Origin of the sequence: Thioalkalivibrio sp. AKL8 (genome assembly GCF_000380525.1) — a bacterium.
Classification (GTDB): domain Bacteria; phylum Pseudomonadota; class Gammaproteobacteria; order Ectothiorhodospirales; family Ectothiorhodospiraceae; genus Thioalkalivibrio; species Thioalkalivibrio versutus.
In genome coordinates this window covers 1-54420 of record NZ_AQYF01000005.1, presented here as the reverse complement: position 1 = coordinate 54420, position 54420 = coordinate 1, and the positions used below count along the sequence as shown (strand labels likewise).

At 66.7% G+C, this 54420-nt stretch carries 60 protein-coding genes and 2 tRNA genes (1 of these 62 only partly in view); 39 read left to right on the top strand and 23 right to left on the bottom strand.

The window, feature by feature from the left end; all coding sequences use genetic code 11:
* The 3 genes in view from G335_RS0103270 to G335_RS13725 are tightly spaced (each overlapping or abutting the next) and all read right to left on the bottom strand, a layout consistent with a single transcriptional unit that may run on beyond the window.
* Positions 1 to 197 carry the 5' portion of a trans-aconitate 2-methyltransferase gene (locus G335_RS0103270; RefSeq protein ID WP_018168778.1) on the bottom strand. 478 nt of this gene lie to the left of the window's left edge, so 197 of the gene's 675 nt are visible here — the first part of the coding sequence; the start codon lies at positions 195 to 197; its stop codon lies off the left edge, out of view.
* On the bottom strand, positions 194 to 1483 hold the full coding sequence (gene lysA, locus G335_RS0103265; RefSeq protein WP_018175913.1) for a diaminopimelate decarboxylase: 1290 nt from the start codon (positions 1481 to 1483) through the stop codon (positions 194 to 196). The genes G335_RS0103270 and lysA overlap by 4 nt, the downstream gene beginning before the upstream one ends.
* Positions 1484 to 1618, bottom strand: coding sequence for an LPS translocon maturation chaperone LptM (locus G335_RS13725; protein ID WP_018144932.1), 135 nt, complete (start codon positions 1616 to 1618; stop codon positions 1484 to 1486).
* Positions 1619 to 1696: 78 nt separating this feature from the next.
* Here G335_RS13725 and G335_RS14235 point away from each other — a divergent pair, with 78 nt between their 5' ends.
* The 14 genes from G335_RS14235 (at position 1697) to G335_RS0103195 (ending at position 11304) form a co-directional block, all read left to right on the top strand.
* Entirely contained in the window at positions 1697 to 1957 is a 261-nt protein-coding gene (locus G335_RS14235; RefSeq protein WP_196799401.1) for a hypothetical protein, read from the top strand.
* Positions 1954 to 2424, top strand: coding sequence for a thiosulfate oxidation carrier protein SoxY (gene soxY / locus G335_RS0103255; protein ID WP_018144931.1), 471 nt, complete (start codon positions 1954 to 1956; stop codon positions 2422 to 2424). Before G335_RS14235 ends, soxY begins: the two co-directional genes overlap by 4 nt.
* A gap of 46 nt (positions 2425 to 2470) precedes the next feature.
* Positions 2471 to 2755, top strand: a complete 285-nt coding sequence (gene soxZ, locus G335_RS13485) for a thiosulfate oxidation carrier complex protein SoxZ (protein WP_018168776.1) — start codon at positions 2471 to 2473, stop codon at positions 2753 to 2755.
* Positions 2756 to 2890: 135 nt separating this feature from the next.
* Complete coding sequence (locus tag G335_RS0103245; protein ID WP_018168775.1) at positions 2891 to 3268, top strand: hypothetical protein; 378 nt, start codon at positions 2891 to 2893, stop codon at positions 3266 to 3268.
* A 409-nt stretch (positions 3269 to 3677) separates the two neighbouring features.
* Complete coding sequence (gene hisB, locus G335_RS0103240; protein WP_018144928.1) at positions 3678 to 4271, top strand: imidazoleglycerol-phosphate dehydratase HisB; 594 nt, start codon at positions 3678 to 3680, stop codon at positions 4269 to 4271.
* A gap of 24 nt (positions 4272 to 4295) precedes the next feature.
* Positions 4296 to 4952, top strand: coding sequence for an imidazole glycerol phosphate synthase subunit HisH (hisH, locus tag G335_RS0103235; protein WP_018175911.1), 657 nt, complete (start codon positions 4296 to 4298; stop codon positions 4950 to 4952).
* A 10-nt stretch (positions 4953 to 4962) separates the two neighbouring features.
* A complete protein-coding gene (gene hisA, locus G335_RS0103230) occupies positions 4963 to 5691 on the top strand; it encodes a 1-(5-phosphoribosyl)-5-[(5-phosphoribosylamino)methylideneamino]imidazole-4-carboxamide isomerase (RefSeq protein WP_018144926.1) in 729 nt (242 codons plus the stop codon).
* 1 nt (position 5692) lies between these two features.
* Positions 5693 to 6487 (top strand): imidazole glycerol phosphate synthase subunit HisF, encoded by a 795-nt coding sequence (gene hisF / locus G335_RS0103225; protein ID WP_018144925.1) that lies wholly within the window; start codon positions 5693 to 5695, stop codon positions 6485 to 6487.
* Entirely contained in the window at positions 6484 to 6855 is a 372-nt protein-coding gene (locus tag G335_RS0103220) for a phosphoribosyl-ATP diphosphatase (RefSeq protein WP_018175910.1), read from the top strand. Before hisF ends, G335_RS0103220 begins: the two co-directional genes overlap by 4 nt.
* 220 nt (positions 6856 to 7075) lie before the next feature.
* Entirely contained in the window at positions 7076 to 7366 is a 291-nt protein-coding gene (gene tatA / locus G335_RS0103215; RefSeq protein ID WP_018144923.1) for a twin-arginine translocase TatA/TatE family subunit, read from the top strand.
* A gap of 41 nt (positions 7367 to 7407) precedes the next feature.
* On the top strand, positions 7408 to 8109 hold the full coding sequence (gene tatB, locus G335_RS0103210; protein ID WP_018175909.1) for a Sec-independent protein translocase protein TatB: 702 nt from the start codon (positions 7408 to 7410) through the stop codon (positions 8107 to 8109).
* A complete protein-coding gene (gene tatC / locus G335_RS0103205; protein ID WP_018168771.1) occupies positions 8106 to 9281 on the top strand; it encodes a twin-arginine translocase subunit TatC in 1176 nt (391 codons plus the stop codon). Before tatB ends, tatC begins: the two co-directional genes overlap by 4 nt.
* Before the next feature lie 104 nt (positions 9282 to 9385).
* Positions 9386 to 10936 carry a 2,3-bisphosphoglycerate-independent phosphoglycerate mutase gene (gene gpmI, locus G335_RS0103200; RefSeq protein WP_018175908.1) on the top strand — a complete coding sequence of 517 codons (1551 nt, stop codon included), beginning with the start codon at positions 9386 to 9388 and terminating at the stop codon, positions 10934 to 10936.
* A gap of 11 nt (positions 10937 to 10947) precedes the next feature.
* Positions 10948 to 11304 (top strand): cupin domain-containing protein, encoded by a 357-nt coding sequence (locus tag G335_RS0103195; protein ID WP_018168770.1) that lies wholly within the window; start codon positions 10948 to 10950, stop codon positions 11302 to 11304.
* A gap of 249 nt (positions 11305 to 11553) precedes the next feature.
* Here the strand turns inward: G335_RS0103195 and pyrE are convergent, their stop codons facing one another.
* Positions 11554 to 12189, bottom strand: a complete 636-nt coding sequence (gene pyrE / locus G335_RS0103190; protein ID WP_018144918.1) for an orotate phosphoribosyltransferase — start codon at positions 12187 to 12189, stop codon at positions 11554 to 11556.
* Positions 12190 to 12292: 103 nt separating this feature from the next.
* Between pyrE and G335_RS0103185 the strand changes: the two genes are divergently transcribed.
* On the top strand, positions 12293 to 13066 hold the full coding sequence (locus tag G335_RS0103185; RefSeq protein ID WP_255346780.1) for an exodeoxyribonuclease III: 774 nt from the start codon (positions 12293 to 12295) through the stop codon (positions 13064 to 13066).
* 36 nt (positions 13067 to 13102) lie between these two features.
* Positions 13103 to 14512 (top strand): AmpG family muropeptide MFS transporter, encoded by a 1410-nt coding sequence (locus G335_RS0103180; protein WP_018175906.1) that lies wholly within the window; start codon positions 13103 to 13105, stop codon positions 14510 to 14512.
* Between the two features lie 113 nt (positions 14513 to 14625).
* Here the strand turns inward: G335_RS0103180 and G335_RS0103175 are convergent, their stop codons facing one another.
* Positions 14626 to 15837, bottom strand: coding sequence for a hypothetical protein (locus tag G335_RS0103175; protein WP_018168766.1), 1212 nt, complete (start codon positions 15835 to 15837; stop codon positions 14626 to 14628).
* 382 nt (positions 15838 to 16219) lie between these two features.
* Between G335_RS0103175 and G335_RS0103170 the strand changes: the two genes are divergently transcribed.
* The 8 genes from G335_RS0103170 to asnB all read left to right on the top strand — a co-directional run bounded on the left by G335_RS0103170 (position 16220) and on the right by asnB (position 24035).
* A complete protein-coding gene (locus G335_RS0103170) occupies positions 16220 to 16756 on the top strand; it encodes a MarR family winged helix-turn-helix transcriptional regulator (protein WP_018168765.1) in 537 nt (178 codons plus the stop codon).
* A gap of 22 nt (positions 16757 to 16778) precedes the next feature.
* Entirely contained in the window at positions 16779 to 17186 is a 408-nt protein-coding gene (locus G335_RS0103165) for a hypothetical protein (protein WP_018175905.1), read from the top strand.
* Positions 17187 to 17267: 81 nt separating this feature from the next.
* Positions 17268 to 18509 carry a Zn-dependent hydrolase gene (locus tag G335_RS0103160; protein ID WP_018168763.1) on the top strand — a complete coding sequence of 414 codons (1242 nt, stop codon included), beginning with the start codon at positions 17268 to 17270 and terminating at the stop codon, positions 18507 to 18509.
* 25 nt (positions 18510 to 18534) lie between these two features.
* Positions 18535 to 19278 carry a cysteine hydrolase family protein gene (locus tag G335_RS0103155; protein WP_018168762.1) on the top strand — a complete coding sequence of 248 codons (744 nt, stop codon included), beginning with the start codon at positions 18535 to 18537 and terminating at the stop codon, positions 19276 to 19278.
* Positions 19275 to 20732 (top strand): sodium:solute symporter family protein, encoded by a 1458-nt coding sequence (locus G335_RS0103150; protein ID WP_018168761.1) that lies wholly within the window; start codon positions 19275 to 19277, stop codon positions 20730 to 20732. The genes G335_RS0103155 and G335_RS0103150 overlap by 4 nt, the downstream gene beginning before the upstream one ends.
* Positions 20729 to 20851: a hypothetical protein gene (locus tag G335_RS14400; protein ID WP_018168760.1), complete on the top strand. Its 123-nt coding sequence runs from the start codon at positions 20729 to 20731 to the stop codon at positions 20849 to 20851. The genes G335_RS0103150 and G335_RS14400 overlap by 4 nt, the downstream gene beginning before the upstream one ends.
* Positions 20839 to 21921 carry an aspartate carbamoyltransferase gene (locus G335_RS0103140; RefSeq protein ID WP_018144908.1) on the top strand — a complete coding sequence of 361 codons (1083 nt, stop codon included), beginning with the start codon at positions 20839 to 20841 and terminating at the stop codon, positions 21919 to 21921. The genes G335_RS14400 and G335_RS0103140 overlap by 13 nt, the downstream gene beginning before the upstream one ends.
* A gap of 95 nt (positions 21922 to 22016) precedes the next feature.
* Positions 22017 to 24035 carry an asparagine synthase (glutamine-hydrolyzing) gene (gene asnB, locus G335_RS0103135; RefSeq protein WP_018175904.1) on the top strand — a complete coding sequence of 673 codons (2019 nt, stop codon included), beginning with the start codon at positions 22017 to 22019 and terminating at the stop codon, positions 24033 to 24035.
* A 229-nt stretch (positions 24036 to 24264) separates the two neighbouring features.
* Here asnB and glnA read toward each other — a convergent pair whose 3' ends face one another.
* Positions 24265 to 25674 carry a glutamate--ammonia ligase gene (gene glnA, locus G335_RS0103130; protein WP_018175903.1) on the bottom strand — a complete coding sequence of 470 codons (1410 nt, stop codon included), beginning with the start codon at positions 25672 to 25674 and terminating at the stop codon, positions 24265 to 24267.
* Positions 25675 to 25893: 219 nt separating this feature from the next.
* The gene (locus tag G335_RS0103125; protein ID WP_018175902.1) at positions 25894 to 27147 is read right to left on the bottom strand and encodes a cation diffusion facilitator family transporter; all 1254 of its coding nucleotides are present in this window, start codon (positions 27145 to 27147) and stop codon (positions 25894 to 25896) included.
* Between the two features lie 86 nt (positions 27148 to 27233).
* On the opposite strand from G335_RS0103125, the gene glyQ reads away from it, so the two are divergent.
* The 4 genes from glyQ (at position 27234) to G335_RS0103105 (ending at position 31722) form a co-directional block, all read left to right on the top strand.
* On the top strand, positions 27234 to 28175 hold the full coding sequence (glyQ, locus tag G335_RS0103120; RefSeq protein ID WP_018175901.1) for a glycine--tRNA ligase subunit alpha: 942 nt from the start codon (positions 27234 to 27236) through the stop codon (positions 28173 to 28175).
* A 69-nt stretch (positions 28176 to 28244) separates the two neighbouring features.
* Positions 28245 to 30326 (top strand): glycine--tRNA ligase subunit beta, encoded by a 2082-nt coding sequence (glyS, locus tag G335_RS0103115; RefSeq protein WP_018175900.1) that lies wholly within the window; start codon positions 28245 to 28247, stop codon positions 30324 to 30326.
* Between the two features lie 9 nt (positions 30327 to 30335).
* Positions 30336 to 31091 (top strand): 1-acyl-sn-glycerol-3-phosphate acyltransferase, encoded by a 756-nt coding sequence (locus G335_RS0103110; RefSeq protein WP_018175899.1) that lies wholly within the window; start codon positions 30336 to 30338, stop codon positions 31089 to 31091.
* Positions 31081 to 31722 carry a hypothetical protein gene (locus G335_RS0103105; RefSeq protein WP_018175898.1) on the top strand — a complete coding sequence of 214 codons (642 nt, stop codon included), beginning with the start codon at positions 31081 to 31083 and terminating at the stop codon, positions 31720 to 31722. The genes G335_RS0103110 and G335_RS0103105 overlap by 11 nt, the downstream gene beginning before the upstream one ends.
* Before the next feature lie 24 nt (positions 31723 to 31746).
* Here G335_RS0103105 and G335_RS0103100 read toward each other — a convergent pair whose 3' ends face one another.
* The 7 genes from G335_RS0103100 to G335_RS0103070 all read right to left on the bottom strand — a co-directional run bounded on the left by G335_RS0103100 (position 31747) and on the right by G335_RS0103070 (position 38817).
* The gene (locus G335_RS0103100) at positions 31747 to 32493 is read right to left on the bottom strand and encodes a ThiF family adenylyltransferase (protein ID WP_018175897.1); all 747 of its coding nucleotides are present in this window, start codon (positions 32491 to 32493) and stop codon (positions 31747 to 31749) included.
* A complete protein-coding gene (locus G335_RS0103095) occupies positions 32490 to 33272 on the bottom strand; it encodes a TatD family hydrolase (RefSeq protein WP_018175896.1) in 783 nt (260 codons plus the stop codon). The genes G335_RS0103100 and G335_RS0103095 overlap by 4 nt, the downstream gene beginning before the upstream one ends.
* Positions 33273 to 33282: 10 nt before the next feature.
* Entirely contained in the window at positions 33283 to 34317 is a 1035-nt protein-coding gene (locus G335_RS0103090; RefSeq protein ID WP_018175895.1) for an NADP(H)-dependent aldo-keto reductase, read from the bottom strand.
* A gap of 30 nt (positions 34318 to 34347) precedes the next feature.
* Positions 34348 to 35478 carry an FIST C-terminal domain-containing protein gene (locus tag G335_RS0103085; RefSeq protein WP_018175894.1) on the bottom strand — a complete coding sequence of 377 codons (1131 nt, stop codon included), beginning with the start codon at positions 35476 to 35478 and terminating at the stop codon, positions 34348 to 34350.
* The gene (locus tag G335_RS0103080) at positions 35475 to 35933 is read right to left on the bottom strand and encodes a hypothetical protein (RefSeq protein WP_018175893.1); all 459 of its coding nucleotides are present in this window, start codon (positions 35931 to 35933) and stop codon (positions 35475 to 35477) included. Before G335_RS0103080 ends, G335_RS0103085 begins: the two co-directional genes overlap by 4 nt.
* A gap of 108 nt (positions 35934 to 36041) precedes the next feature.
* The gene (locus tag G335_RS0103075) at positions 36042 to 36932 is read right to left on the bottom strand and encodes a phosphoribulokinase (protein WP_018144895.1); all 891 of its coding nucleotides are present in this window, start codon (positions 36930 to 36932) and stop codon (positions 36042 to 36044) included.
* Between the two features lie 46 nt (positions 36933 to 36978).
* Complete coding sequence (locus tag G335_RS0103070) at positions 36979 to 38817, bottom strand: SLC13 family permease (protein WP_018175892.1); 1839 nt, start codon at positions 38815 to 38817, stop codon at positions 36979 to 36981.
* A gap of 267 nt (positions 38818 to 39084) precedes the next feature.
* On the opposite strand from G335_RS0103070, the gene G335_RS0103065 reads away from it, so the two are divergent.
* Positions 39085 to 39933: a universal stress protein gene (locus G335_RS0103065; RefSeq protein ID WP_018175891.1), complete on the top strand. Its 849-nt coding sequence runs from the start codon at positions 39085 to 39087 to the stop codon at positions 39931 to 39933.
* Positions 39934 to 39960: 27 nt separating this feature from the next.
* Here the strand turns inward: G335_RS0103065 and trmB are convergent, their stop codons facing one another.
* The 3 genes from trmB to thiS are packed head-to-tail and all read right to left on the bottom strand — an operon-like array spanning position 39961 to position 41750.
* Entirely contained in the window at positions 39961 to 40689 is a 729-nt protein-coding gene (trmB, locus tag G335_RS0103060; RefSeq protein ID WP_018175890.1) for a tRNA (guanosine(46)-N7)-methyltransferase TrmB, read from the bottom strand.
* A 2-nt stretch (positions 40690 to 40691) separates the two neighbouring features.
* A complete protein-coding gene (locus tag G335_RS0103055) occupies positions 40692 to 41495 on the bottom strand; it encodes a thiazole synthase (RefSeq protein ID WP_018168745.1) in 804 nt (267 codons plus the stop codon).
* A 48-nt stretch (positions 41496 to 41543) separates the two neighbouring features.
* Complete coding sequence (thiS, locus tag G335_RS0103050) at positions 41544 to 41750, bottom strand: sulfur carrier protein ThiS (protein ID WP_018175889.1); 207 nt, start codon at positions 41748 to 41750, stop codon at positions 41544 to 41546.
* Positions 41751 to 41815: 65 nt separating this feature from the next.
* On the opposite strand from thiS, the gene G335_RS0103045 reads away from it, so the two are divergent.
* From G335_RS0103045 to G335_RS0103035, 3 genes are all read left to right on the top strand, one after another.
* Positions 41816 to 41889 (top strand) — tRNA-Gly (locus G335_RS0103045).
* Positions 41890 to 41971: 82 nt separating this feature from the next.
* Positions 41972 to 42409, top strand: coding sequence for a Fur family transcriptional regulator (locus tag G335_RS0103040; RefSeq protein WP_018144889.1), 438 nt, complete (start codon positions 41972 to 41974; stop codon positions 42407 to 42409).
* Between the two features lie 73 nt (positions 42410 to 42482).
* Positions 42483 to 42558 (top strand) — tRNA-Thr (locus G335_RS0103035).
* A 28-nt stretch (positions 42559 to 42586) separates the two neighbouring features.
* Here G335_RS0103035 and G335_RS0103030 read toward each other — a convergent pair.
* The gene (locus G335_RS0103030) at positions 42587 to 43882 is read right to left on the bottom strand and encodes a DEAD/DEAH box helicase (RefSeq protein WP_018175888.1); all 1296 of its coding nucleotides are present in this window, start codon (positions 43880 to 43882) and stop codon (positions 42587 to 42589) included.
* Positions 43883 to 43997: 115 nt separating this feature from the next.
* Between G335_RS0103030 and trxA the strand changes: the two genes are divergently transcribed.
* Positions 43998 to 44324 (top strand): thioredoxin TrxA, encoded by a 327-nt coding sequence (trxA, locus tag G335_RS0103025; protein ID WP_012983830.1) that lies wholly within the window; start codon positions 43998 to 44000, stop codon positions 44322 to 44324.
* 189 nt (positions 44325 to 44513) lie between these two features.
* Positions 44514 to 45773, top strand: coding sequence for a transcription termination factor Rho (gene rho, locus G335_RS0103020; protein ID WP_018168683.1), 1260 nt, complete (start codon positions 44514 to 44516; stop codon positions 45771 to 45773).
* 375 nt (positions 45774 to 46148) lie between these two features.
* Here rho and G335_RS0103015 read toward each other — a convergent pair whose 3' ends face one another.
* The 5 genes from G335_RS0103015 to rph form a co-directional block, all read right to left on the bottom strand.
* Positions 46149 to 46397, bottom strand: a complete 249-nt coding sequence (locus G335_RS0103015; RefSeq protein ID WP_018168682.1) for a transcriptional antiterminator, Rof — start codon at positions 46395 to 46397, stop codon at positions 46149 to 46151.
* Positions 46394 to 46588, bottom strand: a complete 195-nt coding sequence (locus tag G335_RS0103010) for a CPXCG motif-containing cysteine-rich protein (protein ID WP_018168681.1) — start codon at positions 46586 to 46588, stop codon at positions 46394 to 46396. Before G335_RS0103010 ends, G335_RS0103015 begins: the two co-directional genes overlap by 4 nt.
* The gene (gene hemW / locus G335_RS0103005; protein WP_018175887.1) at positions 46588 to 47856 is read right to left on the bottom strand and encodes a radical SAM family heme chaperone HemW; all 1269 of its coding nucleotides are present in this window, start codon (positions 47854 to 47856) and stop codon (positions 46588 to 46590) included. The genes G335_RS0103010 and hemW overlap by 1 nt, the downstream gene beginning before the upstream one ends.
* A 243-nt stretch (positions 47857 to 48099) precedes the next feature.
* Positions 48100 to 48723 carry an RdgB/HAM1 family non-canonical purine NTP pyrophosphatase gene (gene rdgB / locus G335_RS0103000; RefSeq protein ID WP_018175886.1) on the bottom strand — a complete coding sequence of 208 codons (624 nt, stop codon included), beginning with the start codon at positions 48721 to 48723 and terminating at the stop codon, positions 48100 to 48102.
* 8 nt (positions 48724 to 48731) lie between these two features.
* The gene (rph, locus tag G335_RS0102995) at positions 48732 to 49451 is read right to left on the bottom strand and encodes a ribonuclease PH (protein ID WP_018948416.1); all 720 of its coding nucleotides are present in this window, start codon (positions 49449 to 49451) and stop codon (positions 48732 to 48734) included.
* A gap of 121 nt (positions 49452 to 49572) precedes the next feature.
* Between rph and G335_RS0102990 the strand changes: the two genes are divergently transcribed.
* From G335_RS0102990 to G335_RS0102970, 5 genes are all read left to right on the top strand, one after another.
* Positions 49573 to 50436, top strand: coding sequence for a YicC/YloC family endoribonuclease (locus tag G335_RS0102990; RefSeq protein WP_026182059.1), 864 nt, complete (start codon positions 49573 to 49575; stop codon positions 50434 to 50436).
* Positions 50437 to 50439: 3 nt separating this feature from the next.
* On the top strand, positions 50440 to 50658 hold the full coding sequence (locus G335_RS0102985) for a DUF2835 family protein (protein ID WP_018144873.1): 219 nt from the start codon (positions 50440 to 50442) through the stop codon (positions 50656 to 50658).
* 142 nt (positions 50659 to 50800) lie between these two features.
* Entirely contained in the window at positions 50801 to 51232 is a 432-nt protein-coding gene (locus G335_RS0102980; protein ID WP_018175884.1) for an Hsp20/alpha crystallin family protein, read from the top strand.
* Positions 51233 to 51739: 507 nt separating this feature from the next.
* Positions 51740 to 52645 carry a DnaJ C-terminal domain-containing protein gene (locus tag G335_RS0102975; protein WP_018144871.1) on the top strand — a complete coding sequence of 302 codons (906 nt, stop codon included), beginning with the start codon at positions 51740 to 51742 and terminating at the stop codon, positions 52643 to 52645.
* A gap of 13 nt (positions 52646 to 52658) precedes the next feature.
* Positions 52659 to 54008 (top strand): Do family serine endopeptidase, encoded by a 1350-nt coding sequence (locus G335_RS0102970; RefSeq protein WP_018175883.1) that lies wholly within the window; start codon positions 52659 to 52661, stop codon positions 54006 to 54008.
* Positions 54009 to 54420: the final 412 nt, after the last annotated feature.

Here is a 54420-nt window from a genome sequence, read left to right as displayed (position 1 = left end):
TAGCGCGTGGCGAAGCGCAGCGAGACATCGCCCGGGCCGCAGCCCAGGTCCAGCACCGGCCCGGTCACGGGCCCGGGAAAGGCCTCGGCGAAGGCGTCGACGAAACCCTCGTGCGGGGCGGCAAAGTCGGCCTCGGCGTAGGCACGGGCCTGCTCCGGCTCCAGCATCAACTCCGGCTCCGGGCGCCGCGGGATCACGGCTCGATGCTCCCTGACGGGTCCTGGTCCTCCGGATCCCGGGGCAGCATGCTTTCGCGCATCATCAGGTGATCGACCTGCTCGCGGCGGTTGATGATCTGGAAGTGGTCGCCGTCGACCATTACCTCCGGCGGGCGCGGGCGCGAGTTGTAGTTGCCGGACATCACGTAGCCGTAGGCGCCGGCCGAGCGCACCGCGAGCAGGTCGCCGGCGGCCAGCGCCAGCTCGCGTTCGCGGCCGAGGAAGTCGCCGGTCTCGCAGACCGGGCCGACGATGTCGTAGGTGCGGGTCTCGGTGTCGCTGCGCGGTACCACCGGGACGATTTCCTGCCAGGCGCCGTACAGGGCCGGGCGCAGCAGGTCGTTCATCGCGCCGTCGACGATCGCGAAGTCATGGGCCTCGGTGTGTTTCAGGTATTCCACCCGGGTCAGGAACACGCCGGCATTCGCGGCGATCGCGCGCCCCGGTTCCAGCAGGACCTTCAGCGGGCGATCGCCCAGGACCTCGCGCAGGGCGCTGGCCCAGGCATCCGGTTCCGGTGGGGTCTCGTCGCGGTAGCGCACGCCCAGCCCGCCGCCGACATCGATATGTTCCAGCTCGACGCCGTCTGCGGCCAGTTCGTCGACCAGTGCCAGTACGCGCTTGAGCGCGTCGGTGAATGGGTCGATGCGGGTCAGCTGCGAGCCGATGTGGAAGTCGACGCCGGTTGCTTCCAGGTGCTGGCTGTCGCGCACCCGGGCATACAGCGCCGGTGCCTCCTCGATGGCGACGCCGAACTTGTTCTCGCGCAGCCCGGTGGCGATATAGGGATGGGTCTCGGCGTCGACGTCCGGGTTTACCCGGATCGACACCGGGGCCAGGACACCCATCTCCATGGCGACGGCCTCCAGCCGGTCCAGCTCCGGGGCGGATTCGACATTGAAACAGTGGATGCCGACCTCCAGGGCCCGGCGCATCTCGGCGGCGGTCTTGCCGACCCCGGAGAACACGACCTTCGCCGGATCGCCCCCGGCGCGCAGCACGCGCTCCAGTTCGCCGCCGGAGACGATGTCGAAACCGGCGCCCATGCGCGCCAGCACATTCAGTACGCCCAGCGCGGAGTTCGCCTTCACGGCGAAGCAGACCTGGTGCGGGGTGCCGATGAGGGCCTCGCTGAACGCGCGGAAGTGGCGCTCCAGCGTGGCGCGGGAATACACGTACGCGGGGGTGCCGACCAGCTCTGCAAGGCGGTCCATTGCTACGCCTTCGCAGAACAGGGTGCCGCGGTGGTAATCGAAGTAGTCCATTCAGCGCCGCTCCTCGGTTTCGTCGTCATCGGGCAGATAGAGATCGCCCTTCTGACCACAGGCGGAGAGCATCTGCATCGTGCCGAGCACGACGATCACGGCAATCAGGAGCCACTGGGCCTTGCAGGAGAACATGGTCGGATCCGGGGTTCGTTGCATCAAGAGGCGATAGTGTGCCATTGATACGCCCCTGGCTTCAGGTGCTAGCGATAGATGCTGCGGTATCTGTCCGACGAAATTTACCCGATCGTGAACGGCGATGATTCGTTCATCAATGATTCAGCCAGGTTTGGGACGATGCATCTGCGAGACCAGCAAAAGACCACTGAAGCTGGTCAGGGGGCGGAGCCCGATCCGCAGGGAATAGAGACCTGCCGCTCGCCGTCCAAAGCAACAGGCGTCACCGCGGTTCGCCGCCAAGACGTCCCGGATAATCCGGATCTGACCCACAAGATGAGAGGAGATCATCCATGATTAGCACCAAGCGCCGTGTCTTCCTGAAAGGCACTCTCGCCGCCGGTACTGTCGGTGTCGCCGTCGGGGCCGGTCTGCTCGCCCCGAGCAAGCTGCTCGCCGCCTGGCCGTCCGAGGCCTTCGGCGCCGAAGGCCTCGAAGCCGCCTTTGAAGCCGTCACCGGCTCCAGCGACATTGCCGATGGCGACGTCACCCTGAGCGCCCCGGAAATCGCCGAGAACGGCGCCGTGGTTCCGGTGTCGGTCGAATCCAGCCTGGACAACGTGACCGAAATGGCCGTGTTCGTCGAGCTGAACAACCTGCCGCTGGTCGCACATTACGTGCTGGCCGATGGCGCGCATGCGAACATCTCTGGCCGTATCCGCATGGGCGAGTCCTCCAACGTGATCGCCGCCGTGAAGTCCGGCGACACCTGGTACAAGACGGTTCAAGAAGTGAAGGTCACGGTCGGTGGCTGCGGCGGCTAACGCCGACCCCCAACCGCTGATCCGAACACTACTGGAGGTTTAAGATATGTCTATCCGAGTTCGCGCCCAAGAAAGCAACGGCGTTATCAACATCCGTGCGCTGATGAGCCACGACATGCTCGTCCCCGACGACGACGGTGGCCCGCACTTCATCGAAACCGTGGAAATTGCGCGCAATGGCGACACCGCCATTACCGCCAACTGGAACTACACCGTCTCCCGCAACCCGTTCCTGCAGTGCGAGATCGACGGCGCCGCCGGTGACACCGTGACCGTCTCCTGGACGGACAACAAGGGTGAATCCGACTCGACCGACGTCGAAGTGCGGTAAAAAGAGGGTTCCCACTCTCTTTGAAGAAGCCGGGGCTGGTCCCCGGCTTTTTTGTGTCCGGTCATCGGGTTTCTGTGGTCAGCGTCTCTCTGGCGTGGACTACACTCCAGACAGGTCCATGCCGAGCGCACCGCCATGTCCCCGGATATCCCCGCGCCCCGTGAAGCCGATCCGGCCCTGCGCCCGGCGCTGCTCCTCGAGCCCCACCAGCCCCTGTGGCAACGCCTGCCCCGGCGCGACGCCGCAGGCCGCCGGCTGGCGGACTTCATGATGCTGATCCCCGGGCTGCGCCAGCGTCCGCGCTCCGAACTCCATGCCCGGGCGCGCGCCATCGAGCGCGTGCTGAACAGCTATGGGGACGATATCGCGTTCGTCGAGCTGAACCTGAAGCTGAACACCCTGTGGGTCTCGTTGACCGCGCGGCCAGGGCTTTGCACTGAAGTGCCGGGGGCGATCCAGGCGGTGGTGCCCGAGGCGTTATTGGTGGGGCCGAAGCTGACCTCCGGCATGTAGTGGCGGGGGTGAGGCCGCTGTCCGCCCCGACGCTGCTCTAGGGAAACACTGATTAATGTGCACGCTCGCGCTCGAGTCGCTTTTGCGTGCGAACAAGGCGCGGTGACTGCCGTGCAGTCATTCTGCACAAGGGAGCCGTAACGCTGTGCGCGCGCAAAAGCGGCCGAGCCCCTGCTTTCAATGGCTTGTGGGGTTGGCACCCCAGGTTCCCCGATCCTGCGTTGCACCGCTTGCGGGTAGAACCCTACCCGTTGCACGGCGCGCCTTGTCTCGGAAAACCTGGGGTGCCAACGCGAGTGTGTACATTGATCAGTGTTTCCCTAGCGTGAATAGGCCCGTGTTTCCCTGTGTCATACCGGGCGACGGCCAGCCTTGCTACACTGACCTTTTACCGTGCCCGAACCGGAACATGACTGAACGTACTGCATCTGTCCGCCGCGACACCCTGGAGACCCGGATCGCCGTCGAGTTGAACCTCGACGGCACCGGCCAAAGCCATCTTGAGACCGGCATCCCGTTCCTCGACCACATGCTGGACCAGGTGGCCCGTCACGGCCTGGTGGATCTCGACGTGCGCGCCGAGGGCGATCTGCATATCGATGCCCATCACACGGTGGAGGACGTCGGGATCACCCTGGGGCAGGCGCTGGCCAAGGCCCTGGGGGACAAGAAGGGTATCCGCCGCTATGGCCATGCCTATGTCCCGCTGGACGAGGCCCTTTCACGGGTGGTCATCGACTTCTCCGGGCGTCCGGGGCTGGAGATGCACGCGGATTTCCGCCGTTCGCACATCGGCGAATTTGATGTGGACTTGTTCCACGAGTTCTTCCAGGGCCTGGTCAACCACAGCTGGATGACCCTGCACATCGACTGCCTGCGTGGCGACAACGCGCATCATGTCGCCGAGACCATCTTCAAGGCCTTCGGGCGCGCCCTGCGTGTGGCGGCGGAGTTCGATCCGCGCTCCGCGGGGATCACGCCGTCCACCAAGGGCAGTCTGTAACGGACCAACGGACGAGACCCGGCCATGGAAACTGTTGCCGTCATCGATTACGGCATGGGGAATCTGCACTCGGTCGTGCGTGCACTGGAGCACGAGGCCGCGGGCGACCAGCGCGTACTGCTGACCGACGACCCCGAGACCTTGCGCGAGGCCGACCGGTTGGTGTTTCCCGGCCAGGGCGCGGCCGGGGACGCCATGCAGGCGCTGTCGAATCGCGGGCTCGACCGGCTGCTGCCGGAGCTGGCGGCCGACCGCCCGTTCCTGGGCCTCTGCTTGGGCCAGCAGATCCTGATGGACGCCAGCGAGGAGAGCGGCGGCGTCGACCTGCTGGGCATCCTGCCGGGCCGGGTCGCGCGCTTTCCCGCCATGCAGGGCCCGGATGGCCGGCGCCTGAAGATCCCGCACATGGGCTGGAACCGCGTGCTGCCGGCGCAGGAGCATCCCCTGTGGCACGGCCTGCCGGAGACCCCGTGGTTTTATTTCGTCCATAGTTACCGGGTGCAGCCCGAGCGCGAGGCCGATGTCGCCGGGCGCACCGATTATGGCGAGACCTTTGCCTCGGCACTGGCGCGGGGCTCGTTGTTCACCATGCAGTGCCATCCGGAGAAGAGCGCCGCCTGCGGGCTGCGTCTGCTGCATAACTTTCTGCGCTGGGACGGTGACGGTCCCGGGGCGTCGTGAGGAGTCGAAGATGCTGGTCATTCCCGCAATCGATCTGAAGGAAGGCAAGTGCGTTCGCCTGCGCCAGGGGAACATGGACGATTCCACCGTGTTCGGCGAGGACCCGGTGGAGATGGCGAAGCGCTGGGTCGATGCCGGGGCCGAGCGGTTGCATATCGTTGATCTCGACGGCGCCTTTGCCGGTCAGCCGCGCAATGCCAAGGCGGTGCACGCGATTGCCAAGGCCTTCCCCGACCTGCCGATCCAGATCGGCGGTGGCGTGCGCGACGAGGACACGGTTCAGGCCTATCTGGATGCCGGGGTCGAATACGTGATCATCGGTACCCGCGCGGTCAGCGCGCCGCACTTCGTGAACGACCTGTGTCTGGAATTCCCCGGCCGTATCATCGTCGGGCTGGATGCCAAGGACGGCAAGCTGGCGGTGGATGGCTGGTCCAAGCTGTCGCACCACGACGTGATCGACCTGGCCCAGCACTTCGAGGCGGACGGCGTGGTGGCCTTCGTCTACACCGACATCGCCCGCGACGGGATGATGAAGGGCCCCAACGTGGAGGCTACCGCGCGCCTGGCGAGCAACGTGCGCGTGCCGGTGATCGCCTCCGGCGGCATCAGCTCGCTGGACGACCTACGCAACCTCGCAGCCCGCGAGGACGAGGGCATTACCGGCGCCATCGTCGGCCGGGCCTTGTACGACGGCGCCTTCACCCTGGAGGAGGCCCGCAAGGCCCTCGCAACCTGAGATGCTCGCCAAGCGCATCATTCCCTGTCTGGATGTCGACGCCGGCCGGGTGGTCAAGGGTGTCAACTTCGTCGGCATCCGCGATGCCGGGGACCCGGTGGAGATCGCCCGGCGCTACAACACCCAGGGTGCGGACGAGATCACCTTCCTCGACATCACCGCCTCCAGCGACGACCGCGAGACCATCGTGCACGTGGTCGAGGCCGTCGCGCGCGAGGTGTTCATCCCGCTGACTGTGGGTGGTGGCGTGCGCGCGGTCGAAGACATCCGCCGCCTGCTGAACGCCGGGGCCGACAAGGTCTCCATCAACACCGCCGCGGTGCACCGGCCCGAGCTGGTGCGCGAGGCCGCCGACTGGGTCGGCAGCCAGTGCATCGTGGTCGCGATCGACGCCAAGCAGGTCAGCACGGGGAATGAACCACCGCGCTGGGAGGTCTTTACCCACGGAGGCCGCCGCGAGACCGGGCTGGACGTGGTCGAGTGGGCGCAGCGCATGGAGTCCCTGGGGGCCGGCGAGATCCTGCTGACGAGCATGGATCGTGACGGCACCCGTATCGGCTTCGACCTGCCCCTGACCCGCGCGGTCAGCGATGCGGTCGGCGTGCCGGTGATTGCTTCGGGCGGGGTCGGTGAGCTGCAGCACCTGGTGGAGGGCGTGACCGAGGGCCATGCCGATGCCGTGCTGGCGGCCAGTATCTTTCACTTTGGTCAGCACACGGTGGGCGAGGCCAAGGACGCAATGGCGGCGGCCGGTGTCCCGGTGCGGCCGAACGATGCCGAGGTGGCCGCGCAATGACCGATTCGACTCCCGCTCGTCCGGGTGGTGCCGAGGTGCTTTCCGCGCTCGCCGAGGTGATCGAGCAGCGTCGCCAGGCCGACCCGGAGCAGTCCTACGTGGCGAAGCTTCACGCGCGCGGGCTGGACGAGATGCTCAAGAAACTGGGCGAGGAATCGGCGGAGACGCTGATTGCCGCCAAGAACGACGACACCGACGCCCTGGTGTCGGAAATGGCCGACCTGTGGTTTCATGCCCTGGTGGTGCTCGCGGCCCGCGGACGGCACCCGGACGATGTCCTCGATGAACTGGGCCGGCGTTTCGGTCTGTCGGGCGTTGCCGAGAAGGCCGCGCGCGAAACCAGTGGTCGCCGGTCCGACCATTCGTAGCGTGTACATTGATCGGTCTTTCCCCGGGGGCCGCATTTAGTCGCCGGCCGTAAAGCGTTCGTTCATGTGGCGCGGCTACACTGCAATCACCGCGCCCTGTCCGCGAAGAAACAGCGACTCCAGCACGAACGCCCACAGTGGCCGGTGTGCCCCAGAGTTGATTATGGGCCTGGCGCCGTTCAGGCTAACCCCAAAGTTGTATGACTGGAGAACAGAGTCCATGGGTATTGGTGGTATCAGCATTTGGCAGCTCCTCATCGTCCTGCTCATCGTCGTGCTGCTGTTCGGCACGAAGAAGCTGCGCAACATGGGTGGGGATATCGGCTCGGCGATGAAAAACTTCCGCCAGGCGGTCAAGGATCCCGACGCCGAGAAGAAGGAAGGCGAAGAAGACGAAGAGCCGCGCGAGGTCGAGAACCAGACCGACAGCGAAGGCCGGGTGGTCGACGCCGAGGTGAAGAAGAGCAGCGAAAAGGATTCCGACGCCTCGCAATCGGACAAGAAGTCCTGAGCCTCGCGCCCTGCGCGGCGGCCAGGCTCGAGCGATAGCCCATGTTCGACATCGGCTTCTGGGAAATCATCATCATCGTGCTGGTGGCGCTTCTGGTCGTGGGGCCGGAGCGTCTGCCCGGGCTTGCGCGCGAGATCGGGCGCTGGGTCGGCAAGACCCGGCGTTTCGTCCATAGCGTGCGATCGGACTTCGAGCAGGAGCTGCAGACCGACGAACTGCGCAACATGCTGAAGAGCCAGGATCGCGAGATCCGCCAGCTCAAGAACATGATGGACGAGACCGAGACCAGTCTGCGCGAGGATATCGAGGATACCGAGCGGGACCTGCGCGAAGATATCGAGGGCAAGCCGAAGACCCGCAAGGATCTCTCCGGCAAGGAGCAAAAGGCCCTGGCCGAGAACAAGGCCAAGCCCGCGGTGCGGGACAAGCCATCCATGCGCAGCCCGGATGCGTCGGCGCGTGCTTCGGACACGGGTGCGCCGGAGGCAGCCGACGACGCGGATGCGCCCGAGGTTCGGCGTGTGCCCACCCAGGGCGATCTGGATGGCAACTTGATGACCGACGACCCGGCGCTGGCCGCCGAGCAAAAGGCGCGCGCCTCCGATGGCCCGCGTCCGGAGCGGACGAAACCGGCGGTGCGCGAACGGCGTACCCCGGACCCTGCCGAGTCACGGGGGGGCGAGGCCTCTGATCCCGAAGCGGATACCACCCACAACGACCAGACCCCTGACAAGCACTCATGAGCAAGACCAAACCGGGGGTCGAGCCGAGTCCGGAAGCGACCGAGACCCTGCTCACGCACCTGATCGAGCTGCGCGACCGCATCCTCAGGATGTTCATTGCCATCCTGGTGATGTTCCTGATCCTGTTCCCGTTCGCCAACCCGATCTACACCTGGTTGGCCGGCCCGCTGATGCAGCACCTGCCGGAAGGCACCAGCATGATCGCGATCGACGTGGCCGCGCCGTTCCTGATCCCGTTCAAGCTGACCCTGCTGCTGGCGGTGGTGCTCAGCATCCCCTACCTGCTGTATCAGGTCTGGTCCTTCGTGGCGCCCGGACTTTACTCGCACGAAAAGAGCATGGCGCTGCCGCTGGTGGCGTCGTCCACCGCGCTGTTCTATCTGGGGATGGCGTTCGCCTACTTCGTGGTCTTCCCGCTCATTTTCGCGTTCTTCACGGCCACGGCGCCCGAGGGCGTGGCCGTGATGACCGATATCTCGCGCTATCTGTCGTTCGTCATCATGCTGTTCATCGCCTTCGGCATTGCCTTCGAGGTGCCGGTGGCAACGATCCTGCTGGTCTCCATGGGGGCCACGACCCCGGCCAAGCTGTCGCAGAAGCGCCCCTATGTGATTGTCGGCGTGTTTCTGGTCGGCATGGTGCTGACCCCGCCGGACATCATCTCGCAGACCCTGCTGGCGCTACCGATGTGGCTGTTGTTCGAGATTGGCCTGATCCTGTCGCGCATCATGGAGCGCAAGAAGGCGCAACGCCGTGCGACTGCGGGCGGTGACGATGCGGCCGACGCCGATGATGGTCCGGACGACGATGGACCGGGTGGCGGCGGTGGTACGCCGCGCGGTGGCCCCGGCGGTTCGGGCAAGGCGTCCGGCACCACGCGGGCCACTTCGTCCACGGCGGCCGCATCCGCCGGCGGGGGCGCGAGCGCCGCCGCGCGCACCGGGTACACGCCGTTGACCGACGACGAGATGGACGCCGAGCTCGACCGCATCGAGGAAGAACAGGCCGAACTGCGTCGCCAGCGCGAGTCCGCGAGCACACTCGCCACTGACGCCCCCGCCGAGCCGGCGCCCGTGGCGGACGAGAGCCAGGGTGGCGAGGGCCCAGCTGACGACGGCCAGCCCGACGCGGACGCATCGCAGGAGGATGGCGATACGGCGCGCGATCGTTGAGTCACCGCGCCGGCGGCCGTATTTGTGCAGGCCTGCGCCCCCGCCAAGCATCGGAAGTTGCTAAAATACCCGGGTAACCCATTGACCCAGGTAATGATCCCGCGATGGCACACCCGCGTCCCACCCCCCGCCGCCCTGTCCTGCTGATCATCATGGACGGGGTGGGCGTGAACCCGTCCAAGCTGAACAATGCCTACGCCGAGGCCGATACGCCGCGCCTCGACGAGTACCTCTCCACTCATACCCACACGACACTGGACGCCTGTGGTCGCGCCGTCGGGCTGCCGGATGGGCAGATGGGCAACTCCGAGGTCGGGCATCTGACCCTGGGTGCGGGCACCGTGATCAACCAGGACCTGGTGCGTATCGACGACTCGATCACCGATGGCAGCTTCTACGAGAACGACGCCCTGGTCAGTGCTGCGCGCGCCGCGGCCGCGAAGGACCAGCCGCTGCATCTGATCGGTCTGGTGTCCGATGGTGGCGTGCACTCGCATATCCGCCACCTGCGCGCCCTGGTGGAGATCTGCCAGCGCGAGGGCGCGCGCCCGATGGTGCACATGATCACCGACGGCCGCGATACCGCACCCCGTTCCGCGCTCCACTACCTCGATCCGCTGGAGGAAGAGCTGGCGAACGCTGGCGGCGCCATCGCCACCGTGTGCGGGCGTTACTACGCGATGGACCGTGACAAGCGCTGGAAGCGCACGGAAAAGGCCTTCCGCGCGATGGCCTACGCCGAGGGGGAGGCCGCCGGTTCCGCGCGCGAGGCGATCGAGGCGGCCTATGCGGCGGGCGAGGACGACGAGTTCATCAACCCGCGCATCATCAACGGTGGCGAGCCGCTGGGACAGGAGGCGGTCTGCGTGCTGTTCAATTTCCGTAATGACCGTCCGCGTCAGCTGACCGCGGCCCTGGGCATGGACGACTTCGACGGCTTCGACCGCGGTGACTTTCACCCGGTCTCCGAGACCTGCCTGACCGAGTACGACCCGCGCTTCCTGTCGCCGATCGCGTTCCCGCCGGAACGCCCGTCGACGACTCTGGGCAGCACCATCGCCTCCGCCGGCATCCCGCAGTTCCACTGTGCGGAGACCGAGAAGTACGCCCACGTGACGTTCTTTTTCAACGGCGGCAAGGAAGAGCCCTACGCCGGCGAACAGCGCGTGATGGTCCCCTCGCCGTCGGTGGATACCTACGACGAGCAGCCGGAGATGAGCGCGGCCGAGGTCGCCGACCAGACCATCCAGGCGATGGAGAGCGGGCGCTACGGGTTCGTCCTGGTCAACTTCGCCAATGGCGACATGGTGGGTCATACGGCCAAGCGCGAGGCCCTGATCGAGGCCGTCCAGGTCCTGGATCGTGAGGTCGGGCGGGTGCTGGATGCGGCGAAGAGGCTCGAGTATTCGGCGATCGTCACCGCGGACCATGGCAACTGCGACGAATACGTGGATCCGGTGACCGGGGCCCCGCACACCCAGCACACCATCTATCCGGTGATGTGCATGATTACCGACTCGCAGCGCTGGCGTCTGCGCACCGGCGGCGGCCTGGCCGATGTGGCCCCGACCGTGCTGGAGCTGATGGGCGTGCCCAAGCCCTCTGCAATGGGCGGGCGCAGCCTCCTGTTCGAGGAAGTGCCGGCCTCGGCCTGAGGGAGCGCGCCATGCACACACGCTACAGCGACACACCGGCCTACGATACGAAGGACGGCTCCGAGATCCGCGAGCTGATGCACCCTGACGTGCACGGCAATGCGGCCCAGAGCCTGGCCGAGGCGGTGGTCGAGCCGGGTGCCGTCACGCGCCTGCATCGCCATGCCCGCACCGAGGAGATCTATCACGTGACCCGCGGGCAGGGCGAGATGCGTCTGGGTGAGGAAACCTTCCCGGTGGCTGTGGGTGACACCGTCTGTATCCATCCCGGCACGCCGCACAACATCCTCAATACTGGCACGGAGCCGCTGCACATCCTCTGCAGCTGCTCCCCGGCCTACTCGCACGACGATACCGAACTGCTGTAGCGCCGATCGGCGCACATGCCGCCACCCCGCGTAAACCCCTGCCCCCGTCATTGCGAGGAGGCGTAGCCGACGAAGCAACCCCCGTCCGGAACCGCCCGATCCCGGCCCGGCCCCTGCCAGCTCCGGGAGGTTGCTCGCTTCGATCGCCCTGCGGGCCGGCCTGCGGCCGTTCAACGCAGCTTCGCTGCTTTTGTGCTTCGTCGCTTCGCTCCTCGCAATGACGGGGGGCGATGCCGCGGTACGCGCCCCCTAAACGCCGTACTCGGCGCGGTACGCGCGCAGGGCCTCCAGGTGTTCGGGCGCGCGGCCCGTATCCTCCAGCATGGTCACGAGATCGGTCAGCCGCGCGACGCGGATGACCTGCAGGCCCAGGTCGGCTTCGACCTCCTGGATCGCCGAGCGCTCGCCGCGGCCGCGCTCCTCGCGGTCCAGGGCGATCGCCACGCCCACTGGCGTCGCCCCGGCTGCGCGGATCAGGTCCACCGATTCGCGGATGGCGGTGCCGGCGGTGATCACGTCGTCCACGATCAGCACCCGGCCCTGCAGCGGCGCACCGACGATGTTCCCGCCCTCGCCGTGGTCCTTCGCCTCCTTGCGGTTGAAGGCCCAGGGGCGGTCCATGCCGTGGTCGCGGAACAGCGCTTCGGTGACCGCCGCCGCCAGCGGGATGCCCTTGTAGGCGGGGCCGAACACCAGGTCGAATTCGATGCCGGAGTCCACGATCGCACGGGCGTAGAACTCGCCCAGGCGGGCCAGGTCGGAGCCGCGGTTGAACAGGCCCGCGTTGAAGAAGTACGGACTGGTTCGCCCGGACTTCAGCGTGAACTCGCCAAAGCGCAGGACGTCGCGTTGCAGGGCGTATTCCAGGAAGGCGTGGGCGGTCATCGGGGTGCTCCGGTCGTAAAACGCCGTATTCTGACACAGGGACACGCGGATTCCGCAGCCAGGCCCTTTCCTGCGCGTGCGCGCGCCGGTATCGTTCCCCGCCATGCGCATACTCTCGATGAACGCCAACGGCATCCGTGCCGCCGCCCGCAAGGGTTTTTTCGACTGGCTCCCGGGGACCGAGGCCGACGTGGTCTGCATCCAGGAGACCAAGGCCCAGATTCATCAGATCCAGGGCGAGCCCTTCCATCCACCCGGTTACCACAGTGTCTATGTCGATGCGGTGAAGCCCGGCTACAGCGGTGTGGCCCTGTACAGCCGCCGCCAGCCGGACGAGGTCGTGACCCGCATCGGCTTCGAGGAGGCCGACAACGAGGGCCGCTATGCCGAGATGCGCTTCGGCAACCTGTCGGTGGTCTCGCTGTACCTGCCCTCGGGTTCCTCCGGCGACCATCGCCAGGATTCCAAGTGGCGTTTCCTGGAGTTCTTCCGGCCCTGGCTGACCGAGCGCATGCAGGACGGGCGCGAATGGGTCATCTGCGGCGACTGGAACATCGCCCACCGCGAGATTGACCTGACCAACTACAAGTCCAACCGAAAGAATTCGGGCTTCCTGCCGGAAGAGCGGGCCTGGCTGGACCACCTGTTCGACGAGATTGGCATGGTGGACGTGTTCCGCCGGCTGGACGAACGCCCGGAGCAGTACACCTGGTGGTCCAACCGCGGCCAGGCCTGGGCCAAGAACGTGGGCTGGCGCATCGACTATCAGATCGCCACGCCGGGCATCGCGGCCACCGCGCATGACCCGTACATCCATACCGACGATCGCTTCTCCGACCACGCGCCGTTCTGGATCGACTATGACTACCAGCCCTGATCGGGGCATGTTCCTCGCATTCGGTAACGTCGGCGCATGACCGGAGTCGCTGAAGCGCAGCGTCCCGCGAGCCGCGACTGGCGCGCGGCCCTGGCGGTCTACCGCCACCCACGGGTCATCGGGATGCTGTTCCTCGGCTTCGCCGCGGGGCTGCCGTTGCTGCTGACCGGCGGCACCTTCACCGCCTGGCTGCGCGATCTCGGGGTGGAGCTGGCCTCCATCGGCTTCCTGTCCTGGGTCGGCATGGCCTACAGCATCAAGGTGTTCTGGGCGCCGGTGGTCGACCGCCTGGCCCTGCCGCTCCTGACCCGGATATTCGGGCGCCGCCGTGCGTGGATGCTGTTCGCCCAGGCCGTGATCATCCTCGGGCTGGTCGGCATCGCCTTGACCGACCCGGTCGAACAGCTCTGGCTGGTTGCGGTCCTGGCCGTGCTCACCGCCTTTGGCGCCGCCACCCAGGACATCGCCATCGACGCCTATCGCATCGAGGCCGTCAGCCAGGAGCGCCAGGGCGCCATGGCGGCGGCCTACGTGTTCGGTTATCGCGTCGCACTGCTGACCGCGGGGGCCGGGGCGCTGCACATCGCCGCCGTCGGTAGCTGGAGCCTGTCCTATGCCGCCATGGCCGCGCTGATGCTGGTAGGTGTCGTCTGCACGTTGATCGTGCGCGAGCCCGAGGTCGCGAAACGCGATGCCGCCACGGCCCGGCTCGAGGATCGCGTGGTCCATTACCTCAACAACACCTCGGATACCGGCTGGTGGCGGGACCTCAAGGCCTGGGTCATCGGCGCGGTGGTCTGCCCCTTTGTCGAGTTCTGGCAGCGTTTCGGCCGCATCGCCCTCGTTGTTATCGCGTTTATCGCGGTCTTTCGCATCAGCGACATCTTCATGGGGGTGATGGCCAACCCGTTCTATCTGGACATCGGATTCACCAAGGAAGAGATCGCCAATATTGCGGCCGCCTTCGGCCTGGCCATGACCCTGACCGGTGCGGCCCTGGGCGGATTGCTGGTGGTGCGCTTCGGCATCATGCGCATGCTGATCGCGACCGCGATCCTGGCGCCGCTGACCAACCTCACCTTCTCCTGGCTGGCGACGCTCGGGCCCGAGACCTATGGGCTGGTGTTCGCGATCATGGCCGACAATCTATCGGGTGGTATGGCGATTTCGGTGTTCATCGCCTATCTCTCCAGTCTGACCAACAGCGCCTACACCGCCACCCAGTACGCCCTGTTCAGCTCCATCATGACCCTGCCGGGGCAATTCCTCGCCGGCTTCACCGGCGTGCTGGCCGAACACATCGGCTGGGTCTGGTTCTTCGCCAGCTCCGCCCTGATCGGCATCCCCACCATCCTGCTCGCCTTCGCCCTGATGCGCTGGGCCAACCCCGACCGTATGCCCCAGCCCGGCCGACCAGACACCTCGCCGGCGTCCGCTCGCGAGTAGCCGCACCGCACCTGATCCAAGTGGCTTTCGGCGGCCACAAAAAAGCCCGCACCATTCGGTGCGGGCTCGGCTTCGCCCGAAGGCCGTCCGGCGACGACCTTCCGCGACCGCCCTTAGAAGTAATACCCGAAGTTGATGTTGATACGGGTTTCCCAGTCGTCGGTGGTATTGGCACCAAGCTGTTCGCCGTAAGGGGTATCACCGCCAACAAAGCCGTTGCCGTTGGAGTAAGCGAGGTCGGTGTAGATGTACCAGTTCCCCCGAGCCCAAGCGGCACCTAGAACCAGCAGGTCGCTGTTGTTGAAGTCGCTCTCGCGCTTCACTACGGAGCTGTATTCTGCGTACGGGATCACGTAGTCCAGCCACGGAATATTTGGAGTCTCGTGGTAGTAACTGGCCGAGACCGCTGGAATCCAGGCTTCTGCCGCTACTTCATTCCAGTAGTCGTAGGCCCCAAACTGCACTAGCTTGTCACTTCGGAAGACCTCCCCGCCTACATCGAGAAGATCATGCTCTTCTACGTCGTACTTGTAGTACGACAGTTGACTGGCAAGGGTCCAGTTGCCAAAGCGGTTAACTGCGTGTCCTGAGACCGCGAACATGTCGCCGTCGCTTTGAGGACCATTGCTCTTCAGCTCGCCATATTGTGCCGAGAAACCGACCTCGTGTTCAGTATTGGGGATGTTGTAAATCCCGCGGAAATTGACTTGGTTTCGTTCCTCGAAGCCTGTTCCGGTTTCGTCGACTACGTCGTAAGAGTATCGCGCACTGTCATCAGAGTTGTTGCCAGAGTAAGAGCCGGCATCCGAGTAGAAGTAGCCAACGTCCCACGTCCAGTCACCCATCGGCATGGTGTACTTGACGCCGAGGTTCATATTGTCGGAAAGACCAACGTAGTAATGCTGGTCGAAGAACCAGCTCTGGGAGACGCCGTACGCACCCGGCCCAAACGGTGCTCGGGTTACGCCCACCTCGAGCTGGTTCTCGTTTTCGAACCTATAACCTACCCAGCCAGTGTGCAGCATATTGTAGGAACTGGCGGCATCGTTGTACCAACGGTATTCCATCTTGCCGAGCCAGGGCCCATTCTCGTAGTCAAGGTTGATCCGGGCAGTATCGAGAAGGAAGTCGCCGCCCTTGTCCCAATCGCGTCGGTCTCCTTCATAGTCACCCACGGTGTAGTTCGCGCGCAGGGCGCCGCCGATCGCCAGGTTGCCGACCTGGATGCTGTCGTATTCCGCGGCAGCGACATTCGGGCCCAAAAACAGGGCCAGGGCAACGGCACCGGAAAGGGGTGCCAGGGTCCAGCTCATCGTCTTCTTCATTGCGATCCTCTCTGGTCGGGCGGTTCGGGTGTCGCCAGAGGCCATCCTGGGCGGACACGGAATGTGCGTCTGTGCGTCTTGATCGTAGCCGGCAACGTTTATAAGCAGTTTCTAATGCGTTGTAAACAAGATACGCGAGCTCGGCGCACTGTGGTGTGACCACCACACCCGCCCCCGTGTTCCTCCTTGTGGCCCCGAGGGTTCGGGGCCCTTCGGTCGCGCGTCTCGGACCCGGCGGGGAGGCGGGTTTCTCGCCGGGGCAGGTACCCCAACTCACTTGTTTAGAGCCCGTGGCGCGATTTCGCCAGTTCGACCTCGAGTTGCAATAAAACTATTTTTGTACAAAAATAAATAGACGAATGATTTATTGCGAGAAGTTTTCATGACCTCCACCCAAGCCGTGCACCAGGCACCCCAGGATGAATCCGGCACCCCTGCCGGTGCGCCGGCCGAGCCGGATGTCGCGCGGTCGGTAATCCGCCAGCTGCGCGTGATCATCCGCGCCCTGCAGGGGCATTCGCGGTCGGTGGAGCGCGCCTGCGGCATCAGCGCCTCGCAGCTGTGGGCATTGTGGGAGTTGCAGCGCACGCCGGGACTGAACGTCAGCGACCTGTCGCGCCGGTTATCAGTGCATGCCTCCACCACGTCCAATCTTCTGGACAAGCTGGAACACCGGGGTCTGATCGAGCGCCGGCGCCCGGAAAAGGACCAGCGCATCGTCCGGCTCTACGTCACCGATGCCGGGCTGGAACTGCTGGAGAGGGCACCGGCCGCCCCGCAGGGCGAACTGAACCGCGCCCTGCAGTCGTTGCCGAAGGGACGTCTCGTGGAGCTGGACCAGGGCCTGGACCTGCTGGTCGAGGCGATGAACACCACCGAGCCCAAGGCCGGCCTGCAGCCGTTCGACGGCAAGTCCTGAACCGTCTGCCGCGGAGGCCCTGATGCGATTGTTTCGCGTGCTGCTGCCGTTTCTTCTCTGCCTTCCACTGGCGGCGGGTGCGCAGCCCACGTTTGATGCGCCACCCGAGCGCTCAACGGATGGCGGCTTCACCCTGGCGTGGGAGGCAGATGGGCCCGTGGTACTGGAGCAGGCCCCGGGTCCCGACCACGCGGATGCGCGCATCCTCTATCAGGGCGGCGATACCAGCACGGTCATCAGCGGCCTGCCCGATGGTGACTACCGGTTTCGCCTGCGCGCCGCGGATGCCGATCCGGACACCTGGGCCGATCAAGCCATGGTGTCGGTGGAGCATCACAGCCTGGCCCGAGCCTTCGGTTTTTTTGCCGTGGGCGCAGTCGTCTTTCTGGTCCTGATCGGGGCCATCCTGCGCGGGCGTCCGCGCAGCTGATTCACTTGGTCCAGCCCTGCCGATCCGTGTCGAGCTAACGTTCTCGCGTGATCCGGGGTGGGCCCGCTTTCGGAGGTATCCATGACGGATCTCAAGATCAACATGCAGCGCCTGCAGCAGGACATCAACGATCTCGCGCAGATCGGCCGCGATGCCGACCGGGGCCTGCATCGTCGCGCATTCAGCGACGGCGACCGCGCCGGGCGCGAGTGGTTTCGCGGGCGCCTCGAGGCCGCCGGCCTGGATGTCTGGCAGGACGGTGCCGCCAACCTGCACGGGCGCCTCGACTACGACGGCAAGCGGCCTGTAGTGGCCATGGGCTCGCATCTGGATACTGTGCCCGGTGGGGGGCCGCTGGATGGGGCACTGGGCGTGCTGATCGGGCTGGAGGTGCTGCGCACCGCCAAGGAGAACGCGGTCGACCTCGAGTACCCGCTCGAGGTGATCGACTTCACCGACGAGGAGGGCCGCTTCGGCGGCATGTTCGGCTCGCAGGCGATGGCCGGCAAGCTCACCCCGGAGAGCATCAGCCATGCGCGTGATCTCGAAGGCGTGACCCTGGTCGAGGCCATGGCCAACTGGGGGCTGAACGCCGACGACGCGCTGGCCGCGCGGCGCGATCCGCACAGCCTGCATGCCTTCATCGAGACCCACATCGAGCAGGGCCCGGTGCTGGACCGGCGCGGCCTCAGTGTCGGGGTGGTCGAGGCAATCACCGGCTTGTTCAAGTGGGAGGTGCGCCTGAAGGGCCAGCCCAACCACGCCGGCACCACGCCGATGGACATGCGTATCGATCCCTTCCAGGGTCTGGCGGAGTTCGGCGGCGAGATCAATCGCCTGATCGAGGAGCACGGCAGTCCGAACTCGCGCGCCACCATCGGCCGCGTGGAGCTGGCACCGGGGGCGGCGAATACCGTGCCGGGCATGGCGACCTTCTCCTTCGAGGTGCGCGACACCGACGAGAAGGTCCTGACTGCGCTGGCCCATGCGGCCCGGCGCACCCTGTCCAGCCTGGCGCGCCGACGCGACCTGATGTTCGAGTTCGACGTCCTCTCCGAGATCGATCCGGTGCGTTGTGACCCCGGCGTCGTGCAGACCATCGAGGCGCAGGCCGAACGCATGGGGCTGGAGTACATCACCATGCCCAGCGGTGCAGCCCACGATACCCAGAGCATGAGCCGCATCACCCGCACGGGCATGATCTTCGTGCCGAGCCTGCAGGGGCGTAGCCATTCCGCCGCGGAATGGACAAACTGGGAAGACATCGAGACCGGCGCCAACCTGACCCTGCAAAGTGCCCTGGCGTTGGCCGCTCGGCAATAAATCGCGACGAGAGGAAGCGCCCGGAATGGCCGAACACGACAACGTCACCCAGTTGACCGACTACGACTCCCTGGATCCGCTGCGCGAGCAGTACCAGGAAAGTCTGATCACCACGCCGGTGCTGCGTCAGGAGTTGCGGGAGCACCATGTCGCCCTGCTGTGCATCGACTTGCAGTATCTGGATGCCGCGCGCGGCCACGGCGTGTTCGCGAACTCCGCCGACTCTGGCGTGCCGCTGGAGGCCCAGGAGTATTACTTCAATCGCCTGGAGCAGACGGTGCTGCCCAATGTGCGCCGCCTGCAGGATGCCTTCCGCGAAGAGGGGCTGGAGGTGATCCATACCCGTATCCGCTCGCTGACCCATGACGGCCGCGACCGCAGCCCGGGCCACAAGCGCCTGAATCTGCATGCCGCCCCCGGCTCCAAGGATGCCGAGTTCGTCGAAGAGGTGGCCCCGGTCGGGGACGAGATCGTGCTGGACAAGACCGCCAGCGGGGTCTTCAACTCCACCAACCTCCACTACATCCTGCGCAACCTGAACATCAGCGCGCTGTTCATCGTGGGCGTGTATTCCAACGAGTGCGTATCCACCGCCGTGCGGGATGCCTGCGACCTGGGCTTTTATGTCACCCTGATGGACGACGCCACGGCCACGGTGACGCCGGAGATGCAGAAGGCCACGCTCACGACCATCAAGGACCGCTACGCCCGCGTGATGACCACCGACGAGGCGATCCGCGAGATCAAGAAGGTGCAGGAGGCTTCGTGACCGGTCTCGACGACCCGATCCTCCCGACCTCCATCGCCTGGGGGCTGCTGGCGGCGTTCAGCGTCCTCTGGGTGGTGCTGGGCTGGTGGCTGGGTCGTCGCAACAAGACCGCCGAGGATCACATGCTGGCGGGGCGCAACGTCGGCCTGGCGCTGGCCACCGCCACCGCGATGGCTACCTGGGTCACCGCCAACACCACGATGACGGCCCCGCAGCTGGCGCTGCAACTGGGCGTCTGGGGCATGCTTGGCTACTCGCTGGGGGCCCTGGGCCTGATCCTGTTCGCGCCGCTGGCGCGGCGCATCCGCGAACTGATGCCCGAGGGCTTTACCTCCGGCGACTTTATCCGGCTGCGCTACGGCAAATTCACCTGGCGGGTGTTCCTGGTGGTGTCATTGATCTACGCCTTCGGCTGGCTGGTCTCGATGGCGATGGCCGGCGGCGTGCTGATCAACGCCCTGGCCGGCATCGACTACCGCGTGGGCATGACCGTGATTTTGACCGTCTGCGTGCTCTACACCCTGCTGGGCGGCCTGCGCGCGGTGATCGGGACCGACTTCATCCAGACCGTCATCATCATCGCCGGCGCGGCGTTCATCGCCTGGCTGACCATCGACAAGGTCGGCTTCGAGGCGATCCACTTCAACCTGATGGAAGAGCGCCCGGAGCTGCTGAACCTGCTGTTCCCGGCCGCGATCATGTTCCTGTTCAACAATCTGCTGTTTGGCGTCGGCGAGATCTTCCACTCCAATGTCTGGTGGTCGCGCGCCTTCGCCTTCGGCCGCAACGTGGGCTTCCGGGCCTACCTCTTTGGCGGCCTGCTGTGGCTGCCAATCCCGATCGTGGCCGGCTTCATCGCCCTGGCCACGCCAGCGCTGGGCCTCAACGTGCCCGCCGCGGACATGGTCGGGCCGCTGGTGGCCGCCGAGGTGCTGGGCCTGACCGGGGCGATCGTGGTGTTCATCGTGGTCTTCGCCGCGCTCGCCTCCAGTCTCGACTCGCTGCTGGCGGCCACCTCGGACCTGGTGACCCGTGACATCTACCGCGGCCACATCCGCCCGCAGGCCAGCGAACAGCACCAGTTCCACGCGACCAAGGTGATCGTGGTGCTCCTGGGCCTCGTGACCTGGCTGGCGGCCAGTTACCGCGGCGAGCTGCCGATCGTCGGCTCGCTGGCCGAGCTTCTGTACTTCACCGGCGCCTTCGTGGCCTCCGCGATCTGGCCGATCGTCGCCGGGCTGTACTGGCAGCGGGCGAACCCGCAGGGCGCGGCCTGGTCGATGATACTGGGGTCGGGCATTGGCCTGGCCAGCTACTTCCTGATTGGATTCTATGTGGCCGCGCTGGTCGGGGCCGCTGTCTCGCTGGCCGTGATGGTGCTGAGCACCTGGCTGATGCCGCGGCCATTCGACTGGGGCCGCCTGGCCCGTCCGGACGGCGAGGTGGCCGCATGACGATCTCCATTACAGCCCTGTCCGTGATCGTGATCATCGCCACACTGGTGGCGAGCCTGACCCCGATCCTGCTGATTGCCCTGTTTATCCGCGACTGGAAAAAAGGATGCCTCTGGTGAACTACACCGAAGATCCCCTGCACGTGCTCCACCCGAAAGACGGCGCCGCCGGTACCGACCGGCCGAAGGCGTTGCTGGCGGCGGTGGAGGAAGACCCCGACCCGCTTCTCAAGCTGGCGGCCTCGCATGTGGTCTCCAGCCAGCAGTTCTCGCGCGACGAGCTGCTGCAGCTGTTCCGCCTGGCGGCGCAGTACGAGACCACGCCGGCGCTGATGCACCTGCCGCTGGCGGGCAAGATCCTGATCAGCGCGTTCTACGAGCCGTCCACGCGCACGCGGCTGTCGTTCGAGAGTGCCTGGCACCGCCTGGGCGGCTCGGTCATGTCGATTACCGACCCCAAGAGCACCGGTATTGCCAAGGGGGAATCGCTGGCGGACATCGCGGAGATGTTCAACAACTACGGCGATGTTCTGGTCCTGCGCTCCTCCGACGGCGAGGCCGCGCACAACATGCTGGAGAACCTGCGCATCCCGCTGGTGAACGCCGGCAACGGGATCGACGAACACCCGACCCAGGCGCTGGCGGACGTCTACGCCCTGGCCAAGTGGCGCCCGGAGCTGTTCACCGGCGAGGTGGCCCCGGAGCAGCGCATCAAGGTCGGCATCATCGGGGTGCCCTCGCGCATGCGCACGGTGCGCTCCCTGCTGCGCCTGTTGAGCCTGTTCCCGCAGGCGATCGACGAGATCGTGCTCGTCTCGCGCGAGGACGAGAATTTCGATCCGGGTCAGCGCGAGGAACTGGAAGAGGCCGGGATCTCGCTACGCGTGGTGCACGACCTGGACCCGGCGCTGCCGGATCTGGATGTCGTGTACATCAACGCGATCGCCTGGGTGGGTGACACCTTCGAGGCGATGGGCGAGGGGCTGAAGCTGGATCGCCACTCCCCGCTGAAGGAGGGCGCAGTGGTCCTGCATCCGCTGGCGCGAGGTGAAGAGCTGTCCACCGACCTCGATGCCACCCCGCACAACTGGTATTTCGCCCAGGCTCGCGGGGCCGTATTCGTGCGCATGGCGCTGCTGACCACGGTGGTACGCCGCATCAGCGCGGTGATGGATACCCCGGACGGCTGACGCCGCCTTTTAGTTGAATCGCGAGCGGCGTGGCGCGCCGGGCCTGCCCGGCCCGCGCCCCGCTCGCCCCGAACGGATAACCAAGGAGACATGCCATGTGTGGCATTGCAGGAATCTTTCACGCCGACCCGACCCGCAAGGTCGACCCGCAAACCCTGGTCAACATGGCCGCGATCCAGTATCACCGCGGCCCCGACGGCTTCGGTTACCGCACCCAGGATGACCGCGGTGTGGGCTTTTCCCATGCGCGTCTGTCGATCATCGACCTGGACGAGAACCGCGGCCGTCAGCCGTTCTGCATGGACAGCGGCGAGATCATGACCGCGGTCAACGGCGAGCTGTACGACTACAAGCGCATCCGCACCGATCTCACCTCGCGCGGGGTGAAGTTCCGCACCAAGAGCGACTCCGAGATGGTCATGCACCTGTACCAGCGCGAAGGGCTGGAGGACGCGGTCAAGCATTTCCGTGGCGAGTTCGCGATCTCGCTGTACGACCGCAAGCACGACCGGCTGATACTGATCCGCGACCGCTTCGGCATCAAGCCGCTGTACTTCACCGAGGCCAACGGCAGCTTCGTGTTCGGCTCCGAGCTGAAGGTGCTGTTCGCCAACCCCGATGTGCCGCGCCAGTTTTCCGATGACGGCCTCTACCACCAGCTGATGCAGACCATGGTGCCCGGCACCACCGCCTTCGAGGACATCCAGCAGGTGAAGCCCGGCCACATGGTGATCGTCGAGCGCGCCCACGGGAAGCTGAAGATCCGCCAGGAGAAGTACTGGGACATGGACTTCCCGCTGGCCTCCGAGCGCCCGCCCGAGAGCGAGACCGACGAGGAGTACTGGATCGAGGGCGTGCGCGACCAGCTCATGGAGGCGGTGCAGTTGCGCCTGGAGGCCGACGTGCCGGTCGCCTGTTACCTCTCCGGCGGGATCGACTCCTGCATCACCCTGGGGCTGGCCTCGGCCAGCCAGCAGGCGCCGGTCAAGGCCTTCACCATCGGCTTCGACAACGACGACTATGACGAGACCGCGATCGCCCGCGAGATGGCCGAGAGCGTGGGTGCCGACCAGGACATCATGACCCTGGACGCCAACCACCTCTACGACAACTTCGAAGAGGCCCTCTGGCACGCCGAGCGCACCATCTACAACACCCTGGGTGTCGCCAAGTTGCTGATGAGCCGCCACGTGAACAAGGCCGGCTACAAGGTCGTCGTCACCGGCGAGGGTTCGGACGAGCTGTTCGGTGGCTATCCGGCCTTCCGCCGCGACATGTTCCTGCACGGCCTGGATACCCTGCCGGAGGCCGACCGCCAGGCCTGGCAGCAGATGCTGAACGAGTCCAACGAGCTGGTCTCCGGTGCGATGCTGGCCGAGGACGAGGTCAACGACCCCGACTTCACGCAGATGATGGGCTTCACCCCGTCCTGCCTGCAGCCGTGGCTGGCCGCGGCCGACCACGTGCCGGGCCTGCTGCACCCGAAGCGCCGCGAGCGCATGCAGGACTACAAGCCGGGCAAGGCGATCGCCAACGCCCTGGATGACGACATGCTGGAAGGCCGGCATCCGCTGGACAAGGCTCAGTACGTCTGGATCAAGACCATGCTGGAGGGCCAGATCCTGACCTGGGGCGGCGACCGCATGGACATGGCCAATTCGATGGAGGCGCGCCCGCCGTTCCTCGATCACCACCTGGCCGAGTTCGCCGCCCACCTGCCGCCGACCATGCGCATCAAGGGCAAGACCGAGAAGTACGTGCTGCGCGAATCGATGAAGGGACTGCTTCCGAAGGTGCTCTACGAGCGCGAGAAGTTCGCCTTCATGGCGCCGCCCGCGCACACCGACCCGGTCAAGTGGGCGGCGATGAAGGCCCTGGCCGATCGCTATCTGTCCCCGGAGAAGGTCGCCGAGGCCGGGTTGCTCGACCCGGAGGGCGTGCGTCAGGTGTTCGAGCTGCACGAGTCCGAGGACACGCCGGCCGCCACCCAGGTTCAGCTGGACGCGGTGATCAACCACATGATCGGGGTCCAGGTGCTGCACGACAAGTTCGTCGCCACCGACATCCCGGCGCTGGCGCGGCAAAAGGCCGAGGAGTTCGGCTGGCACGCCTGATCACGGGTGCAAGCCCCGAGTGACCCAGAAGGCCCCGCGGATCTTGGTCCGCGGGGCCTTTTTCGTTCTTGCCAACAGGGCCGCGGTCGGGGTCTCGACGGGGGTGAGCGCCCTTATCCGTTGCTGGTTGCGCACGGATCGCGCGCGACCGGCACAAAAAAGCCGCCCGCGGCCAGGGGCCGGGGGCGGCTGATGGCTTCGCGGCCCCGAGGGGCCGGAAGCGGCGGCCTTACAGGCTGTAGTACATGTCGAACTCGATCGGATGGGTGGTCATGCGCATCTGCGTGACGTCTTCCATCTTCAGGTCGATGTAGGCATCGATCATGTCGTCGGTGAACACGCCACCCTGGGTCAGGTATTCGCGATCCTGGTTCAGGGCTTCCAGCGCCTGGTCCAGCGAATGGCAGACCTGCGGAATGCCCTTCTCTTCTTCCGGCGGCAGGTCGTAGAGGTTCTTGTCCATCGCGTCGCCCGGGTGGATCTTGTTCTGGATGCCGTCCAGGCCGGCCATCAGCATCGCCGCGAAGGCGAGATACGGGTTGGCGGTGGAGTCCGGGAAGCGCAGCTCGACGCGACGGCCCTTCGGGTTCATGACGAACGGGATACGCAGCGAGGCGGAGCGGTTGCGGGCGGAGTAGGCCAGCATGACCGGTGCCTCGAAGCCCGGCACCAGACGCTTGTAGCTGTTGGTGGACGGGTTGGTGAAGGCATTCAGCGAGCGGGCGTGCTTGATGATCCCGCCGATGTAGTACAGCGCGGTCTCGGACAGGCCGCCGTACAGGTCACCGGAGAACAGGTTCTTGCCGTCCTTGGACAGCGACTGGTGCACGTGCATGCCGGAGCCGTTGTCACCGACGATCGGCTTGGGCATGAAGGTCGCGGTCTTGCCGTGGACGTGGGCCACGTTCTGGATCACGTATTTGAGGATCTGCACCTCGTCGGCCTTCTGCGTCAGGGTCGCGGGACCCACGCCAATCTCGCACTGGCCGGCGGTCGCCACCTCGTGGTGGTGCACCTCGGTCTCGAGGCCCATCTCGGTCATCACTTCGCACATGGTGGAGCGGATGTCGTGCAGGCTGTCGACCGGCGGGACCGGGAAGTAGCCGCCCTTCACGCCCGGGCGGTGACCGATGTTGCCGTCCTCGTAGACGCGCTCGGAGTTCCAGGAGGCCTCCTGGGAATCCACGCGGCAGTAGGAGCCGGACAGGGTGCTGCCCCACTTCACGTCGTCAAAGATGAAGAACTCGTTCTCCGGGCCGAACAGCGCGGTGTCGGCGATGCCGGTGCTCTGCAGGTAGGCCTCGGCGCGGCGCGCCAGGGAGCGCGGGCAGCGGTCGTAGCCCTGCATGGTGGCCGGTTCGACCACGTCGCAGCGGATGTTCATGGTCATGTCTTCGAAGAACGGATCGAGGACCGCGGACTCGGCGTCCGGCATCAGGATCATGTCGGACTCGTTGATCCCCTTCCAGCCGGCGATCGACGAGCCGTCGAACATCTTTCCTTCCTCGAAGGTCTCTTCGTCGATGTCGTGGGCCGGCACGGTCACATGCTGTTCCTTGCCCTTGGAGTCGGTAAAACGGAAGTCGATGAAGCGAACTTCCTTTTCCTTGATCTGGTTCAGCACGTCGGCTGCGGACATGGGGATCTCCTTGGTCTTTACTTGAGTCTTCAAAGGTGGCCGGCCGGCCCGTCGGGCGCTTGCGCGGCGTCGCGGTTCATTATGCAGGCATCATGCCATCCGGTCCTGTTTGGCCCGGGCGCGCGAAAAACGGGCACCCGGGGCGCCCCGCCGCATCCTGGATGCACCAATCTGGTGCCTTATCTGCACAACTTTTGTGCGCATCGTGGTAGCCCGCACCTAATGAGTGCAGGGCCGATAGAGTAGCGTGACCTCGCCCAGCATGTCGCCTACCCCGGGATGGTGGTGCAGTCGGTCGGCCAGGGCCTGGGTGCGGGCCTCGAGGTCTGCCGGCGCGGCTGCCCCGTCAAGGCGCAGGGTCAGCGTCACGTGTACCCGACCGCCGAGATAATGCAGCGACAGGTGCTCCACCGCATCCAGCTCCGGGGCGTCCGCCCAGGCCTCGCGCAGCGCCTCCACCAGCGTCGGGCGCAGCGGCAGCATGGAACTCCGGGCCTGTTCCGCGTCGTTTTCCGGATCCACGTGCACGGTGATGTCGTTCACCCGCTCATGTTCGTCGGTCACCGCGTGGAACACCGCATCGGCGATCCGATGCCCCTCGGAGACCGAGATCATCGGCGCGACCTGGATATGCACGTCCACGACGACTTCGCTGCCGTGGCGGCGGGTGCGCAGCATGTGCGCATCCTTGACCCCGGGCACATCCATGATCGTGCGGTGGATGCGCTCGACCTTCTCCGGCTCCAGGGCCGTGTCGATCAGCTCCGCCGCGCTACGCACGATCAGGCGCCCGGCGATATGCAGGATGAACAGCGCGACGATCAGCGCGGCCAGGGCATCCGCCCACGGGAGCCCGGCCACCGCCGCACCGACCCCGACCAGCACGAACAGCGACGAGATCGCGTCCGTGCGATGGTGCCAGGCATTGGCATCCAGCATCCGCGAGCGCAGGCGCTTGGCCACCCGGTGGGTGTACTGGTACAGGCCTTCCTTGGCCACCAGGGTCAGCAGGGCAAAGGCGATCGCCGCGGGCGCTGGGCCGGTCATGGCCTCGGGCTCGACCAGGCGGTTGCCGGCGGCCCAGGCAATCGCCAGGCCCGCGAGTGCGAGGAAGACCCCGACGATCACCGTGGCCAGGGTCTCGATCCGCGCGTGACCGTAGGGGTGTTCCTGATCGGGGGAGGCGGCGGCCTTGCTTGCGGCGAACAGCACCACCCCGTCGGTGATCAGGTCCGACAGGGTGTGCACGCCGTCCGCCACCAGGGCCTGCGAGTTCAGCAGCCAGCCACTGACGAGCTGCGCCACGGCGAGGAAGCCGTTCACGGCCGCGCCCACCAACGTGACCCGGCGGGTATCGCGATAGCGGTGGCCGTTCTCCGGCGTGTCCGAAGGTCCGGAATTGGCGAGGGGGTCGCTCAGGGCCGCTCTCCCGAACAGAATCAAGGCCCCAGTATGGGCGCGCTTCGGCTGCATGCAAAACGCTCGCGCCAACGCGAGCGGTGGCCGTGGCCGAAGCCGGGCCGATATACTGTCGGCTTTGCCCTGACCCGGGATCCCGCATGTCGCAAGAACGCACCCCGCCCAGTAGTCCGACCTTCCAGGACCTGATCCGCCGCCTGCAGGATTACTGGAACGATCACGGCTGCGTGGTCCTGCAGCCCTACGACATGGAGATGGGCGCGGGGACCTTCCATCCGGCGACCTTCCTGCGCTCCATCGGGCCGGAGCCGTGGCGTGCGGCCTACGTGCAGCCGAGCCGCCGCCCGACCGACGGGCGCTACGGCGACAACCCCAACCGTTTGCAGCACTACTACCAGTTTCAGGTCCTGCTGAAACCCTCGCCGCCGGACATCCAGGCGCTCTACCTGGGCTCGCTGGAGGCGCTGGGGTTCGACACCCTGACCCACGACGTGCGCTTCGTCGAGGACAACTGGGAGTCCCCGACGCTGGGCGCCTGGGGGCTGGGCTGGGAGGTCTGGCTGAACGGCATGGAGGTGACCCAGTTCACCTACTTCCAGCAGGTGGGCGGGCTCGACTGCCACCCGGTCTCCGGCGAGATCACCTACGGCCTCGAGCGCCTGGCGATGTACCTGCAGGGTGTGGAGAGCGTCTACGACCTGGTCTGGACCAACGGCCCGGACGGCCGCGCGATCACCTACGGCGACGTCTACCACCAGAACGAGGTGGAGCAGTCCACCTACAACTTCGAGCATGCCGACCGCGACGCCCTGTTCGCCGCCTTCGACCAGCACGCGACCGAGAGCGATCGCATGATTGAGCTGGGCCTGCCCCTGCCGGCCTACGAGCAGATGCTGCGCGCCTCGCACAGCTTCAATCTGCTGGATGCGCGCGGCGCGATCTCGGTCACCGAGCGCCAGCGCTATATCCTGCGCGTGCGCGAGCTGTCGCGGAACGTCGCCCGGAAATACTACGAGTCGCGCGAGGCCCTGGGCTTCCCGCTGTGTGCCGAAGACGACGCGAACAAGCCCGACGCCGCCTGAATCCCGCAATCCCGCGCCGGCCGGCCCCCTGGGTCGCGCGGCGCGTACTGGACCCAACCTGGACCCGACATGGCCGAAGCCCGCGAACTCCTGATCGAACTTGGCACCGAGGAGCTGCCCCCGACCGCCCTCGCGCGCCTGCGCGACGCCCTGGCCGAGGGCCTGACCACCCGCCTGCGCGAGGCCGGGCTGGAGCCGGGCGAGCCCGAGGCCTTCGCCACCCCGCGGCGCCTGGCCGTGTTGTTCCCGAGCGTACCCGCGCGCCAGCCGGACCAGCTGCAGGAGCGCCGCGGCCCGGCGGTGGCCGCGGCCTTCGACGACGCCGGCGAGCCGACCAAGGCGGTACTGGGCTTTGCCCGATCCTGTGGTGTCGAGGTCGAGCGCCTGGAGCGCGAGACCACCGACAAGGGCGAGTACCTGGTGTTTCGTCAGCTGCAGCCGGGGCGCGCCCTCGGCGAACTGCTGCCGGAGATGCTGGAGGCCGCGCTGGACGCCTTGCCCACACCCAAGCGCATGCGCTGGGGCAGCAGCCGTACCGAGTTCGTGCGGCCCGCGCACTGGCTGGTCGTGCTGCACGGGCCCGAGGTGCTGGAGATGACCGTGCTGGAACAAACAGCGGGTCGGGAGACCCACGGCCACCGCTTCCATCAGCCCGGCGCCCTAGAACTCAAGCGCGGGAACGACTACGCCGAGCGGCTGCGTCGCCCGGGGTTTGTCGAGCCGTCTTTCGAGGCGCGCCGCGAGCGCATCCTCGAGCAGGTCCACGAGCAGGCGAAGGCCTTGGGTGGGCGTGCGCTGGTGGATGCGGACCTGCTGGACGAGGTGACCGCGCTGGTCGAGTGGCCGGTGGCGCTGACCGGCGGTTTCGACCCGCGTTTCCTGGACGTCCCGCAGGAGGCGCTGATCTCCACCATGCAGGACAACCAGAAATACTTCCCGGTGGTCGACGAGGCTGGCCGCATGCAGCCGCACTTCATCGTGATCAGCAACATCGAATCGCGTGATCCGCATGCGGTGCGCGACGGCAACGAGCGCGTGCTGCGCCCGCGCTTCGCGGATGCCGAGTTCTTCTGGCAGCAGGACCGCAAGAAGCGCCTGGAGGAACGCCTGGAGGCGCTGGACTCGGTCGTGTTCGAGAAGCGCCTGGGCACGCTGCGCGACAAGTCCGTGCGGCTGGAGGCCCTGATGCAGCGCCTGGCCGGGCTGATGGACCTGGACGCGACCCTCGCCGCGCGCGCCGCACGTCTGGCCAAGTGCGACCTGGTCACCCAGATGGTGTTCGAGTTCACCGAGTTGCAGGGCACCATGGGGCGTTACTACGCCCTGCACGACCGCGAGGACGAGACCGTCGCCGCCGCGATCGAGCAGCACTACTGGCCGCGCCAGTCCGGATCCGAGCTGCCGGACGCCCCGCTCGCCCAGGCGCTGGCGCTGGCCGATCGTCTCGACACCCTGGTCGGCATCTTCGCCATCGGCAAGCAGCCCAGTGGCACCAAGGACCCGTTCGCCCTGCGCCGCGCCGCGCTCGGGCTGGTGCGCATCCTGGTCGAGCGCGAACTGCCGCTGGCCTTGACCCCCTTGCTGCAGGCCGCCGCCGAACCCATCCGCGAACGCGTGCCGGAGGCCGATCAGGCCGTGGAACCGGTACGCGAATACATCCTCGAGCGCCTGCGCGGGTACCTGCTGGAACAGGGGCAGGCGCACGAGACTATCGAGGCGGTGGCCGCGGTCGCGCCGGATGCCCCGCTGGATTTCGTGCGCCGCGTGCGCGCGGTCAGCTTGTTCCGCGAGCGCCCGGAGGCCGAGGCCCTGGCCGCCGCGAACAAGCGGATCCACAACCTGCTGCGCAAGGCCGGCGAGGAGGCCGAGGCGGAACTTGATCCGGAGGCCCTGGCGCTGGACGAGGAGCGTCAGCTGTACCAGGGTCTGCAGGCCGTGCGCCCGGGGGTCGAGCAGGCGGTGGCCGATGGTGACTACCTGCATGCCCTCGGCGAACTGGCAGGCCTGCGAGATCGGGTGGACACCTTTTTCGACCAGGTGATGGTGATGGCCGAGGACGCCGCAGAGCGGCGCAACCGCCTGGCCCTGCTGCGTGAACTGCGTCGCGCGTTCGAGACCGTGGCCGACATCGGCCGCCTGGCGACGGGGTAGGGCCGGGCGATGCTGCCCCTGATCCGAGGTCTGCTGTTCCAGCTGGGGCTCGTTGGCTCCATCCTGGTCTTCGGGCTGCTGGTCCCGCCGCTGATCTGGCCGTTTTCCCGCCCCGTCCGCTACCGTGTCCTGACCCTGTGGGGCCGGTTCAACGTCTGGTGGCTGCGTGTCAGTTGCGGCATCGATTACCGGGTGCACGGGCGCGAGCACATCGACCCCTCGCGCCCGCATGTGGTGCTGTCCAAGCACCAGTCGGCCTGGGAGACCGTGGCCTTCGTCGCGATCTTTCCCATGCAGACCTGGGTGCTCAAGCGTGAACTGATGCGGATTCCCCTGTTCGGCTGGACGTTGTCCATGCTCGATCCGGTACCGATTGATCGCGAGGGCGGACGCCAGGCCCTGGAGAACCTGGTGGCCGAAGGCAAGCAGCGCCTGGACCAGGGCCGCTGGGTGATCGTGTTTCCCGAGGGCACGCGCGTGGCCCCGGGCGAACACGGGCGTTACCGTCAGGGCGGCGCGATGCTCGCGGTGCGCACCGGCTACCCGGTCCTGCCGGTGGCGCTGAACAGCGGGAGCTTCTGGCCGAAAAAGGGCCTGCGGCGCTATCCCGGCACCATCGAGGTAGTGATCGGGGCGCCGATCGAGACCGCCGGTCGCAAGCCGGTCGAGGTGCTGTCCGAAGCCGAGAGCTGGATCGAGACCACCATGACCGAGATCGAACCTCGCCCCGCCACCCTGTCGACGGAGAAACCCGATGGCCAGTGAACCCCTGATCAGCGCCCCACTGGTCGAACTGCGTGACCGGACCATCTACCGGATCGGCGATTCGGAACCGGCCGTGTGGCTGATCGACGACCTCGAGCTCGGCGGCATCCTGGTGAACGCGCCGATCTATTCGGAGTCGCTCCTGGAGGCGATCCGGGCCATCAGCAAGCCCGCGTACCTGTTCCTGCCCAGCCGGTATGGGGCGCAGGATCTGGATGCCTGGCGCGCTGCGGGACTGGAGACCCTCACGTTCGAGGCCGAGGCCCCGGCGATCCGCGCAGCGGGCGGCGAGATCGATATCGCCTTCAACCGCAAGCAGCGCCTGTCGCGCACCATCGACTTCCTGCCGATGGCCGGCGTAACCGATGGCACCTGTGCACTGCGCCTGAAGAATCTGCCCGGCGTGGTCTTCTTCGGCCCTGCCCTGGCCCCGGGCGCGGACGGCTGGCCCACGCTGATCCAGAACCCTGAGGATCATTCCTTCGAGGCACGCCTGTTCGGTGCCCTCGGAGTGAAAGACCTGAAGTTTGCCTACGCCTTCTGCGACCGCTTTGATCCAGCCACTACACAGTTCGGCCCGGACGCTGGCCAGCACATCCAGGCCCGCATCGAGGCCATCTTCGAGGAATAGCCGGTTCGCCCGTCCTGGGCGTGGTCAGGCGCGGGTGATCAGGGTCTGGATCACGTGGCCGGCGGCGGTCAGGCCGAAGATCGCGGGCAGGTAGGAGATGGTGCCGTTGACCGAGCGCGGGCGCCCGCCGTCGCCGACCGGCCGGTGCTCCGTCCCCTTGCGCGGCTGCTCGATGGAGAACACCACGGGATAGTCGAGATGTGCGCCCAGGCGCCGCAGCCGCTTGCGCATCTGCCGCGCGAGCGGGCACACGCGGGTCTCGGTCAGCGGCCCTACGCGCACGGCCGTCGGGTCGATGCGCCCACCTGCGCCCATGCTCGAGATCACGGCCTGCCCGCGGGCCTGGGCGGTCGCGACCAGCGCGGCCTTGCAGACAATGGAGTCGATCGCGTCCAGCACGAAGTCGGCATCCTCGGGGACCAGGTCGCCGATGGTATCGGGCTGGAGGAAGTCCTGGCGGATGGTGACCTCGATGCCGGGATCGATGTCGCGGATGCGGTTCGCCATGATCTCGGTCTTGGGCCGGTCCACGGTGGAACGCAGCGCGACGAGCTGGCGGTTCAGGTTGGAGGCCCCGACCACGTCGTGATCGGCGAGGGTCATGCGTCCGACCCCGGCCCGCGCGATCGCCTCGGCCGCGTAGCTGCCCACACCGCCCAGTCCGGCGATGAAGACATGCCGATCGCGCAGGCGCGCGGTGACGTCATGCCCCAGTAGCAGATCCGTGCGTTCGGTATAGGGATTGTGCGGGGCGTCGGCGGGCGAGCTCATGCAGCGGAACCGGTCGGGAGCCGGAGGACCCGGCGTGCGTTTTGTGACGTGATTATAGCCATCTCGGCCGGATCCATGTCTCGCAGGGCCGCGAGCTGGCGGTTGACCTCGGCGGTCATGGCCGGTTCGTTGCGCTCGCCCTGGTGTCCGGCCAGCGGTTGGTCCGGGGCGTCCGTCTCCACCACCAGCGCCTGCAGCGGTGCGTCGCGCACCACGCGGTGCAGTTTCTTCGCGCGCTCGTAGGTCACGGGTCCGCCGATCCCGAGTGCAAAGCCGAGATCCGCCGCCTGCCGAGCCTGCTGCGGACTCCCGATGAAGGCATGCAGGATGCCGCTGATGCCGGGGTGCTGGCGCAGGCCCTTCAGGACCTCGTCGAGCGCGCGTCGGCTGTGGATGATCACCGGCAGCTCGCGTTCCCGGGCGATGGCCAGTTGCCGCGTATAGAACCGCCACTGACGGTCCCAGTCGAGCTCCTGGTGGTAGCCGTCCAGTCCGATCTCGCCGACGGCGACGGTCTCCGGGTGCGCGTCCAGCCAGGGCTCCAGCGCGTCGAGGTCGTCATCCGCATGGTCCTGCAGGAAGATTGGGTGCAGACCGTAGGCGACATGCAGACCATCGTAGTGCCGGTGCAGGGCGTCCAGATCCGGCCAGCGGGCACGCGTGACGCCGGGCAGGACCAGCTCCTGCACGCCGGCGGCGCGGGCCCGGTCCAGCACCGCCGGGCGGTCCGGATCGAACGCGTCGAGGTCCAGGTGGACGTGCGTATCGATCAGGTGCAACGGATCCGACCTACGGACAGGGGTAGGTATAGCGGGCGTGGATCGCCTCGATGGCTTCCAGCACGGCGTCGGACAGGGTGATGTCGACGGTGGCGATGTTCTCGCGCAGCTGTTCCATGGTGGTCGCGCCGACCAGGTTGCTGGTCACGAACGGTTGCTGGTTGACGAAGGCCAGTGCCAGCTGGGTTGGCGTCAGCCCATGTTCGGCGGCGAGCCTGGCGTACTCGGCGGTCGCGGCCAGGCCGGATTCGTTGCTGTAGCGCTGGAAGCGCTCGAACAGGGTCAGGCGGGCACCTGCCGGCTTGGCGCCATCCAGGTACTTGCCGGAGAGCATGCCGAAGGCCAGCGGCGAGTAGGCCAGGAGGCCGGCGTCCTCGCGGATGGCCATCTCGGCCAGGCCCGCCTCGAAACTGCGGTTGAGCAGGTTGTAGGGGTTCTGGATGGAGACAATGCGCTCGGACAGGCCGCGGTCATGTGCGCGGATCCATTCCATGAAGCCCCACGGGGTCTCGTTGGAGATGCCGATGGTCCGCACCCGGCCGCTGTCGACCATGGCCTTCAGGGCGGCGGCGGTCTCCTCGATCGGCGTGGCGTTATCGTCGGGCTTGTGGCTGTAACCGAGCTGGCCGAAGAAGTTGGTCGCGCGCGCCGGCCAGTGGACCTGGTAGAGGTCCAGATAGTCGGTCTGCAGCCGCTTGAGACTGTCGCTCAGGGCCTGCTCGATGTGCTCGCGGTTCAGCTGGGGGCCGCCGCGCAGGTAGTCGATCATGCCGGGGCCGGCGACCTTGCTGGCCAGCACGACCTGTTCGCGATTCTGGCGCTGCGCCAGCCAGTTGCCAATGTAGGTCTCGGTCAGGCCCTGGGTGTCTTCGCGCGGCGGCACCGGATACATCTCGGCGGCGTCGATGAAGTTCACGCCCTGCCCCAGCGCGTAGTCGAGCTGCTCGTGCGCCTCGCGCTCGGTGTTCTGTTCGCCCCAGGTCATGGTGCCCAGGCCGATCAGGCTGACTTCGATATCGGTACGTCCCAGCTTGCGGTACTGCATGCCTTCTCCCGGGGTGTGGTGGAGTGCGTTTCAGGTGAACAGGGTCAGGACCCCGGTGTAGCCGTACAGGCGGTTGGCGAAGATCTCGCCATTGGCGAAGAAGCCGACCAGGGGTACGTCCCCCAGCCCCTTTTGCACGATAGCCAACTCCGCGCCTTCCTGCCCGAACTGGTGGCGTCCGCGCCCGACACAGGAGACGTAGAGCGCCCCGCGAATGCCGTTGGGTGCCTGGGCGCGCACCTGTTCCAGCATGCGTTCCAGGTCGTCGCGGGCGGCCTGGCCGTCGCGGCGCACGAACAGGATCTGCGACCCCGGTTCCAGCATCTCGCCGATCGCGAGGACCTCCTGGTCCAGGTCCACCCCGATGATGTTGCGCACGCGATAGTCGCCGGTATCCGAGCCGGCGATGGGAAAGCCGACCAGGATGTAGCCCAGCGCGCGTTCCAGATCGCGCGACAGGACATCGCCGATGATGCCCTTGAATGCCGGCAGCGCCTGCTGCCCGTCCAGACGCACAATGATGTTGCGCCAGGTCTCGGTCAGCTCGTGCTGGCCGGGCAGCGGTGTGCAGCCCTGGCTGTGGCGCGCGGCGATGGCGACATCGTCGCGCAGCGCCAGGCCGGTGATGCCCGAGGCGGAGACCCCGTCGGCGATCTGTACCACGCCGGGCTCGCCGGAGTTGACACCCCCGGTGGCGAACCAGGCGGTCTGCTCGCCGATCTCCGTCAGTATGTCTTCCAGGCCCTCCGTTTGGGGGTCGGCATTCAGGATCAGACGCCCCGGGGTCTGCGGGTCGAGGAAGCCGTCCAGTTCCTGTACCAGATCCTCGAAGCGACGTACCGGATGGTAGATGACCCGAACACTGGATGCCGGGAACTCGCCGATCATCAGGGTCACACCGGGCTGCTCGTAGAGCTCGTCGCGCGGGCCGATGATCGCCATGGCCATGCCGCCGACGAAGTGATCGATCCCGAGGCCTTCGCGCAGGTGTTTCAGCAGGCTGCGGGCGTGGCGGCTCAGGGGGTCGGAGAGATAGATGAAGCCGACGCGTACCTGATCATCGCCACGTACCGGCTGTTCGCCGAGCTCGGCGATCAGGGTGGTGGCCAGGGCCCCGGGCTCGTCGCCGCGGGCGGTGGCGCTGCGAAAGGGTGTGGTCATAAACCGAGATGCTCCAGCATGCTGAGGGCCTCGTTGTCGTCGACCGGCAGGCCGGTGTGCACGTGCAGGCCGCCGTCTTCGGCGAACACCAGGCGGGCGTGGTGGCGAGTGTCCAGTTCCTCCAGAAACCAGGCGATCTCGGAGGGGTGCACGGCATGCTGCCCGCGCGTCAGGTGGCGCACGAGGATGGCGTCCTCGCGTACGTCCAGAAACAATGGCTGGGGTAGCTCCAGCGGCAGGATGTAGGTCTGTACCAGCCATTCCACCGGGGTGGGTCGCCGCCGCGGCAGTGGCCGGCTGTCCATGCGGAAGTGCCCGCCGCCACCCGGCTGCTTGATGAGCTCCTCCAGCCAGTCCCCGTTGAAACCCTGGTGCACGATCAGCGAGCGTCCGTCGTAACGGCTGCGAAAGCGCTCCATCTGTTGGGCCGGCCGTGGCCCGAAGAGTCCGAACACGCCAACTCCGTCCTTTTGGTTAAAGCCCGAATCCTAGCGGAATGCCCGGCCTTGAACGAAAAAAGCCCCGCCGGAACGGGGCTTGGGAACTTCTCTTGGGCTTGCGGATCAGCCGCGACGCGACAGCATCTCGTGGATGATCGGGGCCAGGATGACCTCCATCGCAAAGCTCATCTTGCCGCCCGGGACCACCAGGGTCTTGGGATCGGACATGAAGGAGTCCGGGATCATGTTCTGCAGGTACGGGAAGTCGATGCCGAGCTTCGCCGGATCCTTGAAGCTGATCACCACCATCGACTCGTCCGGGGTCGGCACCGCGCGGGCGATGAACGGGTTGGAGGTGTCCACCGTCGGCACGCGCTGGAAGTTGATGTCGGTGTAGCCGAACTGCGGGGTGATGTAGTTCACGTAGTCCGGCATGCGCCGCAGGATCGTGTCGACGATCGCCTCGGCGGAATAGCCGCGCTCGGCGTTGTCGCGGAAGATCTTCTGGATCCACTCGAGGTTCACGATCGGCACCACGCCGATACCCAGGTCCACGTGCTGCGCGGCGTCCACTTCGCCGTTCACGACCAGGCCGTGCAGGCCTTCGTAGAACATCAGATCGGTGCCCGGCTGGATCTCTTCCCAGGGGGTGAACTCGCCCGGTCCAAGGTTGGTGCCAAGGCGCTCGTTGTGCTCGGCGGCCTCTTCGTCGGAGTGCAGGTAGTAGCGCTTCTCGCCCTGGCCGGTCTCGCCGTAGGTCTTGAACAGCCCCTCGATGCGATCGAACAGGTTGGCTTCGGGGCCGAAGTGCGAGAAGTGATCGTTGCCGTCGGCGGCGGCCTTCTGCATCGCCTCCTTCATTGCCTTGCGGTCATAGCGATGGAAGCTGTCGCCCTCGATCACAACCGGGCTGATCTGCTCGCGACGGAAGATGGACTCGAAGGAGCGCTTGACGGTGGAGGTGCCGGCACCCGAGGAACCGGTCACCGCAATCACGGGATGCTTCTGGGACATGGGATTTCTCCTTGCAAACGGGTTGCTAAAGGTTGCGTTTAACAGACTAGAAAATCAGGTTGAGCATGAGCATGGCGACCACGGCGAACAGGATGGTCATGATGCCGCCCGCCTTCATGAAGTCCTTCACCCGATAGCCGCCGGGGCCCATGATCAGGGCGTTCACCTGGTGGGTCGGGATCAGGAAGGAATTCGAGGTGGCGATCGCCACGGTCAGCGCGAACACGCGCGGGTCGGCATCCATGCCCGCGGCCTGCGCGGCGATCGCGAAATTGATCGCCAGCGGCACCAGCAGCACGGTCGCGCCGACGTTGGACATGACCAGCGTGAAGAACGTGGCCAGGGCAAAGATCGTCGCCTGCAGCACCCAGGGCGGTACGGTCCCCAGCATCTCCAGCGTGTTCTGCGCGATCCAGGCGGCGGTTCCGGTGTTCTCCACCGCCATGCCTAGCGGGATCAGTGACGCCAGCAGGAAGACGGTCTTCCAGCTGACGGCGCGATAGGCGTTGTCGAGGCTGATGACGCCGGTCAGGATCATGCCCAGTGCGCCGGTCAGCAGTGCGACCGAGAGCATCAGGTCGGTGAACACGATCAGGCCCACGGTCAGCGCCAGGAAGAACAGCGCATGCGGCACCTTGGACGGTACCAGTTCCTCGCGCGGATAGTCCGACGTGATCACCACGAAATCGCGGTCCTGCTCCAGCCGGGCCAGCGATTCCCAGGTGCAGTGCACCACCAGGATATCGCCCGGTTCCAGGGGGATGTCGCGTAGCCCCTCGCCGTAGGTCTCGTTGCCGCGCTGGATGCGCATCACCGACAGGCCGTAGGTCTGGCGCATCGCCAGTTCGGTGACCGTCTTGCCGGCGAGGTTCGAGCCCGGCGCGATGGCGACCTCGGCGACGCCGGAACGCCCACTGTCCAGGGCGTTGGCGAACACGTCGAGATGGGTGCTGGGACGCTTGCGCGTGCCCTCGCACAGCTTTTCCATGCGTGACGGGCTGGCCAGCACGGCCAGGTGCGAGTTGGCCTGGATCTCGTAGCCGGTCCACGGTGCCATGCGCAGCTCGTCGCGCATGTAGGTGCCGACGATCGCGATCCCGGTCTCGCGCTCGATCTCGGCCACCGTGCGCCCAACCATCGGGTCGTTCTCCGGGACGAACAGCTCATGGATCTCGTAGGACAGGCCGTACACGCGCTGGAAGTAGTCCTGTGCACTTTCGCGCTGGGTGGCCTTGCTCTTGACCGACGGCAGTACGAAGCGGCCCAGCAGCACGAAGTAGACGATGGCGGTGGCCAGCAGGGCCAGGCCGATCGGGGTCACGTCGAACAGCTGGAACGGTTCCATGTCCGACGGCAGCAGGTCGTTCAGCAGGATCAGCGGGCTGGACCCGACCAGGGTGATGGTGCCGCCGACGATCGCGGCGAAGCCCATCGGCATCAGCAGGCGCGACAGCGGGATGTTCAGGCGATTGGAGATGCGGCTCATCACCGGCATGAACAGCGCGGCTGCGCCGATGTTCTGCATGAAGCTGGAGATTACGCCGACGGTTCCGGAGACGGTCGGGATGATGCTTTTTTCGGTGGTGCCACCCACGCGCATGATGAACGCCGCCACCTTGTGCATCACGCCGGTCTTGTCCAGGCCGGCGCCGATAATCATCACCGCGATGATCGAGATCACCGCATTGGAGGCGAAGCCGCTGAACAGCTCTTCCTGGCCGACCAGCATCCCGAGTCCGGGCACCAGCGTCAGCAGGCCGAGCAGGACCATTACCGAGATCGCCGCCAGGTCGACCCGGATGATCTCGGAGACAAACAGGAAGATCGTGAACGCGAGCAGCGCAAGCACCACGATCATCTCGGTGGTCAGCGTAAGGTTTTCCATGTTCCAGTCGTGTCCTGAGGACCCGCGCCGGACGGCGCGTGGCCAGAAGCCGAAAAAGGGGACTCGCGCCGGGCGCAGGCGCCGAGGCGGGTCGGCGGAAACAGATTCCGCCTTTCCCTTGAAAGCGCGGGATTATTTCATCCCGCGGGCACGGACGCAAAAAATGCGCCGGCGTCGGGTTGGCGGTTCGGTCGGCGCGGGCCCGAGTGCTGGCGTTTGCCGGCATGTCGGTTATGCTTGGGAAAAAGTCCAGGTGGAGACCCCAGCATGTCCGAATCCGATGCCCCGCTGTGCCGTTTCGAGACCATCGTCCTGGCGACGGATGGCTCCGAGTTCAGCGAATCCGCCGAGAATGTGGCGCTGGATCTGGCGCAGCGCTGTGGTGCGCGCCTGATCGTCGCACGGATTATCCGCACCGATACCCAGCACGATGCGTTGTCTCCGCCGCGCAGCCACGAGGCGAGCGTTGCCGGCCAGACCGATCTGGACGCGCTGGAAAAGCGCGCCCGCGAGGTGGGCATCGATGCCTCCATGATCCTGCGCCACGGGGTCGACCGGCACCAGGAGATCGTCGCCATTGCCGAGGAGTTCAAGGCCGGGCTGATCGTCATCGGCCGACGCGATCGCGGTGACCTCTCGCGCCTGATGGTGGGGGACGCCACTCGCAAGGTCGTGGGGCTCGCACCCTGCAACGTGATGATCGTCCCGCGCGGCGCCCAGGCGCCGCATCGCGGGCTTCTGGTGGGGACCGACGGCTCCGACCTTGGGGACCAGGCCGCGCGCGCCGCAATCGAGCTGGCCGGCTATTGCAAGCTTCCGATCACGATCGTGTCCGTGGCGGTCCCGGGGCAGAACGAGGAGCGGCGTCAGGAGGGCGTCCAGGCCATCCAGCGTCTGCAGGGCGAGGCCCGCGAGAAGGGGCTGGAGGCCGATGCGACCTTCGAGGAGGGGCGCCCCGAGGTTACCCTGCTGGAGGTCGCTGCGCGCGACCATCGCGATCTGGTGGTGGTCGGCAGCCACGGGCGTACCGGGCTCAAGCGCCTCCTGATGGGCAGCGTGTCCGAGCGCGTGATTGGCGGGGCTGACTGCCCGGTCCTGGTGGTCAAGAACGTCTGATCCGACCCGGCATCGCGCCGGGTATCATCAGGCGGGTTCGTCGGTGCGCCGGTAGAGCAGATCGGCGACCTGGTGGCCGCGTTGCTCCCCGCGCCGTTCGAACTTGGTCACCGGGCGCTCCGGCGGCCGGCCGGGAGCCGGGATCGGGCCGTCCGGCACGAACCATGGCCGGCATTCCTCCAGCACCACCAGCATGTGTTCGGCATATTCGGCCCAGTCGGTCGCCAGATGCAGCCGTCCGCCCGGCCGGATGCGCGTCGCCAGGTGGCGCACGAAGGCCGGCTGGATCAGGCGCCGCTTGTGGTGGCGCTTCTTGTGCCAAGGGTCGGGGAAGAACACCTGCACGCAGTCCAGGCTGGCGGGCGTCAGGTAGCGCTCCAGCAGTTCCACCGCATCGACGTCGCTGACGCGCACATTGGTCAGGCCGCGCTGCTCCACCTCGCGCAGAAGATGTCCGACCCCCGGCCGGTGCACTTCGGTACCGATGAAGTCGCGTTCCGGCTGGTTCGCGGCCTGCTCGGCCAGGCTCTCGCCGTCCCCGAAGCCGATCTCCAGCGTCACGGGTGCCGTGCGCCCGAAAACGGAAGTCAGGTCCAGCGGTGCCGCGGGTTCCGGTAGCTGCAGGCCAAAGCGCGGTAACAGGTCGTCCAGGGCCCGCTGCTGGCCCGGCGTCAGCCGGCCCTCGCGGCGCACGAAGCTGCGGATGCGGCGGTAGAACGGCTTGTCGTCCGTCTCGGCGTTGGCGTGGTCGCTCATGCTCAGCTGAAGAACAGGCCGGTCTGCGGCGACGAGGCCGAGGCGTAGCGCCGCGGCGCCATGCGCCCGGCGCGAAAGGCCTGGCGCCCGCCGATGATCGCGTGGCGCATCGCCGAGGCCATCAGCACCGGGTCGTCGGCGGCGGCGATGGCGGTGTTCATCAGCACGCCGTCGCAGCCCAGCTCCATTGCGATCGCGGCGTCCGAGGCGGTGCCGACTCCGGCATCCACCAGCACCGGAACCGAGGCGTTCTCCACGATCTCGCGGATGTTGTAGCGATTCTGGATGCCCAGGCCCGAGCCGATCGGCGCGGCCAGCGGCATGATCGCCAGGCAGCCGATGTCTTCCAGGCGCTTCGCCAGCAGCGGGTCGTCGGTGGTGTAGACCATCACGTCGAAGCCTTCGGCCACCAGCGTCTCGGCGGCCTTCACGGTCTCGAAGACGTCCGGGTACAGGGTCTTCTCGTCGCCCAGGACCTCCAGCTTCACCAGGTTGTGGCCGTCGAGCAGCTCGCGTGCCAGGCGGCAGGTGCGGATCGCATCCTCGGCATTGAAGCAGCCGGCAGTATTCGGCAGCAGCGTGTAGCGCTCCGGCGAGATCACGTCCAGCAGGTTGGGTTCGTCCGGGTTCTGGCCGATGTTGGTGCGGCGGATGGCGACGGTCACGATCTCCGCGCCGCTCGCCTCGATGGCGTCGCGGGTCTGGTCGAGATCGCGGTACTTGCCGGTCCCAACGAGCAGGCGGGAGGTGAACTCGCGCGTGCCTACGCGGAACAGGTCGTCGGCGGACGCGGCCGATTCGGTCATGGTCATTCCTTCGTTGAAAAGTGGTCGCAGGCCGGGCGGCTGGCCAATCTAGCCGCCCCCGATCGCCTGCACGATCTCCACGCGATCCCCGGGTTTCAGGGGATGGGCCGCGTGCTCGCTGCGCGGGACCAGCTCTTCGTTCACCTCCACCGCCAGACGGCGGCCACCAAGGCCGCGTGCCTCGATCAGCGCGGCCAGGGTGGCCTCGCGATCATCGGGGAGTTCAAAGGGTTCGCCGTTCAGCTGAATCTGCATGGTTCTTCGACTGCTCAGTTTACCGTTGAGCCGGAGGCCGACAAGGCCTACAATCGGCGGCGCAAGCGGGTGTAGTTCAATGGTAGAACGGGAGCTTCCCAAGCTCTTAATGTGGGTTCGATTCCCATCACCCGCTCCATTCTATCAGGCTTCCCGGCCTCACCGGTCCCCGGAAAGCGGGATATGGACTTGCTCCAGATCCCTGTTATATCGTCGGAATCATGAACATCGACTCCAACAACCCGGATCTGCTTTCGGTCCACGCTGCGCGCGAAATGCTGCGCGAGCACGCGATCTCCCCGACCGAGCAGCGCGTCGAGATTGCCCGCGTGATGTTCGCCCGCCATCAGCACCTCAGCGCCGAGCAAATCCTCGGGCAGCTAATGCGGCATGCCTCGCGGGTGTCCAAGGCCACGGTGTACAACACCCTGAACCTGTTCGCCGAGAAGGGGCTGGTGCGCGAGGTCGTGATTGATCCGGCCAAGCTGTTCTACGACTCCAACCTGAATCCGCATCACCACCTGTTCCATACCGATACCGGGCAACTGGAAGACGTGGATCCGGCGCGGATCGACATCTCCGATCTGCCCGCCCTGCCGGAAGGCAAGGAACTCGAGGGTGTGGACGTCGTCTTCCGCGTGGGCCGCCGCCGCTCCTGAGCCGGTGATCGGTCGATTGTCCGGGCTCGCCGGATTGTGGTCGGCACCGGCCCTCGCTATCATGTCGCGCTTCGCCGGTGTAGCTCAGTTGGTAGAGCAATCGATTCGTAATCGATAGGTCGGAGGTTCGACTCCTCTCGCCGGCACCATCTTTTTCTGTGGTTTTCCCGCGTCCGCTCAGCCCCGGTTGCCGCTGCGCTGCGGGCGGCTGCCTCCGGGGCGGCCGCCTCCGCCGGAGCGCGGGCCACCGCGGCGATCGTCGCGCGGCTTGCGCGGGCGTGGCTTCGGCTTGACCGCATCCTGGAACAGGCGTGCCGGGTCCACGCTCGCGGTGGGGATGCGCTCGCCCAGGTAGCTCTCGATATCCGGCAGGTAGAAGGCCGAGTCCTCGCAGCCGAAGCTGATCGCGTCACCTTCGGCGCCCGCACGTGCGGTGCGCCCGATACGGTGCACGTAGTCCTCGCCGGACTGCGGCAGATCGAAGTTGAAGACATGCGTGACCGCCGGGATGTGCAGCCCGCGGGCGGCCACGTCGGTCGCCACCAGGTAGGTGTATTCGCCAGCGGCGAAGTGTTCCAGCAGCTGCGAGCGCTTGTTCTGCGGCACGTCGCCGGACAGCAGCGCGGCCTTCTGTTCGTTCACGTTCAGCCAGTCGCAGACCTTCTCGGCGCCGTGCTTGGTGTTCACGAACACGATGGCGCGCTCCGGCTTGAGGTCGCGTGCGAGCCCGAGGAGCAGCGGGATCTTTTCGTCGTTGGCCGGGTAGTAAATCACCTGGCGCACGCGGTCGGCAGTCAGGGTCTCGGCCTCGACCTGGACCTTTTCCGGATTGTTCATGTGCTCGTACGCCAGCTCCATCACGCGGAAGGACAGCGTGGCGGAGAACAGCATCGACAGGCGTTCGCTGGCCGGCGCGCAGCCACGCATCAGAAAGCGCACATCCTTGATGAAGCCAAGATCGAACATGCGATCCGCCTCGTCCAGCACCACCACCTCCGTATGCTTGAGGCCGAAGACCTTCTGCTTGAAGTAGTCGATGATGCGTCCGGGCGTGCCGATCAGGATGTCGGCGCCGGCCTCCAGCTGTTCGCGCTGGCTGTCGTAGCCGGTGCCGCCGTAGGCCAGCGCGAGCTTCAGCCCGGTCTCGGCGCCCAGCGATTCGGCATCCTTGTGGATCTGGATCGCCAGTTCGCGGGTCGGGGCCAGGATCAGGGCGCGCACGTCCGTGGGCCGCCGGTTGGGCGAAGGCTGCTGGCGCAGCAGGCGGTTGAAGGTCGCGATCAGGAAGGCGGCCGTCTTGCCGGTCCCGGTCTGCGCCTGGCCGGCGACGTCGTGGCCGGCCAGCGCGATCGGCAGGGTCTGTGCCTGGATCGGGGTGCAGGTTTCGAAACCGGTGGCGCGGATGCCCGCCTGGACGGGTTCGGGCAGATCGAGCTGGTCGAAGCGGGGTGTGTCCTGCACGGTTTCGGTCATGGGGTTCCTCGGTTCCTGCGTATTACTTGAACTGTCCGGCGTTGATCGTCGATAGTAAGGGCCGTGCAGCCGGCGGTGCGGGCTGCTCCCCCAACCCAAGTCATGAGGGCTCGGAGTGAGCGACAAAATTGTGTACACATCGGACGCCGGTTTCGACGAGGACGTCCTGAAGGCGGATCAGCCAGTCCTGGTGGACTACTGGGCCGAGTGGTGCGGGCCCTGCAAGATGATCGCCCCCATTCTGGACGAAATCGCCGAAGAATACGCCGGCAAGGTCAAGGTCGCCAAGCTGAACATCGACGAGAACCCGTCCACGCCGCCGAAGTACGGCATCCGCGGGATCCCGACGCTGATGCTGTTCAAGAACGGCGATGTCGAGGCCACCAAGGTCGGTGCCCTGTCCAAGTCGCAGTTGACCGCGTTCCTGGACCAGCACCTTTAATGCTTGGGCCTGGCGGTTAACCGCCAGGCCTCGCAGGTGCCCGGCTTCACCGGGGTTGCCCCGCGCCGCCGCCTCGCTTACCATCGAACCCGTTCGAGTGGCCGCCAGGCCATTCCCTGCCTCCTTCCAGTCAATCCGAGTGGCCACCCCCGGTCGCCGATCATCCACGTTGAACACAGCATCCCACGCATGAATCTGACCGAATTGAAGCGGATGTCCGCTGCCGATCTCGTGGCCTTTGCCGAAGAAAAAGGCATCGAGAACATGTCCCGTGCCCGCAAGCAGGAGATCATCTTCGCCCTGCTCAAGGCTCACGCGAAGAGCGGCGAAGCCATCTTTGGCGACGGTGTCCTCGAGATCCTCTCCGACGGCTTCGGCTTTCTCCGCAGTGCCGACAGCTCCTATCAGGCCGGGCCGGACGACGTCTATGTCTCGCCCAGCCAGATCCGACGCTTCGGGCTGCGCACCGGCGACACCATCTCCGGCAAGATCCGCCCGCCCAAGGACAACGAGCGCTACTTCGCGCTGTTGAAGGTCTCGGAGATCAACTTCGAGCCGCCGGAGAACGCCAAGCACAAGGTGCTGTTCGAGAACCTCACCCCGCTGCATGCCAACAAGCGCATGCGCATGGAGCGCGGCAATGGCTCCACCGAGGACATCACCGCGCGGATCATCGACATCGTCTCGCCGTTCGGCAAGGGCCAGCGCGGCCTGATCGTCTCCCCGCCCAAGGCGGGCAAGACGCTGATGCTGCAGAACATTGCCCAGAGCATCGCCGGCAACTACCCCGAGTGCTATCTGATCGTCCTGTTGATCGACGAGCGCCCGGAAGAGGTCACCGAGATGGACCGCATGGTCCAGGGTGAGGTCGTCTCCTCCACCTTCGACGAACCGGCCCAGCGCCACGTGCAGGTCGCCGAGATGGTGATCGAGAAGGCCAAGCGGCTGGTCGAGCACAAGCGCGACGTGGTGATCCTGCTGGATTCCATCACCCGCCTGGCGCGCGCCTACAACACCGTCTCGCCCAGCTCCGGCAAGGTGCTCACCGGTGGTGTGGATGCCAACGCCCTGCACCGCCCGAAGCGCTTCTTCGGTGCCGCGCGCAACGTGGAAGAGGGCGGCAGCCTGACCATCATCGCCACCGCACTGGTCGAGACCGGGTCGAAGATGGACGAGGTGATCTACGAGGAGTTCAAGGGCACCGGCAACATGGAGCTCCAGCTGGAGCGCCGCATCGCGGAGAAGCGCATTTATCCTGCGATCAACGTGAACCGTTCCGGTACCCGTCGCGAGGAACTGCTGACCGCACCCGACGAGCTGCAAAAGCTCTGGATCCTGCGCAAGTTCCTGCACGGCATGGATGACATCGAGGCCATGGAATTCCTGCTTGGCCGCATGCAGTCGTCCAAGACCAATTCCGAGTTCTTCGACCAGATGAAGCGCAGCTGACAGGGGGCGGGCTGCGCCCGCCTCCTGTCAGCGCGAGCGCCAGCGAAGCGATCGCGCCCCACGCAGCCCCGGTCCCTTCCCGGGCTGGCGCTCCGAGCCCTCCTGGTTGCCCCGCAGAGGGCACGGAGCGCATAGAGGATGAACAAGGCCCATTCTGGTCCAGCGGGATTGCAGGGCTGTTGATTCGCAGGGGATGGCAAGTTGCCGGAAGCCCGGTTACGGGCGTACCCCAAAGGGTCCACGCCTTCTGCGTTGTGCATGATCCAGCGGTGTCTACCGCCCCCGACAACCCCTGCGCCTTTCTCCGTGTCCGCTGTGCCCTATGTGGTGCGGCGATCAGACGAGCCACCTCGCCGGTCGCAGCCCGGATGGCGTTCAGCCCGGGACCGGCTCGAAGCTGATCAGCCGGTCCAGGCGCCACCATTGCCGCCGGCCCTCGGCGTCACGCAGGATCAGGTACTCCGCGCTGCGCCGGGTGCGCAAGTCCAGCGGCCGCACGATCGCGATGCGGTCCATCTCCCCGCGGCGCCAGTGCGTGCGCAGGGACTGACCGCGCAGGATGGCCAGCTCCAGCTCGGAATAGCGCTCGCAGTCGATCGGGGTATACGGTGGCGCCGCGCTCACTCGCCCTCCCGCTGGGCAGCGACGCGCGGAATCTCCTCGTCGCCGGCATCCTCGCGGCGGAACACGATGGGGGCACAGCACACCGCGCAGTCCTCGACCCATTCGCGGTCATTGCTGACCATGTCCACCGTGATCTCGCCGGGCTCGCCGCACCAGGGGCAGGCGAAACCAACAAACTCGACGGGACGCATTATCGACCCTCCTCCCGGCCCGCGGGCCAGGCTATCGGCGTGGCGATCGAGTCCTGCGGAGTCCCTTCCGGAAGAAAACGCTCCAGCACGTCATTGAGAAACGCCAGGCCCCGTTCCGTGGCCTGCAGGCGCTCCGTATCCGTCCCCAGCAGCCCGTCCGCGCGCAGTTCGGAAAGCGCCGGCTCGAGCGCCGCCAGCGGCAGGCCGCAATGCGCCTCGAAGCTCGCGGCCGGAACACCTTCCACCAGCCGCAGCGCGTTCAGCATGAACTCGAAGGGGCGTTCCGCCGTCGGCACGGTCTGATCGTTGTGCTGCTGCGGCCCGGCGAGATAGGCCTCCGGCTGGCGCGGTTTCATCCGCCGCAGGATCGTGCCATCGTGCACCTGCGTCAGCTTGCCGTGGGCCCCGGCGCCAATGCCGAGATAGTCGCCGAAGGTCCAGTAATTGCGGTTGTGGCGACATTCCTGCCCCGCGCGGGCATAGGCGGATATCTCGTATCGAGTATAGCCAGCTGCCGCCAGATGGGACTGGCCGCGGTTGAACAATTCCTCGATTGTGACGTCCTCCGGCAGTTCGGGTGGGCGCGCCGCGAACAGGGTGTTCGGCTCGAGGGTCAGCTGATACCAGGAGATGTGCCCCGGGTCCTGTTCGATGGCCGCCTGCAGGTCCGCCAGCCCGGTCGCCACCGACTGACCCGGCAGGCCGAACATCAGATCCAGATTGATCGCCTCGAAGCCGGCGGCGCGGGCGTGCGCCACCGCGTCGCGGGCCTCGGTGGCGCCGTGGATGCGGCCCAGCCGGGCGAGCATCGCATCGTCGAAGCTCTGGACACCCAGCGACAGCCGATTGACCCCGGCCTCGCGGTAGCCGCGAAAGTAGGCGCGATCGGCGGTGCCAGGGTTGGCCTCCAGGGTCACCTCGCAGTCCGGGCGCAGCGGCAGCCGGGCACGCAGACCGGACATGAGAGCGTCCAGCGCCTCCGGCGGGAACAGGCTCGGGGTCCCGCCGCCGATGAACACACTCTCCAGCCGTCGCCCCCATATATCCGGGAGCTGGCCCTCCAGATCCCGCAGCAGCGCCGCCACGTAGTCGTCGAACGGCGCCTCGCCGCGGGGCTCGTGGGAGTTGAAGTCGCAGTACGGGCACTTGCGCACGCACCAGGGCAGGTGGACGTACAGCGCCAGTGGCGGCGGATGGATCAGGGCGGAGTTCATGTGCGGAGCATAGGCGAGCCCCCGGGTGGCGTCGAAAGCACCCAGTCCCGTCATTGCGGCCTCCGACGTCTGGGTTTTCGCGCCGATCGCCACGGCGCTGCGCGCCTCGCGATGACGGTGTTTTTTGTCCCCGTCGTTGCGAGGCTCCGTAGGGGCCGTGGCACAAAAGCGCGAAGCGCGTTGAACGGCCGCAGGCCGGCCCGCAGGGCGAGCGCAGCGAGTAACCTCCCAACGACACCCCGGCGCATGTTCGGGCCCGCATCGGGGCCAGGCCCGGGAGCCAGGCAGGACCGGGTGTCAGGCCGTCGGGTTGCCCATACGGTTGCGCAGGCTGGCCACGAGCTGTTGCAGGGCCTGGCCGCGGTGGCTCAGGCGGTTCTTGGTTGCCGGGTCCAGTTCGGCCGAGGTGCAGCCTTCCTCCGGAACGAAGAACAACGGGTCGTAGCCGAAGCCCTCGGCGCCGCTGGCCTGCTCGGCGATGCGTCCGGGCCACACGCCCTCGACGATGAGCGGGGCCGGGTCCTCGGCGTGTTCCAGGTACACCACCACGGCGCGGAAACGCGCACCCCGCTGTTCCGGTGGCACGCCTTGCAACGCCTCCATCAGCCGCGCGTTGTTGGCGGCATCGTCGGCGTCCGTACCGGCGTAGCGCGAGGAGTAGATCCCCGGCTGGCCGCGCAGGGCCTCCACCTCCAGCCCGGAGTCGTCGGCGATCGCCGGCAGTCCGGTATGCCGGGCGGCGTTGCGCGCCTTCAGGATGGCGTTCTCCACAAACGTCAGGCCGGTCTCTTCGGCCTCCGGCACGCCATGCTCCGATTGTGGCTCGATCGCCAGGCCCAGTGGCTCCAGCAAGGCGCGGATCTCGCGCAGCTTGCCGGGGTTGCCGGTGGCCAGCACCACGCGTCGGGGTTCGCCGACCATGGCCTAAATCAGCCTTCGGCCAAAACGGCGCTCTGGGCCTCGCAGATCTCGCGGATGCCCTTCTCGCCCAGATCCAGCATCTGGTCCAGCTCGTCGCGGCGGAAGGCGTGGCCCTCGGCCGTGCCCTGGATCTCGATCACCCCGCCGGCCTCGTTCATCACCAGGTTCAGGTCGGTCTCGGCCTGGGAGTCCTCGTCGTAATCGAGGTCCAGCACCGGCGTGCCATTGAAGATGCCCACCGAGACCGCTGCCAGGTGCCCGTGCAGCGGGTCCTTGCGGATCAGGCCCTGTTCGCGTGCCTTGCGGATGGCATCGCGCAGCGCGACGTAGGCCCCGCTAATCGCGGCCGTGCGGGTGCCGCCATCGGCCTGGATCACGTCGCAGTCGACGATGATCTGGCGTTCGCCGAGGGCCTCGAGATCGACCGCGGCACGCAGCGAGCGGCCGATCAGGCGCTGGATCTCCATGGTGCGACCGCCCAGCTTGCCCCGGGCGGCCTCGCGCACCATGCGCTCGTGGGTGGAGCGCGGCAGCATGCTGTATTCGGCGGTGACCCAGCCGCGGCCCTTGTTCTTCAACCACGGCGGCACGCGCGACTCCACCGTGGCGTTGCACAGCACGCGCGTGTCCCCGAATTCCACCAGTACGGAACCCTCCGCGTGACGGGTGAAATGGCGGGTAAAACGCACGGGGCGCATCGCGTCGGCTGCTCGGCCACTGGGTCGCATGCTGTGATCCTTGCTAGATTTGAGAGGGGCGCAGTATACGGGCCATGAGTGTAGTGCGTCGCCCGATGGGGCGACGCACTACACTCATGCCTTGCGCAGCAGGGACCGCAACGGGGGAATAATGATTACCAGCATGACCGGATTTTCCCGGCACGCCATCACCCTGGATGGGGGCGTGTTCGACTGGGAGCTCAAGAGCGTCAATCACCGCTACCTGGAGCTGCGGATCCACCTGCCGGATCACCTGCGCTCGCTGGAGGCCGAGGTGCGTAAACGCCTCAAGGGCCACCTGGCACGCGGCAAGGTGGACGTGGTGCTGCGTGACCGGGGCCAGGCGGACAACGCCCCGGAGGCCTTCGATCAGGAGCGCGCGCAGGCGCTGATCGATGCCTGCGCGGCGATCGAGCGAAGGATGCGCGATCCGGCCCCGGTCTCGCCACTGGACGTGCTGAGCTGGCCCGGCGTCCTGCAGGGCGCCTCGGATGCCGGCGAGGTCCTGGCGGAGCCACTACTGGCCGGCTTCGACACCGCGCTGGAGGCCCTGGTCGCGATGCGCACGACGGAGGGGGCGGCCCTGGCCGATGGCATGCGCACGCGCCTGGAGGCCCTGGCGGAGCATGCCCGGACGGTCCACTCGCGGCGTCAGCCGATGCTCGACGAGCAGCGCGAACGCATCCTGGCGCGCATCCGTGAACTGGACCTGCACCTGGACCCGAAACGCCTGGAACAGGAGGTCGCGTTGCTGGCCCAGCGCATGGATATCGCCGAGGAGCTGGATCGCATCGACGGTCACGTGGCGGCCGTGCGCGAGATCCTGGACCAGGGCGGGCCCAGCGGTCGGCGGCTCGACTTCCTGATGCAGGAGTTCAACCGCGAGGCCAACACCATCTCCTCCAAGTCGCACGATCTGGAGATCACTCGTGCCACAGTGGAAATGAAGGTCCTGATCGAGCAGCTGCGCGAGCAGGTGCAAAACCTGGAATAGCCCATGCGCCGGTTTCGCCTGCGCCTGGCGATCTCGCGCCAGGAGATGGAGGACTACTACACTGGCCGCGCCGCGGTGGTCTTTGCGCAGGCCGACAGCGGCGAAAGCGTGCAATTCCCGGCGCGGCTGCTGCGCAGCCATCTGGATCAGCGCGGCGTGCATGGCGTGTTCGAACTGATCACCGACGATGACTACAAGCTGAGGGAGTTTCGCCGTGTGTAAGGGAGGCGTTCATCAGCCTGCACAATCGGCGCGAGTGCGGGCGAGTACAGTGAGCGCCGTCTCCCTCAGGCCCTTGAAAACGCGGGAAGTGTCCCCTAACTGTAAGGGTGAGTCAGATGACACCCACACAGGAGGGAACACCATGACCATGACCCGCTACGAACCGTTCAGCCTGCTCGGTCAACTGTCGCGCGAACTTGGGCGCATGCCGGACATGCCCGGCACCGAGGACTCCGCCGCGACCTCCGACTGGGCCCCCGCAGTGGACATCCGCGAAGAGACCGATGCCTACGTGCTGCATGCCGATATCCCCGGGGTGGACCCGAAGGACATCGAACTGCACATGGAAAATGGCGTGCTGACCCTGCGCGGCGAGCGCAAGCACGAAAGCGAGGAAGAGAAGGATGGCTACAAGCGCATCGAACGCGTGCGTGGCTCGTTCTTCCGCCGCTTCTCGCTGCCGGATACGGCGGATGCCGAAAACATCTCCGCGCGCAGCGAGAACGGCGTGCTGGAGGTGCGCATCCCGAAGCAGGCCCGCGTGCAGCCGCGTCGGATCCAGATCGAGAACTGATCCGGCCTCACGTGCCCGGTGGGGATGCTCGCCCACCGGGCGAGACACGGGCGCTGCCCCGGGTTCCACCCGCGGTGGCGCCCGTTTTTTTGAACCTAGGGAAACACTGATCAATGTACACGTTCGCGTTGGCACCCCAGGTTTTCCGAGACAAGGCGCGTCGTGCAGCGGGTAGTGGTTCTACCCGCAAGCGGCGCAACGCAGGATCGGGGAACCTGGGGTGCCAACCCCACAAGCTATTGAAAGACGGGGCTCGGCCGCTTTTGCGCGCGCACGGCGTTGCGGCTCCCTTGTGCAGAATGACTGCACGGCAGTCGCCGCGCCTTGTTCGCACGCAAAAGCGACTCGAGCGCGAACGTGTACATTGATCAGTGTTTCCCTAGGGAGGCACGGATCTTTTTCTGCGGCTCCTGTCTCCCGGGGTGACAGCCGCATCCCGGCTATCATGCCCACTGGCGGGATCCGGGTGTCACCCGAGGACGCAGCCGCAACCGCTCGAGGAAAGCAATGGAATACAAGGACTACTACAAGGTCCTCGGTGTGAGCCGCGACGCGAGCCAGGACGAGATCAAGAAGGCCTACCGCAAGCTGGCGCGCAAGTACCACCCGGATGTCAGCAAGGACCCGGACGCCGAGACCCGCATCAAGGAGGTCAACGAGGCCTACGAGGCCCTGGGCGACGCGGAAAAGCGCAAGGCCTACGACCAGCTGGGCTCTAACTGGCGCCAGGGACAGGACTTTCGTCCGCCGCCCGGCTGGGACGGCCGGGCGCAATACGGCGGTGCCCGTGGGGGCGCCGATGCCGGTGGCTTCTCGGACTTCTTCGACTCGATCTTCGGCGGTGGCGGCATGGGTGGGGGGCGTCGCCGTGGTGGGGCCGGCTTCAACATGCGCGGCGCCGACCGCGAGGGGCGCGTGGACATCAGCCTGGATCAGGCGCTCAAGGGCACCGAGGTCTCGGTTCAGGATGCCGAGGGTCGGGTGCAGCGCGTGCGCATCCCCGCCGGGGCCAAGGATGGCTCGCGCCTGCGGGTGCGCGGCCAGGGCGACCCGGGCGTTGGCAGTGGTGGCGCCGGCGACCTGCTGCTGGAGATCCGGGTCAAGCCGGATAATCGCTACACGCTGGACGGTCGCAACCTCTACCGCGACATCCCGATCACCCCTTGGGAGGCCGCGCTGGGCGCGACGATCGAGGTGCCCACGCCGCATGGCTGGGTCAACCTGAAGGTCCCGGCCGGCACCCAGTCGGGCAAGCAGATGCGCCTGAAGGGCAAGGGACTGCCGGGCAAGCCACCGGGTGATCTCTACCTGAAGCTGCTGGTGCAGGTCCCGCCGGAGGACGAGGCCGGTGACTGGTACCGCAAGATGGCCAAGGAGTCGTCCTTCGCCCCGCGTGCCAACCTGGCGCCCTGATCGAGGATCGCCCATGCGTCGGCTGGTTCCCCTTCTGATCCTGGCCCTGGCCCTGCTCGGGGCCGCACCGGCCGCCGCCCAGCTCCCGGCCGCGGTGGACGGTCAGCCCCTGCCCTCCCTGGCGCCCATGCTCGAGCGCACCATCCCCGGGGTGGTGAACATTGCCACCCGCGCGCGGGTGGTGGAGTCGGTCAGCCCGCTCTTCGACGACCCCTTCTTCCGCCGGTTCTTCGATGTCCCCGAGCGTTCGCGTGAGCGGGAACGCCAGGGTCTGGGCTCCGGCGTGATCGTGGACGCCGAGGCCGGCACCATCCTGACCAACAGCCACGTGATCGCGCGCGCCGACGCGATCCTGGTCACCCTCTTCGATGGCCGCCAGTACGAGGCCGAGGTGGTGGGCACCGACCCGGCCACCGACGTCGCCGTGATCCGCATCGACGCGGAGGACCTGCAGGCGATCCCGCTGGCGGACTCCGACGCCCTGCGCGTGGGCGACTTCGTGGTCGCCATCGGCAACCCCTTCGGCCTCGGCCAGACGGTGACCAGCGGCATCGTCAGTGCCCTGGGCCGCAGCGGACTGGGTGGTGACGGCTTCGAGGACTTCATCCAGACCGATGCCTCCATCAACCCTGGCAACTCCGGCGGGGCGCTGGTCAACCTGCGTGGCGAGCTGGTCGGAATCAATACCGCCATTCTCGCGCGCGGCGGGGGCAACATTGGCATCGGCTTCGCGATCCCCGCCAACATGGCCAGCCAGATTCGCGACCATTTGCTGGCGGAGGGTCGTGTCGAACGCGGCGCGCTGGGCGTGGAGATGCAGGATCTGACCCCGGCGCTGGCCCAGGCCTTTGAGTTGGATATTTCCCAGGGCGCCGTGATCACGCGGGTGGTGCGTGGATCCGCCGCCGAACGCGCCGGCCTCCAGAGCGGAGATATCGTGCTGCGGGCGGACGACCAGCCGGTGCGCAGCGCCGGCGACCTGCGCAACCGGCTCGGCCTGCTGCGCGCCGGTTCCGATGTGCGCCTGGATGTCCTGCGCGACGGGGCCGAACAGCGGATCGTCGCCCGCCTGGATCGCCCCGAAGAGCGGCGCATCGAGGGCGCGGCCGTGCACCCGCGGCTGGAGGGTGTTCGCTTGTCCGAGGCCACCGGGCGCGACGGGGGCAGTCGCGTGGCGGTGATCGCGGTCGAGCCCGGCACCCCGGGGGCGCGCGCCGGCCTGCGCGCGGGCGACGTGCTGCTGGCCATCAACCGCCATCGCATCCAGCGCCTGTCCGACCTGCCGCAACAACTGGCCGCACACCAGACCCTGGAGCTGCAACTGCGTCGCGGCAACCAGACCCTCTTCCTCACCCTGCGCTGAAGACCGGCCGTGTTCCAGTGCGCCCGCGCGCAGCTCCGTCACCCGGCACACCGCCGTGTCCACTGTTAAGCCGGCCTGATCCTCCGGCTCACCCCCGTCATCCCGGCCGGAGCGAAGCGGAGAGCGCGGGATCTCCCGCGCTGGAGCCTCCGCGGACGCCCGGGTCATCTCCGGCGGTGGAGATCCCGGATAACCGCTGTGCGGTTTCCGGGATGACGATGTGGGGGTGGCCGGGATGCCCCATGTCCTGAGCTGGGCCCCGTGGGAGCCTGCTTGCAGGCGAATGCTCCTGCCAAAGTCGGACGCGGGCAGGGGCGTTCGCCTGCAAGCAGGCTCCTTGTGTCTTGCGGTTCACGGATCGCTACCATGAACCGCATTGGGCTCGGGGTAACCCGTCAGGCTCCTGAGGTCA

Bases quoted from the DNA above. Each gene is read 5' to 3' on its own strand.
- lysA (WP_018175913.1), bottom strand. From the start codon at position 1,483: ATGGACTACTTCGATTACCACCGCGGCACCCTGTTCTGCGAAGGCGTA.
- G335_RS13725 (WP_018144932.1), bottom strand. From the start codon at position 1,618: ATGTTCTCCTGCAAGGCCCAGTGGCTCCTGATTGCCGTGATCGTCGTG.
- G335_RS14235 (WP_196799401.1), top strand. From the start codon at position 1,697: ATGCTGCGGTATCTGTCCGACGAAATTTACCCGATCGTGAACGGCGAT.
- soxY (WP_018144931.1), top strand. From the start codon at position 1,954: ATGATTAGCACCAAGCGCCGTGTCTTCCTGAAAGGCACTCTCGCCGCC.
- soxZ (WP_018168776.1), top strand. From the start codon at position 2,471: ATGTCTATCCGAGTTCGCGCCCAAGAAAGCAACGGCGTTATCAACATC.
- G335_RS0103245 (WP_018168775.1), top strand. From the start codon at position 2,891: ATGTCCCCGGATATCCCCGCGCCCCGTGAAGCCGATCCGGCCCTGCGC.
- hisB (WP_018144928.1), top strand. From the start codon at position 3,678: ATGACTGAACGTACTGCATCTGTCCGCCGCGACACCCTGGAGACCCGG.
- hisH (WP_018175911.1), top strand. From the start codon at position 4,296: ATGGAAACTGTTGCCGTCATCGATTACGGCATGGGGAATCTGCACTCG.
- hisA (WP_018144926.1), top strand. From the start codon at position 4,963: ATGCTGGTCATTCCCGCAATCGATCTGAAGGAAGGCAAGTGCGTTCGC.
- hisF (WP_018144925.1), top strand. From the start codon at position 5,693: ATGCTCGCCAAGCGCATCATTCCCTGTCTGGATGTCGACGCCGGCCGG.
- G335_RS0103220 (WP_018175910.1), top strand. From the start codon at position 6,484: ATGACCGATTCGACTCCCGCTCGTCCGGGTGGTGCCGAGGTGCTTTCC.
- tatA (WP_018144923.1), top strand. From the start codon at position 7,076: ATGGGTATTGGTGGTATCAGCATTTGGCAGCTCCTCATCGTCCTGCTC.
- tatB (WP_018175909.1), top strand. From the start codon at position 7,408: ATGTTCGACATCGGCTTCTGGGAAATCATCATCATCGTGCTGGTGGCG.
- tatC (WP_018168771.1), top strand. From the start codon at position 8,106: ATGAGCAAGACCAAACCGGGGGTCGAGCCGAGTCCGGAAGCGACCGAG.
- gpmI (WP_018175908.1), top strand. From the start codon at position 9,386: ATGGCACACCCGCGTCCCACCCCCCGCCGCCCTGTCCTGCTGATCATC.
- G335_RS0103195 (WP_018168770.1), top strand. From the start codon at position 10,948: ATGCACACACGCTACAGCGACACACCGGCCTACGATACGAAGGACGGC.
- pyrE (WP_018144918.1), bottom strand. From the start codon at position 12,189: ATGACCGCCCACGCCTTCCTGGAATACGCCCTGCAACGCGACGTCCTG.
- G335_RS0103185 (WP_255346780.1), top strand. From the start codon at position 12,293: ATGCGCATACTCTCGATGAACGCCAACGGCATCCGTGCCGCCGCCCGC.
- G335_RS0103180 (WP_018175906.1), top strand. From the start codon at position 13,103: ATGACCGGAGTCGCTGAAGCGCAGCGTCCCGCGAGCCGCGACTGGCGC.
- G335_RS0103175 (WP_018168766.1), bottom strand. From the start codon at position 15,837: ATGAAGAAGACGATGAGCTGGACCCTGGCACCCCTTTCCGGTGCCGTT.
- G335_RS0103170 (WP_018168765.1), top strand. From the start codon at position 16,220: ATGACCTCCACCCAAGCCGTGCACCAGGCACCCCAGGATGAATCCGGC.
- G335_RS0103165 (WP_018175905.1), top strand. From the start codon at position 16,779: ATGCGATTGTTTCGCGTGCTGCTGCCGTTTCTTCTCTGCCTTCCACTG.
- G335_RS0103160 (WP_018168763.1), top strand. From the start codon at position 17,268: ATGACGGATCTCAAGATCAACATGCAGCGCCTGCAGCAGGACATCAAC.
- G335_RS0103155 (WP_018168762.1), top strand. From the start codon at position 18,535: ATGGCCGAACACGACAACGTCACCCAGTTGACCGACTACGACTCCCTG.
- G335_RS14400 (WP_018168760.1), top strand. From the start codon at position 20,729: ATGACGATCTCCATTACAGCCCTGTCCGTGATCGTGATCATCGCCACA.
- G335_RS0103140 (WP_018144908.1), top strand. From the start codon at position 20,839: ATGCCTCTGGTGAACTACACCGAAGATCCCCTGCACGTGCTCCACCCG.
- asnB (WP_018175904.1), top strand. From the start codon at position 22,017: ATGTGTGGCATTGCAGGAATCTTTCACGCCGACCCGACCCGCAAGGTC.
- glnA (WP_018175903.1), bottom strand. From the start codon at position 25,674: ATGTCCGCAGCCGACGTGCTGAACCAGATCAAGGAAAAGGAAGTTCGC.
- G335_RS0103125 (WP_018175902.1), bottom strand. From the start codon at position 27,147: ATGCAGCCGAAGCGCGCCCATACTGGGGCCTTGATTCTGTTCGGGAGA.
- glyQ (WP_018175901.1), top strand. From the start codon at position 27,234: ATGTCGCAAGAACGCACCCCGCCCAGTAGTCCGACCTTCCAGGACCTG.
- glyS (WP_018175900.1), top strand. From the start codon at position 28,245: ATGGCCGAAGCCCGCGAACTCCTGATCGAACTTGGCACCGAGGAGCTG.
- G335_RS0103110 (WP_018175899.1), top strand. From the start codon at position 30,336: ATGCTGCCCCTGATCCGAGGTCTGCTGTTCCAGCTGGGGCTCGTTGGC.
- G335_RS0103105 (WP_018175898.1), top strand. From the start codon at position 31,081: ATGGCCAGTGAACCCCTGATCAGCGCCCCACTGGTCGAACTGCGTGAC.
- G335_RS0103100 (WP_018175897.1), bottom strand. From the start codon at position 32,493: ATGAGCTCGCCCGCCGACGCCCCGCACAATCCCTATACCGAACGCACG.
- G335_RS0103090 (WP_018175895.1), bottom strand. From the start codon at position 34,317: ATGCAGTACCGCAAGCTGGGACGTACCGATATCGAAGTCAGCCTGATC.
- G335_RS0103085 (WP_018175894.1), bottom strand. From the start codon at position 35,478: ATGACCACACCCTTTCGCAGCGCCACCGCCCGCGGCGACGAGCCCGGG.
- G335_RS0103075 (WP_018144895.1), bottom strand. From the start codon at position 36,932: ATGTCCCAGAAGCATCCCGTGATTGCGGTGACCGGTTCCTCGGGTGCC.
- G335_RS0103070 (WP_018175892.1), bottom strand. From the start codon at position 38,817: ATGGAAAACCTTACGCTGACCACCGAGATGATCGTGGTGCTTGCGCTG.
- G335_RS0103065 (WP_018175891.1), top strand. From the start codon at position 39,085: ATGTCCGAATCCGATGCCCCGCTGTGCCGTTTCGAGACCATCGTCCTG.
- trmB (WP_018175890.1), bottom strand. From the start codon at position 40,689: ATGAGCGACCACGCCAACGCCGAGACGGACGACAAGCCGTTCTACCGC.
- G335_RS0103055 (WP_018168745.1), bottom strand. From the start codon at position 41,495: ATGACCGAATCGGCCGCGTCCGCCGACGACCTGTTCCGCGTAGGCACG.
- thiS (WP_018175889.1), bottom strand. From the start codon at position 41,750: ATGCAGATTCAGCTGAACGGCGAACCCTTTGAACTCCCCGATGATCGC.
- G335_RS0103040 (WP_018144889.1), top strand. From the start codon at position 41,972: ATGAACATCGACTCCAACAACCCGGATCTGCTTTCGGTCCACGCTGCG.
- G335_RS0103030 (WP_018175888.1), bottom strand. From the start codon at position 43,882: ATGACCGAAACCGTGCAGGACACACCCCGCTTCGACCAGCTCGATCTG.
- rho (WP_018168683.1), top strand. From the start codon at position 44,514: ATGAATCTGACCGAATTGAAGCGGATGTCCGCTGCCGATCTCGTGGCC.
- G335_RS0103010 (WP_018168681.1), bottom strand. From the start codon at position 46,588: ATGCGTCCCGTCGAGTTTGTTGGTTTCGCCTGCCCCTGGTGCGGCGAG.
- hemW (WP_018175887.1), bottom strand. From the start codon at position 47,856: ATGACGGGACTGGGTGCTTTCGACGCCACCCGGGGGCTCGCCTATGCT.
- rdgB (WP_018175886.1), bottom strand. From the start codon at position 48,723: ATGGTCGGCGAACCCCGACGCGTGGTGCTGGCCACCGGCAACCCCGGC.
- rph (WP_018948416.1), bottom strand. From the start codon at position 49,451: ATGCGACCCAGTGGCCGAGCAGCCGACGCGATGCGCCCCGTGCGTTTT.
- G335_RS0102990 (WP_026182059.1), top strand. From the start codon at position 49,573: ATGATTACCAGCATGACCGGATTTTCCCGGCACGCCATCACCCTGGAT.
- G335_RS0102985 (WP_018144873.1), top strand. From the start codon at position 50,440: ATGCGCCGGTTTCGCCTGCGCCTGGCGATCTCGCGCCAGGAGATGGAG.
- G335_RS0102980 (WP_018175884.1), top strand. From the start codon at position 50,801: ATGACCATGACCCGCTACGAACCGTTCAGCCTGCTCGGTCAACTGTCG.
- G335_RS0102975 (WP_018144871.1), top strand. From the start codon at position 51,740: ATGGAATACAAGGACTACTACAAGGTCCTCGGTGTGAGCCGCGACGCG.
- G335_RS0102970 (WP_018175883.1), top strand. From the start codon at position 52,659: ATGCGTCGGCTGGTTCCCCTTCTGATCCTGGCCCTGGCCCTGCTCGGG.